This window comes from Nonomuraea sp. NPDC050680 (assembly GCF_040654555.1).
Taxonomy (GTDB): Bacteria; Actinomycetota; Actinomycetes; order Streptosporangiales; family Streptosporangiaceae; genus Nonomuraea.
In genome coordinates this window covers 169,301-226,971 of the sequence record NZ_JBFAIF010000007.1, presented here as the reverse complement: position 1 = coordinate 226,971, position 57,671 = coordinate 169,301, and the positions used below count along the sequence as shown (strand labels likewise).

The 57,671-nt window shown below is 69.3% G+C and carries 47 protein-coding genes, 1 pseudogene and 1 riboswitch (1 of these 49 cut by a window edge); of the genes and pseudogenes, 28 read left to right on the top strand and 20 right to left on the bottom strand.

The features are described 5' to 3' along the window. Nucleotides 1-477 carry the 3' portion of an EamA family transporter gene (locus tag AB0H88_RS25415; protein ID WP_357648432.1) on the top strand. Its footprint begins 468 nt before the window's first position, so the window shows 477 of its 945 coding nt (coding positions 469-945); its start codon lies beyond the left edge, outside the window; its stop codon occupies nt 475-477. Nucleotides 478-526: 49 nt separating this feature from the next. Further along, entirely contained in the window at nt 527-1,168 is a 642-nt protein-coding gene (locus AB0H88_RS25410; protein WP_357648430.1) for an NAD(P)H-binding protein, read from the top strand. 108 nt (nt 1,169-1,276) lie between these two features. Here the strand turns inward: AB0H88_RS25410 and AB0H88_RS25405 are convergent, their stop codons facing one another. Beyond that, the gene (locus AB0H88_RS25405) at nt 1,277-2,044 is read right to left on the bottom strand and encodes a helix-turn-helix transcriptional regulator (protein WP_357648428.1); all 768 of its coding nucleotides are present in this window, start codon (nt 2,042-2,044) and stop codon (nt 1,277-1,279) included. 122 nt (nt 2,045-2,166) lie between these two features. Then, nucleotides 2,167-2,303, top strand: a riboswitch (cyclic di-AMP (ydaO/yuaA leader). Nucleotides 2,304-2,306: 3 nt separating this feature from the next. Between AB0H88_RS25405 and AB0H88_RS25400 the strand changes: the two genes are divergently transcribed. Together AB0H88_RS25400 and AB0H88_RS25395 are read left to right on the top strand one after the other, a co-directional pair. After that, the gene (locus tag AB0H88_RS25400) at nt 2,307-2,978 is read left to right on the top strand and encodes a C40 family peptidase (RefSeq protein WP_357648426.1); all 672 of its coding nucleotides are present in this window, start codon (nt 2,307-2,309) and stop codon (nt 2,976-2,978) included. Between the two features lie 95 nt (nt 2,979-3,073). Next, entirely contained in the window at nt 3,074-3,436 is a 363-nt protein-coding gene (locus AB0H88_RS25395) for a nuclear transport factor 2 family protein (RefSeq protein WP_357648424.1), read from the top strand. Between the two features lie 87 nt (nt 3,437-3,523). On the opposite strand, the gene AB0H88_RS25390 is transcribed toward AB0H88_RS25395, so the two are convergent. Together AB0H88_RS25390 and AB0H88_RS25385 are read right to left on the bottom strand one after the other, a co-directional pair. Continuing rightward, nucleotides 3,524-3,775, bottom strand: a complete 252-nt coding sequence (locus AB0H88_RS25390; protein WP_357648422.1) for a LuxR C-terminal-related transcriptional regulator — start codon at nt 3,773-3,775, stop codon at nt 3,524-3,526. Between the two features lie 111 nt (nt 3,776-3,886). Next, entirely contained in the window at nt 3,887-5,734 is a 1,848-nt protein-coding gene (locus AB0H88_RS25385; RefSeq protein ID WP_357648420.1) for a BTAD domain-containing putative transcriptional regulator, read from the bottom strand. A 188-nt stretch (nt 5,735-5,922) separates the two neighbouring features. Between AB0H88_RS25385 and AB0H88_RS25380 the strand changes: the two genes are divergently transcribed. The 7 genes from AB0H88_RS25380 (at nt 5,923) to AB0H88_RS25350 (ending at nt 13,356) form a co-directional block, all read left to right on the top strand. Beyond that, nucleotides 5,923-6,864: an ABC transporter ATP-binding protein gene (locus AB0H88_RS25380; RefSeq protein ID WP_357648418.1), complete on the top strand. Its 942-nt coding sequence runs from the start codon at nt 5,923-5,925 to the stop codon at nt 6,862-6,864. A 29-nt stretch (nt 6,865-6,893) separates the two neighbouring features. After that, nucleotides 6,894-7,706 (top strand): ABC transporter permease, encoded by an 813-nt coding sequence (locus AB0H88_RS25375; protein WP_357648416.1) that lies wholly within the window; start codon nt 6,894-6,896, stop codon nt 7,704-7,706. A 21-nt stretch (nt 7,707-7,727) separates the two neighbouring features. Beyond that, nucleotides 7,728-8,885 carry a YcaO-like family protein gene (locus AB0H88_RS25370; protein WP_357648414.1) on the top strand — a complete coding sequence of 386 codons (1,158 nt, stop codon included), beginning with the start codon at nt 7,728-7,730 and terminating at the stop codon, nt 8,883-8,885. Continuing rightward, complete coding sequence (locus tag AB0H88_RS25365) at nt 8,885-10,213, top strand: TfuA-like protein (protein ID WP_357648411.1); 1,329 nt, start codon at nt 8,885-8,887, stop codon at nt 10,211-10,213. The genes AB0H88_RS25370 and AB0H88_RS25365 overlap by 1 nt, the downstream gene beginning before the upstream one ends. Continuing rightward, nucleotides 10,210-11,424, top strand: a complete 1,215-nt coding sequence (locus AB0H88_RS25360; RefSeq protein WP_357648409.1) for a cytochrome P450 — start codon at nt 10,210-10,212, stop codon at nt 11,422-11,424. Before AB0H88_RS25365 ends, AB0H88_RS25360 begins: the two co-directional genes overlap by 4 nt. Further along, nucleotides 11,421-12,437 (top strand): methyltransferase, encoded by a 1,017-nt coding sequence (locus tag AB0H88_RS25355; protein WP_357648407.1) that lies wholly within the window; start codon nt 11,421-11,423, stop codon nt 12,435-12,437. Before AB0H88_RS25360 ends, AB0H88_RS25355 begins: the two co-directional genes overlap by 4 nt. Nucleotides 12,438-12,636: 199 nt before the next feature. Continuing rightward, nucleotides 12,637-13,356: a response regulator transcription factor gene (locus AB0H88_RS25350; RefSeq protein ID WP_357648405.1), complete on the top strand. Its 720-nt coding sequence runs from the start codon at nt 12,637-12,639 to the stop codon at nt 13,354-13,356. Here the strand turns inward: AB0H88_RS25350 and AB0H88_RS25345 are convergent. The 4 genes from AB0H88_RS25345 to AB0H88_RS25330 all read right to left on the bottom strand — a co-directional run bounded on the left by AB0H88_RS25345 (nt 13,316) and on the right by AB0H88_RS25330 (nt 16,809). Continuing rightward, nucleotides 13,316-14,710, bottom strand: a complete 1,395-nt coding sequence (locus tag AB0H88_RS25345; RefSeq protein WP_357648403.1) for an FAD-dependent monooxygenase — start codon at nt 14,708-14,710, stop codon at nt 13,316-13,318. The two genes, AB0H88_RS25350 and AB0H88_RS25345, sit on opposite strands and share 41 nt — an antisense overlap. Beyond that, nucleotides 14,707-14,985: a PqqD family protein gene (locus AB0H88_RS25340; protein ID WP_357648401.1), complete on the bottom strand. Its 279-nt coding sequence runs from the start codon at nt 14,983-14,985 to the stop codon at nt 14,707-14,709. The genes AB0H88_RS25345 and AB0H88_RS25340 overlap by 4 nt, the downstream gene beginning before the upstream one ends. 12 nt (nt 14,986-14,997) lie before the next feature. Further along, complete coding sequence (gene stsB, locus AB0H88_RS25335; protein WP_357648399.1) at nt 14,998-16,440, bottom strand: StsB family radical SAM/SPASM domain sactipeptide maturase; 1,443 nt, start codon at nt 16,438-16,440, stop codon at nt 14,998-15,000. 87 nt (nt 16,441-16,527) lie between these two features. Further along, complete coding sequence (locus tag AB0H88_RS25330) at nt 16,528-16,809, bottom strand: StsA-related sactipeptide RiPP (RefSeq protein WP_357648396.1); 282 nt, start codon at nt 16,807-16,809, stop codon at nt 16,528-16,530. A gap of 180 nt (nt 16,810-16,989) precedes the next feature. Between AB0H88_RS25330 and AB0H88_RS25325 the strand changes: the two genes are divergently transcribed. The 6 genes from AB0H88_RS25325 (at nt 16,990) to AB0H88_RS25300 (ending at nt 25,357) form a co-directional block, all read left to right on the top strand. Next, nucleotides 16,990-17,190, top strand: coding sequence for an aroma-sacti cluster domain-containing protein (locus AB0H88_RS25325; RefSeq protein WP_357648394.1), 201 nt, complete (start codon nt 16,990-16,992; stop codon nt 17,188-17,190). After that, nucleotides 17,187-20,207, top strand: coding sequence for an AAA family ATPase (locus tag AB0H88_RS25320; protein ID WP_357648393.1), 3,021 nt, complete (start codon nt 17,187-17,189; stop codon nt 20,205-20,207). Before AB0H88_RS25325 ends, AB0H88_RS25320 begins: the two co-directional genes overlap by 4 nt. Next, nucleotides 20,204-21,076, top strand: a complete 873-nt coding sequence (locus tag AB0H88_RS25315) for a S8 family serine peptidase (RefSeq protein ID WP_357648391.1) — start codon at nt 20,204-20,206, stop codon at nt 21,074-21,076. Before AB0H88_RS25320 ends, AB0H88_RS25315 begins: the two co-directional genes overlap by 4 nt. After that, a complete protein-coding gene (locus tag AB0H88_RS25310; protein ID WP_357648389.1) occupies nt 21,066-21,695 on the top strand; it encodes a GAF domain-containing protein in 630 nt (209 codons plus the stop codon). Before AB0H88_RS25315 ends, AB0H88_RS25310 begins: the two co-directional genes overlap by 11 nt. 299 nt (nt 21,696-21,994) lie before the next feature. Next, entirely contained in the window at nt 21,995-24,670 is a 2,676-nt protein-coding gene (locus AB0H88_RS25305; protein WP_357648387.1) for a LuxR C-terminal-related transcriptional regulator, read from the top strand. Between the two features lie 219 nt (nt 24,671-24,889). Next, entirely contained in the window at nt 24,890-25,357 is a 468-nt protein-coding gene (locus tag AB0H88_RS25300) for a GNAT family N-acetyltransferase (RefSeq protein WP_357648385.1), read from the top strand. A gap of 453 nt (nt 25,358-25,810) precedes the next feature. On the opposite strand, the gene AB0H88_RS25295 is transcribed toward AB0H88_RS25300, so the two are convergent. The 5 genes from AB0H88_RS25295 to AB0H88_RS25275 all read right to left on the bottom strand — a co-directional run bounded on the left by AB0H88_RS25295 (nt 25,811) and on the right by AB0H88_RS25275 (nt 30,313). Further along, nucleotides 25,811-26,236 carry a cytotoxic translational repressor of toxin-antitoxin stability system gene (locus tag AB0H88_RS25295; RefSeq protein WP_357648383.1) on the bottom strand — a complete coding sequence of 142 codons (426 nt, stop codon included), beginning with the start codon at nt 26,234-26,236 and terminating at the stop codon, nt 25,811-25,813. Beyond that, entirely contained in the window at nt 26,233-26,649 is a 417-nt protein-coding gene (locus tag AB0H88_RS25290; protein ID WP_357648382.1) for a prevent-host-death protein, read from the bottom strand. Before AB0H88_RS25290 ends, AB0H88_RS25295 begins: the two co-directional genes overlap by 4 nt. A 435-nt stretch (nt 26,650-27,084) precedes the next feature. Further along, nucleotides 27,085-27,855, bottom strand: a complete 771-nt coding sequence (locus tag AB0H88_RS25285) for an ABC transporter permease (RefSeq protein WP_357648380.1) — start codon at nt 27,853-27,855, stop codon at nt 27,085-27,087. Continuing rightward, nucleotides 27,852-29,381 (bottom strand): ABC transporter permease subunit, encoded by a 1,530-nt coding sequence (locus AB0H88_RS25280; RefSeq protein ID WP_357648378.1) that lies wholly within the window; start codon nt 29,379-29,381, stop codon nt 27,852-27,854. Before AB0H88_RS25280 ends, AB0H88_RS25285 begins: the two co-directional genes overlap by 4 nt. After that, nucleotides 29,378-30,313, bottom strand: coding sequence for an ATP-binding cassette domain-containing protein (locus tag AB0H88_RS25275; RefSeq protein WP_357648376.1), 936 nt, complete (start codon nt 30,311-30,313; stop codon nt 29,378-29,380). Before AB0H88_RS25275 ends, AB0H88_RS25280 begins: the two co-directional genes overlap by 4 nt. Before the next feature lie 183 nt (nt 30,314-30,496). Here AB0H88_RS25275 and AB0H88_RS25270 point away from each other — a divergent pair, with 183 nt between their 5' ends. The 5 genes from AB0H88_RS25270 to AB0H88_RS25250 all read left to right on the top strand — a co-directional run bounded on the left by AB0H88_RS25270 (nt 30,497) and on the right by AB0H88_RS25250 (nt 34,858). Continuing rightward, entirely contained in the window at nt 30,497-31,159 is a 663-nt protein-coding gene (locus AB0H88_RS25270) for a response regulator transcription factor (protein ID WP_357648374.1), read from the top strand. Next, nucleotides 31,156-32,271 (top strand): HAMP domain-containing sensor histidine kinase, encoded by a 1,116-nt coding sequence (locus AB0H88_RS25265; RefSeq protein WP_357648372.1) that lies wholly within the window; start codon nt 31,156-31,158, stop codon nt 32,269-32,271. The genes AB0H88_RS25270 and AB0H88_RS25265 overlap by 4 nt, the downstream gene beginning before the upstream one ends. Nucleotides 32,272-32,539: 268 nt before the next feature. After that, the gene (locus tag AB0H88_RS25260; protein ID WP_357648370.1) at nt 32,540-34,051 is read left to right on the top strand and encodes a hypothetical protein; all 1,512 of its coding nucleotides are present in this window, start codon (nt 32,540-32,542) and stop codon (nt 34,049-34,051) included. Between the two features lie 11 nt (nt 34,052-34,062). Beyond that, nucleotides 34,063-34,284: a response regulator transcription factor gene (locus AB0H88_RS25255; protein WP_357648368.1), complete on the top strand. Its 222-nt coding sequence runs from the start codon at nt 34,063-34,065 to the stop codon at nt 34,282-34,284. Next, nucleotides 34,226-34,858: a response regulator transcription factor gene (locus tag AB0H88_RS25250; protein ID WP_357648367.1), complete on the top strand. Its 633-nt coding sequence runs from the start codon at nt 34,226-34,228 to the stop codon at nt 34,856-34,858. Before AB0H88_RS25255 ends, AB0H88_RS25250 begins: the two co-directional genes overlap by 59 nt. A gap of 85 nt (nt 34,859-34,943) precedes the next feature. Here the strand turns inward: AB0H88_RS25250 and AB0H88_RS25245 are convergent, their stop codons facing one another. The 5 genes and pseudogenes from AB0H88_RS25245 to AB0H88_RS25225 all read right to left on the bottom strand — a co-directional run bounded on the left by AB0H88_RS25245 (nt 34,944) and on the right by AB0H88_RS25225 (nt 42,307). Beyond that, complete coding sequence (locus AB0H88_RS25245; protein ID WP_357648365.1) at nt 34,944-36,941, bottom strand: alpha/beta fold hydrolase; 1,998 nt, start codon at nt 36,939-36,941, stop codon at nt 34,944-34,946. 11 nt (nt 36,942-36,952) lie between these two features. Then, nucleotides 36,953-37,633: pseudogene (locus AB0H88_RS25240) on the bottom strand (TniB family NTP-binding protein); the annotation flags it as partial. A 510-nt stretch (nt 37,634-38,143) separates the two neighbouring features. Beyond that, nucleotides 38,144-40,990, bottom strand: coding sequence for a vitamin B12-dependent ribonucleotide reductase (locus tag AB0H88_RS25235; RefSeq protein WP_357648363.1), 2,847 nt, complete (start codon nt 40,988-40,990; stop codon nt 38,144-38,146). After that, nucleotides 40,987-41,442 carry a transcriptional regulator NrdR gene (gene nrdR / locus AB0H88_RS25230; protein ID WP_214636146.1) on the bottom strand — a complete coding sequence of 152 codons (456 nt, stop codon included), beginning with the start codon at nt 41,440-41,442 and terminating at the stop codon, nt 40,987-40,989. Before nrdR ends, AB0H88_RS25235 begins: the two co-directional genes overlap by 4 nt. Before the next feature lie 595 nt (nt 41,443-42,037). Next, nucleotides 42,038-42,307, bottom strand: coding sequence for a LysM peptidoglycan-binding domain-containing protein (locus AB0H88_RS25225; RefSeq protein ID WP_357648361.1), 270 nt, complete (start codon nt 42,305-42,307; stop codon nt 42,038-42,040). A 1,273-nt stretch (nt 42,308-43,580) separates the two neighbouring features. Here AB0H88_RS25225 and lexA point away from each other — a divergent pair. The 4 genes from lexA to AB0H88_RS25205 all read left to right on the top strand — a co-directional run bounded on the left by lexA (nt 43,581) and on the right by AB0H88_RS25205 (nt 48,558). Next, complete coding sequence (gene lexA, locus AB0H88_RS25220) at nt 43,581-44,291, top strand: transcriptional repressor LexA (RefSeq protein WP_357648359.1); 711 nt, start codon at nt 43,581-43,583, stop codon at nt 44,289-44,291. Between the two features lie 628 nt (nt 44,292-44,919). Further along, nucleotides 44,920-45,123: a cold-shock protein gene (locus tag AB0H88_RS25215; RefSeq protein WP_049562746.1), complete on the top strand. Its 204-nt coding sequence runs from the start codon at nt 44,920-44,922 to the stop codon at nt 45,121-45,123. A 354-nt stretch (nt 45,124-45,477) separates the two neighbouring features. Continuing rightward, nucleotides 45,478-46,908, top strand: coding sequence for a DEAD/DEAH box helicase (locus AB0H88_RS25210; RefSeq protein WP_357648356.1), 1,431 nt, complete (start codon nt 45,478-45,480; stop codon nt 46,906-46,908). Between the two features lie 522 nt (nt 46,909-47,430). Further along, the gene (locus tag AB0H88_RS25205) at nt 47,431-48,558 is read left to right on the top strand and encodes an aminotransferase class I/II-fold pyridoxal phosphate-dependent enzyme (protein WP_357648354.1); all 1,128 of its coding nucleotides are present in this window, start codon (nt 47,431-47,433) and stop codon (nt 48,556-48,558) included. A gap of 51 nt (nt 48,559-48,609) precedes the next feature. Here the strand turns inward: AB0H88_RS25205 and AB0H88_RS25200 are convergent, their stop codons facing one another. After that, nucleotides 48,610-49,581: a hypothetical protein gene (locus tag AB0H88_RS25200; protein ID WP_357648352.1), complete on the bottom strand. Its 972-nt coding sequence runs from the start codon at nt 49,579-49,581 to the stop codon at nt 48,610-48,612. Between the two features lie 401 nt (nt 49,582-49,982). Next, complete coding sequence (locus AB0H88_RS25195; protein ID WP_357648350.1) at nt 49,983-53,165, bottom strand: PDZ domain-containing protein; 3,183 nt, start codon at nt 53,163-53,165, stop codon at nt 49,983-49,985. 128 nt (nt 53,166-53,293) lie between these two features. On the opposite strand from AB0H88_RS25195, the gene AB0H88_RS25190 reads away from it, so the two are divergent. Both AB0H88_RS25190 and AB0H88_RS25185 read left to right on the top strand, forming a co-directional pair. Further along, a complete protein-coding gene (locus AB0H88_RS25190; RefSeq protein WP_357648348.1) occupies nt 53,294-53,713 on the top strand; it encodes a hypothetical protein in 420 nt (139 codons plus the stop codon). A gap of 50 nt (nt 53,714-53,763) precedes the next feature. Further along, on the top strand, nt 53,764-54,729 hold the full coding sequence (locus AB0H88_RS25185; RefSeq protein ID WP_357648346.1) for a TIGR03557 family F420-dependent LLM class oxidoreductase: 966 nt from the start codon (nt 53,764-53,766) through the stop codon (nt 54,727-54,729). 79 nt (nt 54,730-54,808) lie between these two features. Here the strand turns inward: AB0H88_RS25185 and leuS are convergent, their stop codons facing one another. Beyond that, nucleotides 54,809-57,289, bottom strand: coding sequence for a leucine--tRNA ligase (leuS, locus tag AB0H88_RS25180; RefSeq protein ID WP_357648344.1), 2,481 nt, complete (start codon nt 57,287-57,289; stop codon nt 54,809-54,811). Between the last annotated feature and the right edge of the window lie 382 nt (nt 57,290-57,671).

Genomic DNA, 57,671 nt, shown 5'->3' with positions numbered 1-57,671 from the left:
ATGGCCACCGGAGTCGTCCTCAGCAAGCGGTGGACCTCACCGGCGCCCCTGCTCGCGACCACCGGCTGGCAGCTGGTGGCCGGCGGTCTGCTGCTGCTCCCGGTGGCCCTGCTCGTCGAGGGACCGCCGCCCGCCGCACTGACCCCGGCGAACCTGACCGGGTACGCCTACCTCGCCATCATCGGCTCGGCCGTCGCCTACTCCCTGTGGTTCCGCGGGATCCGCGCCCTGTCCCCCACCCACGTCACCTTCCTCGGCCTGCTCAGCCCGCTGGTCGCCACCGCGCTGGGCTGGCTCGCCCTCGGCCAGTCGCTCACCGTGGCCCAGATCGCAGGCGGGCTCGTCGTCGTGGCGGCCCTCATCGCGGCCCAGACCAGCGGCCCTCGTCGCGGCCCAGACCCTCGTAACGGCCCAGAGCAGAAGCCGCCCGGCCAGGCGGACGCGCCCACTCGTGATCGTCTGATCCCTACGCGCTGACCGTCCGATCCCCACCCCCTCATCTCTCACTGCTCATCAAGGAGAAATCATGCGCATCACCGTGTTCGGAGCGGCGGGCAGCGTCGGCGCTCGTGTGGTCGCCGAGGCGCTGTCCCGCGGCCACGAGGTCACCGCCGTCGTACGCGACCCGGCCCGCTTCCCCTCACTGCACCCCGGCGCCCATCCCCAGGTCGGCGACGCCGCGCATGTGGAGGACGTGACCAGGCTCGGCACTGGTCAGGACCTCGTGATCAGCGCGACCCGCCCGCCCACCGGCCGCGAGCACGACCTCGTCACGACCGCCAAGGCGCTGCTGGCGGGGCTCGCGGGGACCGGCGTCCGGCTGCTGCTCGTCGGCGGGGCGGCCGGGCTGACCGTTCCCGGCACCGGTGGGCGTACCGTGCTCGACGACCCGCGTTTCATGTCCGACGCTTACCGTGACATCGCGCGGGCCTGCAACGATCAGCTCGAAGTCTGCCGCGCGGAGACCGGCGTGGACTGGGCGTACCTGAGTCCGGCCGCGCTGCTGACGCCGGGCGAGCGTACCGGCGTCTACCGGCTTGGAGCCGACGAGCTGCTCATGGACGCCGAGGGGAACTCGGCGATCTCCATGGAGGACCTCGCGGTCGTGCTGCTGGACGAGGCGGAACAACCCAGGCACCACCGGGTCAGGTTCACCGCCGCGTACTGACGTCAGCCGACCTCGCGGACGCGGTCGCAGAACAGGCACAGGGCGCCGCTCGCCGTGGTCTCGACCTCGCTCGCGAGACGCCGGCTGAAGGTCGGCAAATCAGTGGCCTCAACGATCCCCGACCAGCCGCGTGGTCTCGTCGTCGGCGGGGAAGTACGCCTCGACGGCGACCCCTTCGAGCGTGATGTCGAACGCCGCGCCGAACGTCGTGATCGTACTGAAGAAGCAGAGCTCGTCCCCCCGATGCGTGATCCGTACAGGCAACGCGATGTCGGCGGGGTCGGGCAGCGGCGCCTGGCCATCGTCTCCATAGGTCAGCAGCTCCTCGTAGAGCGCGCTCAGCTCCGGATCCCCCGCACGGGCGACCTGCCTGGCGAGCCGGGGCAGCAGGAACCCGCGGACCTGCGCCAGGTTCCGCACCCGCGGCGCGAACCCGTCCGGATGCAGGCCAAGCCGCATCATGTTCACCGGCGGCTCCAGGAGGGCCGGGTCCACGTCGTCGAGGAAGACGTTCATGGCGTCGTTGGCCAGCAACAGGTTCCACCGGTGATCCAGGGCCATCGCCGGATACGGCTCGTGCCCGCGCAGGATCCGCCGGAGCGCCTCGTACGCCTTGCCCAGGTCAGGGTCGTCAAGCGGGCGCTCGGGATAGATGGGCGCGTAGCCGGCCGCGAGCAGCAGCCGGTTGCGCCCGCGGAGCGGCACATCGAGCTGCTCGGCCAGGCGCAGCACCATGGACCGGCTGGGGATCGTCCGCCCGGTCTCGACGAAGCTGACGTGCCTCGCGGACACGTCGGTCTGGAGGGCCAGGTCGAGCTGCGTGAGTCCGCGCCGGTGCCGCCAGTCCCGCAGCAGCTCCCCTATCGGCTGATCCATGTGCATACTGGCCGGTTCTATCTGGTCTAACGGGGCGGTGTCGATTACCTGCCATGTCATTCCCGTCCCCCTCGGCGGATGACCGATTTTAGGTAGTTTACAAGTCTTTGACCGTTTTGTTAGTGTTCGTCCCGCCTAATCCACTCACCCGCGTGGAGCCGGGGACCCAACTTCCCTCTGGGGCGAATCGGCATCGCCGTAGGGCCGCTTCCAGGCCCGAGCCCGTCAGCTAACCCGGTAGGCCGTATGGAAGGACACAGCAGTGGCTCCCCTCGCCATCTGCCTGGCGGCTGCCGTCGCCGGGCTCACTCTGGCCGCTCCAGCTCACGACCCCACCACCCCTACCGGACCCACCACCCCAGCCGGGCCCATCACCCCAGCCGGACCCACCACCCCGACCGGGCCCATCACCCCTACCGGCACCGAGAGCAAGCCCGTCCAGCAGAAGCGCCAGACCACTCCTGCCTGGAAGATCGCCCTGAAGTTCGCCATGAAGAAGCGCGGCATCCCGTACGTCTGGGGCGGAACCAGCGACAGCGGCTACGACTGCTCCGGGCTCATGCTCAAGGCGTACAAGCACGCCGGGATCGAGTTGCCGCGCACCACGACGGAGCAGTACAGCGCGTTCTCCAGGAAGATCTCCTGGGACAACCTCAAGCCAGGTGACCTGGTCTTCTTCCACGGACTCGGGCACGTGGGGATGATCTCGAAGCCCGGATACATGGTGCACGCGCCGCACACCGGAGATGTGGTCAAGGAGGAAAAGCTCTCCGACTGGCGCAGGGACTCGTTCGCGGGCGCCGTACGGCCGGACCCCAAGGGCGTGCGGCTCTCCATCGAGCAACGCAAGAACCCCGCACCCTCGACGCTCACCCCCGCCCTGTGGCCGACGGCGTGGGGTCCGCGCCTTCCTCTGAAGGTTCCCGCCCCGTAGCGCCCCGGCGAGTCGCCGCACCAGGCCTTACCTGCGATTCGCCTTTACATCCCAGGTAATCGACACCACCGCGCGGCCGCTGTCAGCGTTCTCCCATGACGAGCGGCAAAGAACTGATCATGTCCGGCTTCGCGGAGTTCGCCGCGGGCAACATCGAGGTGCTCCAGACGCTCCTGCGCGAGGACTTCATCGAGCACAGCCCGGGCAACCCGTCGGGCAGGCGCGCCTTCATCGACTTCATCACAGACTCCCCGCTGGCCACCTCCCGGCTGGAGCTCAAGCGGGTCGTCGCGGAAGGCGATCTCGTGGTGATGCACTACCACCTGATCCCTCGGGAAGGCGGGCGCGGGCTGGCGGTCGTGGACTTCTGGCGCGTCGAAGACGGCCTGATCGCCGAGCACTGGGACGTGGTCCAGCCGGTCCCCGAACCGGCGGAGGTGCCACACGGCATGTTCTGACGCGGCTCCCCCACCCCGGCGGGCCATCGCATGTGCCATCACGCGTGAACGACGACGATCCGTCGCTCCTTGGGGAAGCGGGGTTCCTCAAGGAAGCGGCTCGGAGACGCCCGGTGGCCAGATGCCGACGTCCAGGAGTTTGTGGGCATAGGAGTACGCCACGAGCTGGCTCCGGTTGCTGCAGGCGAATCGGTCGAGGAGCTTGCTGATCCGCTCTGCCACCGTATATCGGCTGAGTTTCAGCTCGCGGGCGATTCTTGTCGTCGTATATCCCCTGGCCAGCAGGACGATCAGTCGCGTGTCGCGATCAGTTACCAGATCGTCGAAAACAAGATCCATAGCAAGTCCCGGTTCGGATCGCCTTGGCCAGAGGCGCCCCTGGTGAAGCACCTCTGTGTGCAAGCTAGAAGCGTCTGCTTAATCAGCGGTATGGCCGGACCATGCGACCGGTTAAGGATCGGCCCTGGCGAGTTGCCCTTGGAAGATCTCCGCGTAGAGATTCCTGAGTACGGGGCTGGGGTCGATGCCGAGTTCGGCCACGAGATGCCGGCGTACGGTCTCGAACTGCGAGAGCGCCTCCGGCGCGCGGCCGCAACCGGCGAGGGCGGTCATCCTCGCCGCCACGAGCCGCTCGCGTGCGGGAAAGAAGGGCACCAGGTCGTCGAGCCTGTTCAGCACCTCGACGTGGCCGCCCCGCTCGATCTCGAGTTCCGCCCAGTCCTCATTGACCGTGAGGTACAGGTCGGTGAATCTGCCGACCGCCTCATCGACCAAGGCGACACCCGAGAACTCCGCGAGCGGTTCACCGCCCCACAGGCGCAGGGCGTCATCGAGCGCGGTCAACGCGGCATCGGCGTCGCCCCTGCGCCGCATGTCCCGGCCGGCGCCGGCCAGCCGCCGGAACCTGAGGAGGTCGAGTTCGTCCGGCCCGGCGTCGAGACGATATCCCCAGCCTTGGTAGGAGATCCGATCCCCGAAACTCCGCCGCAACACCGAGACGTGGACCTGCAGGTTCTTGCGTGCCGTGGGGGGCGGGCGCTCGCCCCACAAGGAATCGATCAGCTGGTCCGTCGGAACCACCTGGTTCGGGCGGGAGAGCAGGATGGCCGCCAGCAGCCGCGCCTTCCTGGCGCTGACGTGCACGATCGTGCCGTCCACCCGCACCTCGAGCGCGCCGAGCACGCGGGCGTCCAATCGCGAGGTCACGGCTTTCGCCCGCTTGATCCGGTCGGTGCCCAGCGCCAGGAATCCGGCCAGATCGATCGGCGCCGAACCTGCCCTGGCCACCTGGCGGTGGAGCGTACGCACCGTGGAAAGCGTGGCGATGGAGACGTCGTCGACACCGGCCTTCGCTTCGAACCACCGCCAATCGCCGTCGCGATTGACTTCGAGGAAGACCGGCCCTTGCCTGGTCAGCAGGAAGTCGAAGGCCCCGTAGCGCAGGCCCCAGATCCCGGCGAGCCGGTGCACCGCCGCCACCACGGGCTCCGGCGCCGCCGCCGGAGAGACCGTGACCGACGCCGCGTCGCACCAGATCGCCTCTGGCGACGCTTTGCCGACGCGAAAGGCCCGGATCTCGCCATCCACGAAGTAGACGCGCAGCTCCGCCCAGTGGTCGACGTACTCCTGGACGATCATGGGCGCGTCGCGCGCGGGCAGCTTTCTGGCCGCGACGCCGGCCACGATCTCCGGGAAGACCCCGTGCAGGGTGCCCGGTTCGGTCTCGACGAAATGCTGGTCGAGGGCCTTGACGATGATCCGGTCGCTGGCCAGCGCCGCGCTCGCCGCCCCCAGGTCGGTCGTGGCGATCGTGCGCGGGGTACGGACCCCTGCCTCTGCCGCGCCGTCCAGCTGAACCAGCCGCCCCAGATCGCTGCCGCCGGGCAGCCGGGCGGCTGACAGCGACGACAACTGGTCGATGAGGGCGGCCCACGAGTCGACCCGGAACAGGGACGACGCCGAGCCGTTCTCCCCCTGCACGGCCCGCGGCGAGAAGTGCCGTACCCAGGTGACGGTGGGGATGATGCGGCGCCCGTTCACCGTCAGCGAGCCGTCGTCGAGCCGGGTCAGGATCCGCAGAGCGCCGATCGACCCGGCGTCGATCCGCACGCTCGGCACGCCGAGCGTGCGCAGCCCGCGCTGGAGCACGGCGAACTCGGAGAACCCCGCGCGATCCACGAGGACCACGCACGGCAGGGTGGCCGCCGGGTCGCTCTCCTCCGGAAGCTGCCAGGTCACGCCGGGACTGCCGGCCGGCATGCGCAGGGTGTACGGAACGCGCGAGTGAACCGGGTCCATGTGCCGATGATGATCACACGCGGCGTGATCGCACAATGTGCCCTCTGTCGTTCGGCATACCGTCCCGGATAGCCCACGTTTGTGGGGTTGTGTCACCCGCTGATCGCCGGTCCATACTCGACCTGCAACACATCTCCAGCAGCCGACAACCTGCACGTTTGGCAGAGCGGGAAGTGAAGGGTGGTGCCGTGTCGAGCGATGTGGTGACGGCCGTGGGGCTGACCAAACGCTATCGGCGCAGCGAGAGAGCGGCGGTGGACGATGTCTCGTTCGAGATCGCGCAGGGAGAGACCATCGGGCTCCTGGGGCCCAACGGCGCCGGGAAGACGACCCTGATCAAAATGATCTGCGGGGTCACCACCCCTACCTCCGGCCACGTCCGCGTCTTCGACGCCGATCCGGTGCGCCAGCCGGTGGCCGCCAAGAGCGGCATCGGGGCGATGCACCAGTCGGGCCCCTTCGACATGATGCTGCCGGCGCTCGACAACCTGCGGATCGCCGCCCGCTTCCGCGGTCTGAAGTGGCGCGCCGTGCGGCCGTGGGCGCTCGAACTGGCGGAGTTCCTCAGCTTGACGGAGGCCCTGCCGCGCTTCTGCTTCCAGCTGTCGGGCGGTCAGCGGCAGCGGTTGCAGCTGGTACGGGCCCTGCTCACCATTCCGCGGCTGCTGATCCTCGACGAGCCGTCCGCTGGACTGGACGTGGTGGGGCGGCGGCACATCGAGCGCTTCGTGACCTGGCTGCGCGAGGAGCACGGTGTGACCGTGCTGTGGACCAGCCATCACATCGACGAGCTGGAACGCAACAGCCAGCGCGTGATGGTCATCAACCATGGACGGGTGCTGCGCTTCGCCAAACCGCGCGAACTCGTCGAGGAGTTCGGCACCACCCACTTGCTGGTCGCCCTCGAAGATCCCGCGGCCGGCCTGGTGGTGGCGGCCTGGGCGGAGCTGGCCGGGCTCAGGGCCACGGCCGAGGAGTCCGACGTACGCATCCACGGCGCGCGAGCGCAGGAGGTGCTGCCGGAGCTGTCACGGCACTGCCTGGATCACGGAGTCGCGATCTCCGGCGTCTCGACCGTCACGGACTCGCTGGAGCAGGTCTTCCTCCGGATGACGGATGCCGAGGACTGATCACTACAAAGGCCACAAAAGGGGATAAATTGGCCGCCAAGTTGGCATTCGACAACACTCCTCCGACCGGGACCCCGAAGGCGGCCGACCTGTCCGCGGTGCTCTACCGCGAGTACGCGCTGCTCGCCCGCAACCGGGTGTATCTCATCCTCGGCCTGGCCCCGATGCTGATCTACCTGCTGCTCGTGAACACCTCGCTGGGCAACCTCCTCAGAGTCGTCCACTACAAGGGCGTCGACGTGCCGTTCACGATCTTCCTGCTGCCCATGACGCTGGCGATGTCGGTCGTCAGCGCGGCGGGAACGTCCGGCATGGCGGTGTTCCAGGAGGAGATGAGCGGCGCGGCGACGCAGCTGTGGTCCTACCCGTTGCGCAGGTCGCGGTTCCTGCTCGGCAAGGTGATCGCGGGCGTGTCGCTGGTGCTGGGACAGGCGCTGCTGGCGCTGGGCGTGGCGGTGCTCATCTTCGCGTTGCCGTTCGACCTGCAAGCCTGGGTCGGCCTGCTGTCGACGCTCACGCTGGCCGCCCTGGCCTTCAACGGGCTGTATCTGGCGACGGCGATCTTGATCACCGACTACCAGGTCTTCATGCTGCTGTCGAACGTGTCGATCCCCGTTCTCGTGTTCAGCGCCCCGTCGCTCTACCCGATCGACAGCATGCCCACCGTGCTGCAGTGGGTGGCGATGATCAACCCGCTGACGTACGCGATCGACGGTATGCGCAACGCCGCCTTCTTCGGCTTCGCCGACGCGTGGCAGGACCTCCTGGTGCTGGCCGTCCTGGCGGCCATCAGCTACACCGTGGGCGGCCGGGCCCTGATCAAGCGCGCTCGCAACATCTGATCTCGTCAAGGGCAGGGGACGATGCGGACAGACAACTCCTCTCTGTCGTGGCTTCTCTCGCGGTCCGACCGGTCCAAGGTCCGGCTGCCGGGCACGGACAGAGCTCACGACCCGACGGCCACGCTGGAGATGGCCGGCCGGGCGGCCCGGATGGTCGGGATCACCAGGGTCGCGGACATCACCAGGCTGGACACCATCGGAATCCCGACCTTTCAGGCGATCAGGCCGACTTCCCGGACGCTCGCCGTGTCTCAGGGGAAGGGAATCACGCCCGAGCTGGCGCGGCTGTCCGCGATGATGGAAGCCGTCGAGCTCTGGCATGCCGAGCAACCCATGACGCCGGTGACGACGGCACCTCCTCGCGACGTCAGCGGGCAGCTGGGCTATGACGTCCGCGACCTGCCGCTCTCCCCGCCGACCGTGCTGCATGACGGGCTGCCGCTGGACTGGGTCGCCGGCCGGTCGCTGGTCGACGGCTCGGAGCGGCTGGTGCCCAAGGAATCGGTGGGATTCTCCCTCCTGCGCAGGACCGGCTGGAACCCGCCGGTGTTCTTCGAGTCGACGAACGGCCTGGCGAGCGGGAACACGCTGGTGGAGGCCGTCCTGCACGCGCTGTACGAGGTGATCGAGCGGGACGCCGTGACCACGGCGATGGCCGGCGGCGACAAGGGCGTCCTCGTCGACCCGGGGACGCTGGGGTCGCCGGTCGTCGACGAGCTGTGCGGGATGATCACGCGGGCCCGGGTCCGTCTCGAAGTCAGGTCCCTGCCGTCGCCCACCGGATTGCCGTGCTTCCTGGCCCGGATCTCCTGCGAGGACTATCCACCGGCGTTCATGGGATTCGGCTGCCACCTCGGCTCGGAGATAGCGCTCACCCGTGCCGTCACCGAGGCCGCGCAGGCCAGGCTCGGCTACATCTCGGGCGCGAGAGACGACCTCCATCCGGGCGTCCACGACGGCGCGCGGCACCGGCCCATGCCCGCGACGGACGCCGGCGAGGCGATCCCGAAGCTGACGGCTCACCAGAGCCTGGTCGACGATCTGGCGGACGTGGTCGGGCGGGCCGAGGCCGCGTTCTCCGCCGCCCCGCTCGTCATCGATCTGACGAGGGACGAGATCGGCGTCCCGGTGGTCAGAGTGGTGGCGCCGGGCAGCCACGTCACCCCGGAGGTGTTCTAGTGAGCCGCCAGAAGACATGCCGCCAGAAGACGGTCGTCTACGCCGGGCCGACGATCTCCCACGACGAGGTCCGCGCCGTGCTTCCCGAGGCACAGGCGCGGCCGCCCGTGGCCCGGGGCGATCTTCTCAGGCAGGAGTGGAGCCGAGACGACACCGCCGTCATCATCGACGGGTACTACCGCGAGCGGCTGTCCGTGGGCCACAAGGAGATTCTCTGGCTGCTCAACGAGGGCGTGAACGTCATCGGGGCGGCGAGCATGGGGGCGTTGCGGGCGGCGGAGCTGAGCCCGTGCGGCATGCGGGGCGTCGGGTCCGTCTTCCGCATGTACGCCACCGGCGAGGTCGATGGGGATGACGAGGTGGCGGTCCTGCACGGGCCGGCGGAACGGGGATACCCCACCGGCACGGTGGCCATGGTCAACCTCCGCTACGGCTGCCAGGAGGGCGCCAAGAGCGGCCTGGTTCCGGCGGCGGCCGGCGAGCGGATCGTCGAAGCGGCGAAGTCGAGGCCCTTCGTACACCGGACCTGGCGCGAGCTGGAAGAGGCCTTGGGCCCGGACGCCGGCGACGCGCTGAGCACGCTGGAGCGCAGGATCGGGACGGGTGAGTGGGACCTGAAGCGGCTGGACGCGATGGCTGCCCTGAAAGCCGTCGGCGGGCACCATGGCGAAGCGCCCAGCACGTGGGCGGCCGAGGTGGCCCTGACGAGCATCACCCACTATGAGGCGCTGGCCTGGCGGTCGATGCGGGAGTACGCGCCGGGCAGGTGGATGTCCGATCTCGACGTCCTGGAGGCGGCGCGGCTGTTCGACCAGGACTACCCGCGGCTGCACGAGGAGGTCCTGACCGGCCTCCTGGCGGACTTCGCCGCCGCGCGGGGCCTGGGGCTGGAGGCGTACACGCGCGCCAGGCTCGGCGTCGACGACCGCGCCGGCCTGCCGCACGTCCTCGCGCCGTGGTTGTCCGAGAAGGAGCGGGCCACCCTGCCCGTCGCCGAGCGACTCCGCCTGGTCATGGTGCGGGTGTGGCCGGTCTGGCAGTCGGCGGATTGGCGGCCGATCGTCCTGGAGCGGATCCGGGAATCGAGCCGCTGGTCCGAGTGGTCCGAGATCGTGGCCCGTGCCGATGAGATCGCGGAACAGACCAGCGGCCGGGTGGTCATCCCGGCGCCGGCGATCTGCGGACGGATCTTCTCCCGCCACTGGAACGGCCCCGGAACGACCGCGGAGGTCGAGCTGGCGCGGCGCGGGTTCCTCAGCATGGCGGATCTGGGACAGACCGCCGCCAGGTTCTTCCCCCTGGACGTGCACAAGGCCAAGGGGCGATGAGCGCGACCGGGCTTGAGCAGGCGTTCGACCCGACCGGCGCGCAGCACCGCCGGGACCCGCACCCGCTCTTCCACCGCATGCGCGAGCGGGCGCCGGTCTACCGCCACGCCCCGGCGAACGGTCGCGTGTCCTGGTACCTGACCCGGTACGCCGACGTGCAACGCGCGCTCCACCACCCGGACGTAGGGCGTCAACTCGACCGGCTGCCCGGCGAGCTGGCCGCCTTTCACCGCCGGTGGGAGAACGACCCGCTGGCGATGGTGCGGCGGAACATGTTCAACCTCGACCCGCCCGACCACACCCGGCTGCGGCGGCTGATGGCGCCCGCGTTCGGCCCCCGGACGGTGGCGGCGCTGGAGCGGCGCATCCATCAGGTCGTCGGCGAGCTGGTCGACGACCTGGCGGCCGCCGGAGACGGAGCCGACCTGATCGAGGTCCTGGCGCTGCCGCTGCCGATCCTGATCGTCGCGGACCTGGTCGGCTTCCCGATCGGCGACCGGGGCCGGCTGCGCGGGTGGAGCGACGACATGCTGCGCAGCCGGGACGCGGCACTGGTGCGCCGCACCGGAGTCGCGTTCGTCGCCTACGTCAACGAGCAGCTCGATGAGCGCCGGGCCCACCCTGGCCCGGACCTGCTGTCCCAGCTCGTCCGGTCAACGGAGATCACGCACGCCGAGCTGGTGTCCAGCGTGTTCCAGTTGCTGCTGGCCGGAGACGAGACGACGGTCAACCTCATCGGCAACGGGGTGCTGGAACTCCTGCGCCACCCCGGCCAGCTCGAACGCCTCCGCGCCCGCCCCCAGCTGATCGACTCCGCGGTGGAGGAGGTGCTGCGGTTCAACGGCCCGGTCGGGCACTCCCGGCCGCTGTTCGCGATGGCCGACGTGGAGATCGGGCCATCGGTGATCCCCCGCGGTGACATCGTCGTGCCGGTACTGCTGGCCGCCAACCGCGACCCGGCGGTGTTCCACCGGCCGGATGTCTTCGACATCGGCCGCACCCCGAACCGGCATCTGGGCTTCGGCCACGGAATCCACTTCTGCCTGGGTGCCGCGCTGGCCCGGCTGCAGGCCCGGGCCGCCATCGGCGCGCTGGTGCGCCGTTTCCCCGGACTGGCCCTGGCCGTCGATCCGGCCGAGCTGGAGTGGACGCCGGACCTGTTCCTGCATGGTGTACGCCGCCTGCCGCTGCTGTTGGAGAAGAGCCCATGATCAAGGGGTACGCGGAGCTGTCCCGGATGGCGTTCGGCTACGCCACCTCGCAGATCCTGTACGCGGCCGTCCACCTGGGCATTCCGGATGCCCTCGCCGCCGGCGCGCTGCCGGTCGAGAAGCTGGCGCACGCCATCGGGGCGGACCCGAGGGCGCTGGAGCGGCTGTCGCGGGCCCTGGTGGTCCTGGGCGTGGTCGATGAGGTGGCGCCGGGACACCTCGCGCTGGCCGAGGTGGGCCAGCCGCTGCGTGCCGACCACCCCTGGTCGATGCGCTCCAGCGTGCTGCTGCTCGGCGATCCCGCGACCTGGCGGGCATGGGGGGCGTTGACCCACAGCGTACGAACGGGTGCGGCCGCCTTCGATCATGTGCACGACCAGCCGCTCTTCGACTACCTCGCCGGCCGTCCGGACCTGTCGGAGATCTTCAACACGGCCATGTGCGAGGGCACCGAGCGCATCGCATCAGAGGTCGCCCAAGCGTACGACTTCACCGGTGTCCGCACCGTGGTCGACATCGGGGGCGGAAACGGCGCGCTGCTCGCCGCTGTATTGGCGGCCACACCCGGCGCCCAGGGCATCCTGTACGACACCGCCGACGGCGGGGCGGCCGCCGCCGAGACGTTCCGGCAGGCGGGGCTGTCGGATCGGTGCACCCGGCAGGTGGGCGATTTCTTCGAGGCCGTGCCCGAAGGCGATCTCATGCTGCTGAAAGGCGTGCTGCACGATTGGGACGACCAGCGATGCACCGCGCTGCTGCGCAACTGCCGCGCTTCCATCGCGGCGGGCGGGCGCCTGCTGGTGCTGGAACCGGTGCTGCCGGCCGGCCTCGGCACACCGGAGGCGGCCGGCGTCGTCATGAGCGACATCGCCATGCTCGTCTACACCGGCGGCTGGGAACGTAGCAGGGCCGAGTTCCACGCGCTGCTCAAGGCCGGCGGGTTCGACCTGGCCGACCTCACGCCACCGCTGCGGGGTTCGGCGATTCGGATCCTTGTCGCGGATCCGTCCTGAGGACCGATTCTCCGGTTATCCATCCCGGCAACAGGGCCGATTCTCCGGTTGTCCGTCCCGACAACGCGGACTACAGGCAGTCATGAGTATCTCTCACATGCGGCCCGCCGACGTGAGTAACTCCGCTGCTCTGGCTGTCCGGGAGACGGACGCGCATAGTGTGCCGGTCGAGCAAACGGGCTCAAACTCGGGTGGTCAGGTGGCTCAACCGATTGACTCGAGCCCTGCCGGCGAGGCCACGTCCACGCTGCGGGTCGTCGTGGGCGAGCCGGACCGGGTGGTGCGCGCCAGGCTCAGGAGCGTGCTCCACATGGGCAACGGCATCTACGTGGTGGGCGAGGCCGGCGCCGCCGACCGGCTGGGCGATCTGGTCGTCAGGCATCGGCCGAGGGTGACGGTGGTGAACGCGGCGTTGCGGCAGGCCGACGGCGTGGAATTCGCCCGAATCGTCGCGGCGCAGGCGAGGAACGGGATGCGGGTGGTGGTGGTCTCCGAAGCGCTGGACGAGGAGCTGCTCGGGCGGGCGTTACGCGGGGGTGCGGGCGGTTTCGTGCACCGGGCGTCGCTGGTCGAGGAGATCGTGCCGGCGATCCGCCTGGTCGCCGCCGGGCACACGTTCATCTCCAGCTCGATGATCACGCGGCTACGTGATCGCATCGCCGCGGTGACCACCGGGGTCGATCACCGGCTCGCGGAGCTCACCCGCCGCGAGGCCGAGGTCCTCCTGCTCGTCGCGGCCGGCCTGTCGAACGCCGGCATCGCCGACAAGCTCGGCATCGGCACCGGAACCGTCCGTTCACACCTGGCGCGCATCCTCACCAAGCTGTCGGCGGCGAACCGGGCGCACGCGGTCGGCATCGCGTACGAATCCGGCTTCATCACCGCAGGCTCGGCTCACGGCCGCCGCGCACGCGGGTAAGCGCGTTCCACCATGCGTGCAGCACGGGGTACTGCATGACGGCTTCCCGCGTGGTGAGCAGGGGATCCGGTTCTCCCGTCAGCGCCCGTACCACGGCTGATGCGTCCTTCGCGGCCCGTGCGGGCAGCAAGGTCTGAGCGCGGAAGAACTCGGCGGCCAGCTCCGGGCTGCTCAGCAGGGCCCGAGTCCTGCGGGTGAGAATCTCGCGTTCGAACGCGGTCGCCTCCCGTCGCCCGGCCGGTCCCGCGTCCTGCGCGAGCGCCATCCGCCATGACGATTCCGCTTCCGCCGTCATGGCCGCCTGCAGCTCGGGGGCGGCGGCCGGATCGAGCCCGCGCCGCGCCAGCTCCCTGTCCAGCCGGAGCATGCTCAGCGCGGCGACCGACATCCCGTGCGAGTGAACGGGGTTCACCGCGACGACCGCGTCGCCGACCGCGACGAAGCCGGCGGGCAGGCGCGCTCGTTCGAAGAACCTTCTCCGGTTCGAGGTGTCACGGTAGGGCCGGATGCCGCCGAGCGGTGTGGCCGCCGCCATGAGGTCCGCCACGATCGGGTCGCGCAGCGAGCGCGCGAAGTCCGCGAAGCCCCGCTCGTCCGCGGGCGGCTCGCCGCCCCGGGTGCCGGTCAGGGTGACGATCCACCGGCCGTCCTCGATCGGGAACAGCGTCGCCCCCTGACCCGGCCGCCCCCTCGCCGGCCGGGGGTGCAGCATGACGGCCGGAATCTCGCCGGCGAGTTCGGCGGGCGCCTGAAAGACGCGGGTGGAGTAGGCCAGCCCGGAGGAGACGGTCAGCTCCTCGATCTCCGCCACGCCGATCTCGGCCAGCCACCGGGGCGCCTTCGATCTGCGCCCGGTCGCGTCGACGACGAGATCCGCCTCGATCGTCTCCGGCGCGGCGCCCTCGCGGCTGACCGAGACCCCGGTGACCCGGCTCGCGTCTCCCACCAGGCCGAGCGCCCGCGTGCCCGGCCAGGTCGAGACGGCGCCCAGCGCCCGCTGCCGTACCACCTGGTCCAGGAGTCCCCTGCTGCACGAGATGAGGTACGCCCCGGTGTCCAGCCGCCGGAACCACCCCGCCGCGGCGAGGATCAGCGCGTCGCCGGGCAGGCGGCGGTGCTGCGCGCCGCGCGCGAAGAGCTCTTCGAGAGTCCCCGGAAGCAACTCCCGCAGCGCCCTCGCGCCACCGGCCACGAGGACATGGCTGTGATGCGATTGGGGCAGCCCCCGCCGGGCACGAGGATCGGCCGGATAGTGATCGTTCTCGATCACGATCACGTCGTCCACGTGCCTGGCGAGCACGGCGCCGGCCAGCGTCCCCGCGAAGCCGCCGCCGAGGACGACCGCTCTGGTCATGCAGGGCGCTCTTCGATCAGACCCCGTTCGATCATGCTGCCGAGGAACTCCTGTACGTCCTTCAGCACGCGGACGCTCATCGCGAGGTTGTCTCCGGCGAACTCATGGGACAGCTTCGCGACGATCGGCTCCCGTTCCCCGTCGCTCGCGACGAGCTCCCATATCCGGGAACCGGTCTCGTTCAGGGTGTGGAAGTCCCCGGTTTCGGCGTGATAGAGCGAGATGCCCCCCGCGGTCTCCTGCCAAATCACCGAGTCACTGATCTGGAGTGACACACTCCACCTCCTCTATACCGGCGTTATGGGAAGCAGCGCGCCGACCTTGACGGCGTCGGCTGAGGGGAGAACGTAGGTCTTCCAGTCGTCGAAGACCGGATGGACGTCGTCGTTGACGAGCAGGCGGGGCGTCTGCATTTCCGGATCTTCGGCAAGCTCCGCGGGGTCGACTCCGGATTCCAGCCAGAGCTGCGTGACGATGCCGTGCCGCAGGATCCTGCACTGATGACGGCTGTTGCGCCGCAGGTCTCCCGACTCCGCCATGTGAGAGGCGCGGCAGCCTCCGCCGCAGGATGACTTGATGTAGCACTTCGCGCAGTCGGCGTGGTAGTCGCCGCCGAACACGGAGCTCGTCCGCATGTCGTACAGGACCGGGCTGCCGAAGATCTCCGCCAGGGATTGCCGTCTCACGTTGCCCGCGAAGTGTGAGCGTCCCGTGACGAGCTTGCACGGGTAGACGTCGCCCAGCGAGTTGATGTAGATCTCGTTGCCGCCCATCCCGCAGTTGGCCTTCACCGAGCACAGCTTCAGCGTCTTCGGCCCGTCCGGGAGCAGCTTGCCGGCGACGGGTGAGGTCCAGGTGAGCTGCTGGATCCGCAGATGGTCGTCCCAGCCGAAGTCGTACTCGTCGCTCTCTCCCCGGCCCAGGTTGTTGTGGTACATCAGCCGGATGCTGTTCACCTCGATCCCCTCCATGAACGAGGCGAAGCCTTCGAGCTCCTCGACGTTCTCCGAGGTGACGATATGGTTGATCAACGGCACCACGCCTGCGTCGTTGAGCAGCCGCAGGGCCTTGTGGGTCTTGGCGAAGGAGCCGGCGCCCCGCGTGCGGTCGTGCGTCTCGGCCGTGCCGCCGTCGACGCTCACCGTGACGCTGCCGAACAGCTCGGCGAACCGCTCCGCCATCGCGGGCGTCCTGATCATGGTGGCGTTGGTGATGATGTTCGACGTCAGGCCACTCCGGTTGGCATGCTCCACGATCTGGAACAGGTCTTTCCTGAGCATGGGCTCGCCACCGGTGAAGACCACTGTGGAGGCGCCGAAGTCGGCGATCTGGGAGACCAGGCTGAGCGACTCCTCGGTGTTGAGCTCACCCGGCAGGCACTTCTCCGAGGACGCGTAGCAGTAGGGGCAGCGAAGGTTGCAACCGTCGGTGATGGCGTAGTACGCCATGCGGAGCGGCGGCTCCTTCAGCTTGATCCGCGGATGGTTCCCGTTGTAGTAGACGATCCAGCTCAGAATGAGTTTGGCGAGGACCCGATCGGTCTCGTCGGTCTCTTCGAGTCGCGCGTAGGGCCGGGCCAAGGCTCGCAGGACGCCGAACTCACGCGAATCGAGGACACACCGACCGCCGGAGTGCGGGTTGACGACCAGATAGTCCCCGGCGTGCATGAAGTAGGTAAGGCCTTCTGGTACGTCGAACAACGCGTGGTTCCGGGCCAGCTTCCCAGACATCCATTTCCCTTCACGCTCTCAGCGGCAGGCGCGACCCCGGCCCTGTCCGGCGACAGGCGACCGGGGCCGCACCCGTGAGCCGTCGGACTAGGGGTTCGGCTTGGTCGGGGTGGACCCGGACCCGGACCCGGACCAGGCTCCGCACAGGCACGACGCTTCGGGGGACTCGTTGTGCACCTCGACCTCGGGCCTGGCCCACTGGCCACCCGCCATGACCACGGGCAGCGCGGCGGGAAGCTTGTCCTTCAGCGAGATGAGCAGGTCGGTTTCCTCTTTGGTCAAGGTGGCGAACGCCGCCTCGACTTCCGCGGCGATCGGGTCGTTCAGGACGCCGGCTGCACGCAGGGCTTCCTTCGGATCGAAGGCCATGCCTTCACCTCTCCGTCTTAAGGGGACGCGTTGCAGGTCGAGTATCGGCTCGCGATGCGGAGGGGACACAACCCCACAAACGTGGGCTAACCGCCTTTCACCAGGCAGCGCGAAGACCACACGAATGTGGGTGTCCTGGTCTCTTGCGAACCCTGATGAGCCGTCTCAGGCTTGTGGTTCATGAACGCAACCGGATCGGGCGGGTTCGACGCGCTGGCCACGCTGCGGGCCGGCGGGCACCCCATCGACCTGCTCGATGAGCGGCAGCGAACCGTGTTCGCCGCGCTCACGGAGACCGAGGTCGCCGTACTGAACTCGATCAAGAAGCGTCTGGACGACCACACCGGCGAGGTGGAAGGACAGGAGCTCAAGCTCGTATGAGCGACAGGGACCCGCGACCCACCCGCCGTAACGTCGTGGTCCTGTTCATCGACATCGCGGGGTCGACGGAGCTCGCCGAGCGCCTCGACCCCGAACTGCTCCTGCGCATCCTCGACCGCTACTACGCGGCGTGCCGGACGGAGATCGTCGAACACGGCGGCGCCGTGGAGAAGTACATCGGCGACGCGGTCATGGCGGTGTTCGGCGTCCCGCTCAGCCGCGAGGACGACGCGCTGCGGGCCGTCCTCGCGGCGGACGCGGCGATGACGGCCGTGCACCGGCTCAGCGCCGAGATAGCCCCCACCCACGGAGTCCGGCTGAACGCCCATTGCGGCATCGCCTTCGGCCAGGTGATGGTCGCCGACGGGTCCGGCTCGAACGTGCGGGTGATCGGTGACACGGTCAACACCGCGAGCCGGCTGCAGTCCGCGGCGGGCGCCGGCGAGATCCTCCTGAGCGACGACGTGGCCCGCCTGGTCAGGCAGCACGCGCTGCTGGACGGCGTCCCCCCGCTCACGCTCAAGGGCAAGAGAGATCCGGTACGGGCATGGCGGCTCGTCACCGTGGAGCCCGATCGCGGCGCGCCGGAGACCGACACGGTCCCGTTGATCGGCCGGACCGAGGAGCTGCGGCAACTGACGCGCTTCCATGACCGTGTCGTACACGGCCGGCAGTGCTGCATGGCGACCCTGCTCGGTGTTCCGGGCATCGGCAAGTCCCGGCTCGTCAGGGAGTTTCTGGCGAACCTGCCCGAGGACGTGACCGTGCTCACCGGCCGGTGCCCCTCTTACGGCATCGGCGCCACCTACCGGCCCATCACGGAGATGCTGGAGGCCCTCAACGGCGACTGGCCCGCCATCGCCGAGGCCGTGGGCACGGATGGCGCGCGGGCGTTACGCGGGCTGGCGTGCCGCGGTGACGCGGATTACCAGGACGACACTCCCGGGATCGCGGAGATCGCGCAGGCCGTACGGTCGCTGTTCGAGGTGCTCGCCCAGCGCCGGCCGCTGGTGGTGGTGCTGGACAACCTGCAGTGGGCCGAGCCCACCCTCCTCGACCTGATCGAGGACTGCTCGGCGTGGCTCGCCGACGTGCCCGTGCTCCTCGTCTGCGTCGCCCGGCCCGAGCTCTACGAGGTCCGTCCCTCCTGGGGAGGGGGCATGACCTGCGCCATGTCGCTGGAGCTCGGCCCGATGAGCCCGCCGCACATGGCCCGGCTCGTCGCTGAGCTCCGGGCCGGGCGGGCGGACGTCGTCGCCCACGACGACGACGGCACGTACCAGCGGGTGATCCACGGTTCGGACGGCAACCCGCTCTTCGCCGAGCTGATGCTGGAGACCCTCGCCGAGGGCGCCGCCTCCCTCCCGCCCACCATCCAGGCGCTGCTCGGAGCCCGGCTGGATCGGCTCGGCGCGGCCGAGCGCCAGGTGCTCGAACGAGCCGCGACCATCGGGCACTCCTTCTCGGTGGAGCAGCTGGAGGCCCTCTTCGACGGCGAACCTCCCATGACGGCCGCTCCGCTGCGCCGGTTGCGGCGCGACCGCCTCATCCGGCGTGGCGCGCTCCCGGGGGCGTACGAGTTCGCGCAGACCCTCACCCGGGAGACCGTGTACGCGCTGACGAGCAAGGAGGTGCGGGCCGACTGGCACAGAAGGCTGGCCGACTGGTTCGGCGACCGGGCCGGCGACGCCTCGGAACAGGCTCCCTTCCTCGGACCGGCGTCCGGAGACGTCAGCCGGCACCTGCTGGCGGCCTGCCGCCTCACCCGGCAGGTACGCCCCGGCGATCCGCTCCTGCCCGAGCTGACCGGCCGGGCCGCGGACCGGCTCATCAGGGACGGCGGTCAGGCGTTGCACCGCAGAGACCTGCCCGCGGCGATCGCGCTGCTGGAGCAGGGACGGGAGATGCTGCCCCCGGGCAGGGACGAGCACCGGTCGCTGGCCGTCCGCATCAGCGACGCGGAGCTGGCGCGGGGGCAGGCCGCCGCGGCGGCCGCGGCCCTGGACCGTGCGGAGGAACTGCTGCCCGAAGACCCGCGAACTCAGCTCACCTGCCTGATCCAGCGAGAGGTCCTCGCCCTGCGCTCGGGCGCCCGCGCGCCGGAGCTCGAGCCCCTTCGCGGGCGGCTGGCCCTCGACCCCCGGGACGACCTGAGCTGGTGCCGCTTCCACCAGCTCCAAGCCCTGATCCACATCCAGGAAGGCCGTTTCGGCCTCGCCGACCGCGCGCTTCGTGACGGGCTCGCGCTGGCCCGGCCGATGGCCGACCGCTACGAAGCGGACCGGCTGCTCGGCGGACTGTGCGAGCTGGCGCAATGGTCTCCCACCCCGGTGCGCGAAGGGCTCGCGCTCTGCGCCGACCTGCTGGCCCGCTTCGCCGGCGACCGCGCCCTGCTGGTGCCGGTGCTCGTCACCAAGGCCCGCCTGCTCGCGCTCTCCGGCGACCTCGGCGGCGCCCGCGAGTCGCTCGACACCGCCGGCGACTACGCGGAGGAGTTGCACCTCGGCCTCTCGGCGATCGCCGTCGTCCAGGTGCGGGGGCTGGTGGAATCCCTGGACGGACACCACGAGGACGCGAGGGAGCTGTTCAGGCGGGCCGCCGCCGCGCTCCGTACGGCGGGGCATGGAGGGCCCGCCGCCACCTTGGAGCTCTACGCGGCCCGTGAGACCCTCCGGCAGGGAGACGTCCGGCAGGCGGCCGGGGAACTGGCCCGCAGCCAAGCGGGGCCGCCGCAGCTGCGCGGCGAGCTCACGGCCATCACGATGCGAGGCGCGATCGCCTCGTTCGACGGGGAGCACGCGGACGCGATGAGCGCCGCCGAACGCGCGAGCGCGCTGCTCGACTCGACCGATGATCCCTGTCTTCGAGGGGACGTCCTGGTCGAGATCGCGCGGATCCGCCGAGCCGCCGGACACGACCCGGCCGAAGCCGCCCGGCGCGCGCTCGACGCGTACCTGAGCAAGGGAGCGAACCTGCCGGCGCGACACGTCCGCGACTGGATGAAGGGACTGCCATGAGCACGCCGCCCTGGCGCCGGGACCAGCGCGCGCACTTCCCCGGCGTGCCCGCGTGGGGGCTGGCCACCACGCGGCAGGCCCCGGAACCCTTCCAGATCAGCCCGCTGGCGGAGGTGACCAGGGAGTGGGCATGGGGTGGGTCCGACGGCACGGGAGTACGCGTGTGCGTCGTGGACACGGGCGTGGCGGGCGACCATCCCAAGATCGGCGGCCTGGATCGGTCGGTCGAGGTCGTCAGCGGGGATGAGGGCAGGCTGACCGTCGCCGACTGCGCCCCCGTCGACCCGGCGGGGCACGGCACGGCCTGCGCCGGAGTGATCAGGTCGGTCGCCCCCGGAGCGGCGATCACCTCCGTACGCGCGCTCACCGACGGAAAGTCCGGCACCGGCGACGCCCTCGTGACCGGGCTGCGCTGGGCCATCGACCAGGGTTACGACCTGGTCAACCTCAGCCTCTCCAGCACGAGGTCGGGTCTGCGCGCATCCCTCCACGAGCTCGCCGACCGCGCGTACTTCCGGCGTTGCCTCCTGGTCGCCGCGGCGCACAACATGCCGGTGCTCAGCTACCCGTGGACGTTCTCCTCGGTCGTCTCGGTGGCCAGCCACGACGAGGCGGACCCGATGACGTACTACTACAACCCCGCGCCGCCGGCGGAGTTCCTCGCGCGAGGGGTCCGGGTCCCGGTCGCCTGGCCCGGCGGCCGGGAGATCCGCAGCACCGGCAACAGCTTCGCGGCGCCGCACATCACCGGCATCTGCGCGCTCATCCTGGGCAAGCATCCGTGGCTGACGCCGTTCCAGCTCAAAACGGTCCTCTACCTGGCCGCGGACAACACCATGACGCAGAACGGAGAGCCCCATGTCCGCTGATTTCCCTTACTCCCCCGGCTCTCCCGGCTCCCTCGACGGCACCGAACGCAGGCTGCTGCAGTCCATCGTCGAGGTGGCCCGCCACATGTTCGGCGCCGCCGCCGCCTCCATCTTCCTCGTGGACCCGGACACCGGTGACCTGGTCTTCGAAGCCGTCTCGGGCGAAGGCGAGAAAGAGCTGGTCGGGAGCCACTTTCCGGCGGGAACAGGGATCGCCGGGTGGGTCGCGGCGAGCGGGCAGCCGATGGTCGCGGACGACGTGTCGGCTGTGACGCAGTTCGCCCAGGACGCTGCGGAATCCACCGGTTACGTCCCACGGACCATCATGGCCGCGCCGCTCATCCGGTTCGAGGAATGCGTGGGCGTCCTGGAGGTGCTGGACCGCACGGCCTCCCGCAGCGATCTGGACGACATGGAGCTCCTGGGCATGTTCGCCACGCAGGCCGCCTGCGCCCTGGAACTCCTGCTCCGCGTCCGGCGGAGCGACGGCCGAGAGCCTCTCGCCGACCCGCACGCGCTGCTGCGGCGGATCGGCGAGAGACTGCGGGGCAGGGACCGGTCGTCGGACGCGGCAGCCGTACGCCTGCTCGCCATCGCCGACGACCTCCTCGCCCCCTGACGGACCGCTCCGCCGTCGCGGGGCGCCGATCTCCTCCGCTCGCCGCGCCTTCCGGACCACCTCTTTGGGCCTGAACGGCCTCAAGCGTGGGTGGCCGTCGGCGTGGCCGGACACCGTCACGTGCGGTCACCGTCCGGCTACCTCTGTTTGAAGGGCGGCAAAGGGGAGCACGCTTCACGTGGAGAAGATCAAGGACCCGCTTGAGTTTCAGGCGGGGGGACGCGGCATGAGAGTCGCCGCGCGGGGCATCTCCGGTCAGGGCACGACGTCGCAGTGTGACGACCTCCGAAAGGGACGCCATGGCAGACAGCCGTCCGCACGACGGACGCCCCGGGAACCTTTGGCCACTCGTCGGGCGCGCCACGGCGCTGCGCACGGTCCTGTCAGCGGCGACGCAGACGGACGTCGGCGGCGTGGTGATCGTGGGCGCGCCGGGTGTGGGCAGGACGCGTCTGGCCAAGGAGGCGGTCGCGCGGCTCGCGGCGGCGGGCCACCCGACGGCCTGGGCGACCGGGACCCGCGCCGCCGGGGCGATCCCCTTGGGCTCATTGCTGCATCTCGCGCTTCCCCACGATGCCGCGGGCCCCGTCACGGCGCACATCTTCGGCCAGATCGTGGAACGTTTCAGCGTATCCACCGGGAAGCGGCCGGTATTCGTCGTGGACGACACCCATCTGCTCGACGACGTCTCGGCCGCGCTCGTGTACCAGCTCGCCGTGCACACACGGACCTTCGTGCTGCTCACCGTACGGCAGGGACAGACGGCGCCCGACGTGATGACGGCGTTATGGAAGGAAGGGGTGGCCCGCCGCGTCGAGCTGCGGCCGCTGAGCGACGACGAGATGGACACCCTGCTCGAACGCGGCCTGGGCGGTCCGCTGGACGCCGTCACGCGGCACACGTTCCGCCGCCTGTCCGCCGGCAATCCGCTCGTGCTGCGCGAGCTTGCGCAGTCCGCGTTGGAGGGATCCGCGCTGCTGCGCCGCGACGGCCTCTGGCATCTGGGCGGTCACCTGGAGATCACCGGCCGGCTCGGTGATCTGATCGAGGCCCAGATGCAGGTCGACGATCCGGCCGTGCTGGCCGTACTCGAGGTGCTCGCCTGTAAGGAGCCGCTCGGCCAGCCCGTGCTCGAGGACCTCACCGGGCACTCCGCCGTGGTGCGGGCCGAACGGCAGGGGCTGGTGGTGGTCGAACCCTCCGGAGCGCGGCACCAGGCGCGACTCGCGATACCCGCGTACGGGGAGGTCATCCGCGCGCGCATGCCACGCGCCCGAGCGCACGCGATCTGGGCGCGGCTGGCCGAGTCCCTTGCCGCATCGCCACGCCGTCGCGCGGACGACGCGCTCGACCTGGTCATGTGGCGGCTCACGGCGGGCCTCGACTCCTCCGGACGAGAACTGCTGGCCGCCGCGGAACGCGCCGCCGAACGGTTGGACCTCGAGGTCGCCGAGCGGCTGGCGACCGCGGCCGGTGCCGCCGACGGCGGGGCGGACGCGAACCTGACCCTGGCCGAGGTGATGGTGTTGCGGGGCCGCTTCGCCGACGCGGCCGGCGTACTCCCGGCTCCAGAGGAATGCGACAACGAAGAACGCGCCGACCGGCGGGCGATAGTCAGGGAGAAGATCGAATACTGGCAGCACGAAGCCGCACCGGCTCAGGGGAATCCGACCGGCGAGCGGGCGGCGGAGGCGGTGCGGGCCTGGACGATGCTGATCGAGGGACACGTCGCGGGAGCTCTCTCCATCGGTACGGCGCTGCTCACCCGGCCAGGACCGCCGCTGCCGGCGGAGGCGACGGCACGGGCGGCCACGGCGGTCGTGCTCGCCGCGGGTCTCATGGGAGACATCCGCCTCGTCGAACGAGCCAGCGCCACCGGTCTGGAGGTCGCCTCGCCGTGGACAGAGGCTCAGGTCGGCGCCGCCAGGTGCGTCGCCCTCGTGCTGGCCGGCGCTCTCACCACTGCGGCCAAGGCCGTGGACATCGCGTATCGAGACGCCATCGAGACGCGAATGGCGGCACCCATGGTCGGCATGTGGGCGATCGTGCGCGGCTTCGTGGCGAAGGCTCAGGGACGGGTGAAGCCGGCCCAGCAGGCGCTGCGCGAAGCGGTCGTGTTACTCGGCGAGCACGACCCGCTGCGATTACCGGCTGTCTATCTGGCCGAGTTGGCCGGCGCGTACGCGATGGCGGGAGACACCGTCCAGGCGGACGCGTGGCTGTGCCGAATGGACGGCTGCCCCCCACCACGCGGTGCGCTCTTCGACGCCTGGATCGAGCGCGACCGCGCCTGGGTCGCCGCCGCCGCGCTCGATCTCCCCAGCGCCGCCGGCCACGCCCTCGGCGCCGCGAAGACCGCGGGCAAGGCCGGAGTGCCGATGATCGAGGCACTGGCGTTGTTCGACGCCGCGCGATTCGGCGCCGCGAAAGAGGTGTGCGACAGGCTGCACCAGCTCGCCAGGGGCACCGCCGCACCCGCGACGGCGGCCTTCGCCACGATGGCCACCGCGCTCGCCACGGACGACGCTCACCTGCTCGCGGAGACGGCCGAGCGACTCCATCGCCTCGGCCATCTGCTGCCCGCCGCGGAGGCGGCCGCGACAGCCCACCGGCTGCATGCCGGGGCGCGTCGGCGTACGGCGGCCAAGGCCGCGCTCGTGTTCGCTCGCGAGCTGCTCATCGAGTGCGACGGCGCCCGCACGCCGCTGACGGACCTGACGGGGAGTGAGGTGTCGTTGACTCCTCGGGAGCTGCAGGTGGCGAAGCTGACCGCGGCGGGATTGCCCAGCCGCGCCGTCGCCGACCGCCTCGGCCTCTCGCTCCGAACCGTCAACAACCATTTGGGCCGGGTGTACACCAAGCTCGGTGTGTCCGGGCGCGACGCGCTCGCGCAGGTGCTGGGCCAGCCTGATGCGCCCGGCCGGCCGGGGGGCGAGGAACCCCACACTCAAGAGCTCCTCCAAGGTGATGCCTGATTTCGCTGTTGACCAGCCGGCAGCGTTTGTCGGTCAGTTCGGATAGCACGCGGGGGCTGATCGTGCCCGGAATGTCGGTGAGAAGTAGCAGCGCACCGGAGGCTCGCGTGTTCATGTGATTGCTGATAGGGGCGTATGTAGGCGTCATGGAAGCGGTCGGCGACGCCATCCGGCAGCACGGCTTCTCTCTTAAGAGCGGTCAGGATCTAGGGTGCCCGCATGAAGATCCGCGCAGCCGCAGCAGAGGACGCCAGAATCCTGGCCCTGCTGAATCCGCACGTTCATGCGGCCCACGCCGCCCGCCGCCCCGATGTCTACCGCGTCGACCCACCCGAAGAGGAACTGACCAACTACTTCGCGACTCTCCTGGTCAAAGACGTCACGCGTGCGTTCATCGCCGAGATTGATCGTCCAGTCGGATATGCCGTGGCTGCCATCGTGCGTCGCGAGGAAAACCCGTTCCTCCGCGCCGAATCCTTCATCCTCCTCAATCAGCTGGCGGTGGATCCACAAGCCGCCAGACGCGGGGTCGCGAGTCAGCTGATCGAGGCCGTGCGGGATGCGGGCAGGCTGGAGGGCTGCCGGCGGCTGCTAACCGACGTACTGGACTTCAACGAGGGCGCCAAGGCATTCTATGCGGCGGCCGGATTCGCTGAGTTGAAACACGTGCTGGAGCAGCCGCTTTGATGCTGTCATCAGGCCCGGATCATGCAGCCCGGTGAGGAAGGAACTCGATGGTCAGGTCCGCGTCCAGCGCAGCGGCCAGCCGTCTCAGTTCCCGAGCCCGCACACATTGCCGCGGCAGCGGTGCTCGGCACGGCGATCTACAGACCACCGGCCCTCGCCGAACCCATGCTGCTGTGGCTACACGTGCTGATCTTGCCCTGGGCTCGCCGGGCTCGCGCCGTGGAAGCAGGCGCAGCTACGCCGCGCCGTGGCCGGCCGGTGAGCAAGCCGTCGGCGTCGAGCCCGATGCCCATGGGTTCACCGCCAAGATCCACCTGATGGTGAACCCGTCGACGGGCGAGGGCCTTCACGTCCGCGCCTCGCCCAGATCGACGATGGCCAGTTCGATCGCCTTGATGGCGCTCGGCACGTTGGGGCAGTGCACCTATTCGGAGGGTGCAGTATTTTCTCGGATCAGGTGCCGTCGATCCAGTATTTCTGCAATCTGGCGATGGCCTCATCCTTGCTCATCGCCGCGACCGTCATCTCGTCGAGACCGACCCTTGAAATCAACATGAAGACGAGATCGGCGGGCAACGCCTCCGACGGCAGTTCAGGCACTCCGCGATCGGGTTTCACGTCATTCTGAACGCATGCCCAGAACGTCGCCTCATCCACCTGAAGCTGATCACGGAGAATGTGGCTCCAGATACCTGGACCATAGACGCTGCGATCGACCGGATGAGAGATCCGGGTCCTCAGTATCCTTCCGTCAGGAAGATCCAGCTCATACGTGACGTGGTGGCTGCCCGTTCCCCCCCGAGCGTTCCGTACCTGACGCCAGCCCTCGATCTGACAGAAGGAATCATGGTGGTCACGAGTGGGCTGTGGCCAGCTCATTGGACTGCCCCCACCAGCCATTCACGCAACTGATCGTCATCACTGAGGCTGATCAACTGCACGATCCCCCAGTTCTCACGGTGATTGGGAACGTCGAGCAGGTGATCCTGCCAGTCCTCGGCGTATTCACGCAGCCCTTCGACCATCTCCACAACAGCCTGATCGAAGGTCGCACCGTCCGCGGCGACCGGTAGCCCCGGGATGAAAATCGACCAACCGCCTGCCTCAGGAACCACCTGCGCATGAGAAGGAACGACCATCGCGAGGTAGTGACGCAGTCTTTCAACATCCACAAGGGCCGTCACAGCCGACTCGCGGCGCACTGTGGCCACGCGACCCTGTTCCGCCGCGTCCAGCAGCGCCTTGAGATGCGTACGAGCTTCGGTATAGCTGTCGAAGTGAACGGCGGCCATGGCGGTACCTCCAGCGAGAGTCGCTTCAGAATGCCAGCTCTACATAAGTACGTCAAGTACTTGACGTACTTAGACATGCTCGCCACGTTGTACGCAATGCGACAACCGTCGGCCGGGCACGGTCTCACTTTTCGAAGTCGTGTGCACGGATGCGCGAAGTGGCCTGCACGCTGACGGGCGTGCAGGCCCATGTGGACCCCCGCTCGGGTCCGTGCCACCAGCCGCAAAGTAACGCTGTGTAACTGCCCATATGCGTCTTGGCCATGGACTCCGCCGTGAGCCCTGGCCGCAAGGTTGTAAGTTCCGGTGATTAGTGGCCGAGAAGGTCCGGCGCTGTCTGGCCGCGCCGACGGTTGCTCAGCAGTGGACGCGAGACCGCCGTCGGCGCAGCCGTGGCGGTTGAGATCGAGGCACGGACCGTCATCGGCCGGCGGCTCAGGTCGGGCCTTGGACGTCGCGGCTGTGCAGAAGCAGGCCGCCGCCCAGGAGCGCCGCGGCGGCCCATCCGGCGGTCACCCCGAGACCGGCCCAGGGACTGATCGGCAGGCTGGGCAGATCGGTGGTGGCCTGGATGGTGAGCCCGGCGCTCATCGGCGCGATCTGCTGGAGCAGGCGCTGCCAGTTCGGATCGCCGATCGTCTGGGCGAGGATGGGGAACAGGTAGAGCAGACCGAGGACGACCCCGATACTGGTCGCCGAATCCCGCACGATGGCGGCGACGCCGAGGCTGAGCAAGGCGATCAGCGCCAGGTAGAGGATCGATCCGACGACCGCGCGCAGCGTGGGCCCGTCGGCAAGGGACAGGCCGGGGTAGCCGTGGCCGGGCAGGATGAGCCATGCGGCCAGCAGCGACCCGAGCACCGCGACGGTCCCGGCCGCGGCCGCGAGGCCGGTCAGGGTGACGGCCTTGGCCGCGAGCGCGGTGGCCCGATGCGGTATCGCCGCCAGCGTGGTGCGGATCATGCCGGAGCTGTACTCGCCGCTGATGACCAGCACAGCCAATATCGCGAGCGGCGCCTGGCCGAGCTGGACGCCGACAAGGCTGAGCTTGGTCGTGTCACCGCCGCAGCCACTGGCCGTGCAATTCACCACCGAAGCCGCCCCGACGCTCAGGGCCACCGTCGCCGCGACAGTAGCGAGCAGCAGCCACAAAGGACTGGCGACGGTCCGTATCTTCGTCCATTCCGCGTGCAATGCCAGTCTCATGCGTCCCTCCTGTGGAGAAGGACGGCGGCTACGGCCAGGCTTACCATCGCGTAGCTGGCCAGGACGGCGAACCCGGCCCACGGCGCCAGCGGGTAGTAGCCGTAGTACGGCGTGTAATTGCTTGCGACCTGGTCATATGGCACAAGCGTCTGCTGGACGGCGAAAGCTGCGCCCGGTGTCACCGTGGCCAGTCCCTTCGACACGCTCGCGGGCAAGAACGGGATCGCGATCAGGATGTAGGGCAGCACGATGGCCACGATGACGGTGGTCACCGCGCCCGCACTGTGCCGGAAGATGGCGCCGAGCGAGAGGGCCAGGACCGAGGCGGTCGCGAGCAGCGCCGCGGTCCCGAGCGCCACCCGCAGTTCGGTCGAGGGCGACACCGGGAAGATGTAGACGCCGTTGCCCCGGGCGAGGCGCTCACCGAGCGGAGTCGCGAGGATCGCTCCCACCAACCCGGCGACGAAGGTGACGGCCCACAACACGATTGTCTTGGCAACGAGCACTCGGCTTCGCCTCGGACTCGCGGCCAGGGTGAGGTGGATCATCTTGTTCTGATACTCCGCGGTGATGAACAGCACCCCCACGACGATCACCGCGATCAGCGCGGCGAACGTGCCGGTGAGGATGTCCCGGAGGTGGCCGGCGGTCGGCAGGGTGTCGCGGACAGCGGGCGCTATGTCGCCGGCGCCGGTCACCGTGAACCGGCCGTCGGATTCCGTGAACGAACCCGCGGTGTTCGCCGGGTAGCCGGCGAAGCTGGGGGATTCGGCTCCCACCTGACCGCCTGTCCAGTCGCCACCAGCCCAGCCTCCCTGGGTACGAAGATCCCCGAAGGTGGCCGTGGATACACTGCCGGCCGTGCCTCCGCCGCCCGCGGCAGGTGGAGACGCGACGAACAGCCCGACCTGCGCGGTCGATCCAAGCCCTCTCATCTGCGTGGTGCCCACCTTGGTCCATTTCGTGCCGTCGGTGGAGGCATAGCCGGTGATCGTGTCGCCCGAGCGGTCCAGTCGCAGCCAGCGGGGGGATGCGGCGGCGACCTGACCAGGGGGGCCGGCCGTGTCGTTGACGTAGTTGTCCTGCATCCGTACGCCGTGGCTGCCGGTGGCCATGATCGCCGCGTAGGGTGATCCCTGGCGCGTGCTCTCCTTGATGATGAGCCCGGCCTTCGCCCACGGCACGGTGCCGGGCCGCAAGTTCCCGGGACCCTTTGGGATGCTGCTCTTGAGCGCGGAGACGGAGACGGTGATGCTGCCGTTTCCAGCCAGCGGCTGGTGCACGAAGTAGTAGCTGTCGGTAACCGGCTCACCGCCCGGTCCGATCGGAACGGGCGGTGCACTCTTCTGATCGCTGCTGATCCCGGCGAGCAGGGCGAACAGCACCATCATCAGTGCCGCCACCACCGTGCCGGTCACCCAGCCCCGGACCGTCCGGAACTTGGTCCATTCCGCGTGCAGCAACTGGAGGAAGCCGTCCCGCCTGATCCGTTGGCCAGGACGGTGTGGCGTGACGGTTGAGGTCACCGTGATACCTCCGTAGGCGTCGCGGCGCGGAACTCGACCGCCGCGCGGGTGAGCTCCAGGTAAACGTCCTCGAGGGTGGCGCGGTGTGCCGATACCTCGGAGAACGGCACCGCGCTCTGGTTGAGCAGCGTCACTATCCGGTCCGCGGGCAGGCCGGAGACGGTGATGGTGCCGCGGTCGGTGGCCATCACGTTCGCTCCGGCGTGCGCGAGCACTCTCATCGCGTGCGTCCCGGCCGTGGTCCGCAGGGCCACCCGGTTCCTGGAGGCGGCCGCGATCAGGTCGGCCACGCCGGCGTTGGCGATGGCCTTGCCGCGCCCGACCACGACGAGATGGTCAGCCGTGTCTTGCACCTCGCTCATCAGGTGGCTGGAGACCAGCACGGCGCGGCCCTGAGCGGCCAGCGACCGCAGGAATCGGCGCATCCAGATGATGCCGTCGGGGTCCATGCCGTTGAACGGCTCATCGAGCATGATGATCGGCGGGTCGCCCAGCAGGGCGGCGGCGATTCCGAGCCGCTGGCGCATGCCGAGCGAGTAGCCGCCGGCCTTGCGCCGGGCCGCCGAGGTCAGGCCGACCTGCTCGATCACCTGGTCCACTCGCCGCGCGGCCAGGCCCTGCGCGTGCGCCAGCCACAGCAGGTGGTTGCGCCCGCTGCGGCCGGGGTGCAGCGCCGCCGCGTCCAGCAGTGAACCGACGTGGTTCAGCGGACGCCGCAGGCTGTGGTACGGCATGCCGTCGATGAGTGCGGTGCCCTCCTCGACCGCGTCCAGGCCCAGGATCACCCGCATCGTGGTGGACTTCCCGGCCCCGTTCGGCCCTACGAAGCCGGTCACCAGCCCCGGGCGGACGGAAAAGGACATGCCGTCGAGGGCCAGGGTCGCCCCATACCGCTTGCGCAGCCCGGCGACGACGATCCCCGGGGCGCTCATCGCAGCGAGCTCCCGGTTCGAAATGAATTCATGCCGATGGTTGTACGCGGCACCCGGTTCCAGCCGGGTCGCGGCGGCTGCGACCCGGCTGCGACCGGGAATCTGGCATCGTTGGCGCATGGCACCTCGACCCGGCGGCCGGTTGGGCCGCCCTGCCCGTACGACGACCGGCGGTGATTGGTGGTGAGGGTCCTGGTCGTCGAGGACTTCGAGGTCCTCGCCCGCTCCATCGGAACCGGGCTGCGCCGCGAGGGCATGGCCGTCGACGTCGTCCTGGACGGCACCGCCGCCCTGGACCGCCTGGCCGTCACCCGCTACGACGTGGTGATCCTCGACCGCGACCTGCCCGGCGTCCACGGGGACGAGATCTGCCGGCGGCTCGCCCACGGCCGCTGTGAGACCCGCGTCCTGATGCTCACCGCCTCCGGCACGATCGAGGACCGCGTCGACGGGCTCGGCCTCGGCGCCGACGACTACCTGCCCAAGCCGTTCGCGTTCGCCGAACTGGTCGCCCGCGTCCGTGCCCTGGCCCGCCGCGCCACCCCGCCGCTCCCGCCCGCCCTGGCATGCGGGGACATCACCCTCGATCCGGCCCGCCGTGTCGCGTTCCGGGCCGGGCGGCGCCTTGAGTTGAGCCCCAGGGAGTTCTCCCTGCTTGAATGCCTGCTCGCCACGCCTGGCCTGGTCATCTCCGCTGAGGAGCTGCTCGAGCGCGTCTGGGACGAGGCCGCCGACCCCTTCAGCAGTGCCGTCAAGCACGCCATGCACCGGTTGCGGACCAAGCTCGGCGACCCGCCCGTGATCGAGACCATCCGCGAAGGCGGCTACCGCATCGGATCGTCATGACTTCCCGGCAGCCGGCCAGAAGGTCCCTGCAGGCGCGGCTCGCGCTCGCCTACGCGGCGGGCATCTACGCCGCCGGGGTCTTCGTGCTCGTCATGGTCGCCGTCCCGCTGGCCAGCATCGATGCGGCCACCCCCAAGGGCCGGCCCGCATCGAGCGCGATCACCGAAACCGGGCCCGGGATCAGCCTGCCCCAGCTCCTCATCGGATCCGCCGTCGCCCTCGTCGTCCTGATTCCCGTCGCATTGGGTCTCGGCTGGTACGTCGCCGGCCGGTTCCTGCGCCCGCTGCGCGCCATCACCGCCACCGCCCAAGTCATCTCCGCCGGAGACCTCCACCGGCGTCTCGACCTCGGCGAGCCCACGGACGAGCTGACCGAACTCGGCCACACCATCGACGACCTGTTCGCCCGCCTGCAAGCCTCCTTCGACGCCCAACGCCACTTCGTCGCCAACGCCTCCCACGAACTGCGCACCCCGCTCGCCGGCCTGCGCACCCTCCTCGAAGTCGCCCTCGCCGACCCCGACGCCGACACCGACACCCTGCGCTCGGCCTGCCAGGACGCCCTCGCGCTCGGCGCACACCAGGAGCGGCTCGTCGACGCACTGCTCGCCCTGGCCACCAGCGAACGCGGCGTCACCCGCCGGGACACCCTCGACCTCGCCCACATCGTCGAAGAAGTGCTCGCCACCCGCCGCAAGCAAGCGAGGCAGAAAGGCATCGACCTCGCCGAACACCTGACGCCTGCCGTGACAGCCGGGGATCTGAAACTGATCGAAAGCCTCGTCGCCAACCTCATCGACAACGCCATCCGCCACAACCACGCAGGCGGGCACGTCCAGATCGTCACGCAGACCTGCGGCACTCAGGTGGCCCTCACGGTCACCAACACAGGGCCGGTGATCCCCGGCGACCAGGTCCAGCGCCTCTTCCAGCCCTTCCAGAGGCTGGCCCCGGATCGTTACGGCCGACGCGACGGCTACGGTCTCGGCCTCGCCATCGTCGATGCCGTCGCCCAGGCTCACCACGCCACCCTCACCGCCGGCGCACGCCCCGAAGGCGGCTTGTCCATCACCGTGCGGTTCGCGCACGGATCTCATCCGAACCTTCCCTAACGTCAGGGGACGACTGCGCGGGGGCGGCAGCTGCCACCCGCATCGCAGCGCTGAATGGCGGTACCGCAGCGCGTGTCGGCTCGTTATCGCCACTGGCCGATTTGTTGCTGCTTAAGGGTCCACTCACCGCTGGTGCTCGTGCGGGCGCGGCGGCCGAACCGGCCGCCGGGTCGGGGTGCCATGCGTCAACGATGCCAGACCCTCGGTCGCAGCCGGGTCGCAGCTGCTGCGACCCGGCTGGAACCGGGTGCCGCGTACAACCGTCGGCATGAGTTCATTCACGCCTCACCGATCCAGCCAACGGGCCGGGCGGGACGGCTTTCCCCAGATGCTGCGTGCGGAGTGGACCAGGTCCCGCTCCGCGCGGGGCTGGGCGCTTGCCATGGCGGCCTCCGTGCTGATCACCGTGTCGCTCGGATTGCTGATCGCCGGAGGCGCCCGCAGCACCTGCGTGACGGGGAAAGGCGAGGGCCCCTGCCCCGCGCCTTTGCTGGGACCCGATGGCACAGCGGTCAGCGACAAGTACTACTTCATCCACCAGCCGCTCAAGGGGAACGGCAGCATCACCGCCCGTGTGTCGGACATGACCGGGCAGATCCGGCTGCCGGACGCCGTACCCGGGGTGCGCAACGTCAAGGAGGGGGTGGTGCCGTGGGCGAAGGCCGGGCTCCTGGTCAGGCAGAGCCTCAAACAGGGCACACCGTATGCCGCCGTCATGCTCACCGGAGCACACGGCGTGCGGATGCAGCACAACTTCACCCACGACGTGCCCGGCGGTCCTCACAACGGCCCGCAGTGGCTGCGGCTGACCAGGTCGGGCGACACCATCACCGGCTACGAGTCAGACGACGGCAAGACCTGGACCGCGGTCAGCCCGGTCAAGCTGACCGGGCTGCCGGAGACGGTCGAGATCGGGCTGTTCGCCACCTCACCAGGCGCCTTGTGGGACATGGCGCAAGCCTTCGCCCAGGCCACCGCCACCTTCGACCAGATCAAGCTGCAGGGCGCGAACGGTTCGTGGCGCCGCGACGACGTCGGCGTCGTCCTGGAGTCCGACGGCAAGACCCCGCACCACCCGGGGGGAGTCGTCGAGTCCGGCGACAAGCTCATCGTGACCGGGGGTGGCGACATCGGGCCCGCCACGGTAGAGGGCGGTCTGCGCGCTGACCTCCTGCTGATCGGCGGGGCCCTGGGGCTGATCCCGGTGCTCGTGGCGGCGGTCACGTTCTTCACGACGGAATACCGGCGCAGGCTGATCGGGACCAGCCCGCCGGCCGAGCCGCATCCGGGGCGGCTGCTGGCGGCCAAGGCCGTGGTGGTCGGCGTGGTCGCGTTCGTGGCGGGGCTGGTGACCTCGGGGGTCGTGGTCCCCGTCGGCCTGGCGATGTTGCGTGCCAATCAGAACCCGATCCAGCCGATCAGTCTGGGTACCGAGCTGCGGGTGATCGTCGGCTACGCGGCGCTGACCGCAGCCGCCGCCGTGCTGGCCCTGGGCCTGGCCGCGCTGGTCAAGCGGGGCATCGTCGCCATCGGGCTGGCCGTCGCGCTGGTCGTCGTGCCCTACCTACTGGCGACCGCGGGCCTGGCGCCATGGCTGCTGGCGGTCACTCCTGCCGCCGGGTTCGCGATCACGCAGAGCGTCCCCACGTTCGTGCATGTCGACGTGGCTCAGTCGGTGCTCGGCGGCTATTATCCGCTCTCGCCATGGGCGGGTTTGACCGTGACCTGCGCATATGCCGCCATCGCCCTCGGGGCGGCGATCGTGAAGAGGGCGGCGTGATCATTCGGGTAGTGATCGCCGATGACCAACCCGCCGTCCACGAGGCACTACGCATGACGCTGGACGGCGCGCCTGACCTTGAGGCGGTCGGTCAGGCGGCCGATGGATCCGAGGTCGTGCACCAAGCGCTGTGGCGACTCCCCGACGTGGTAGTGATGGACCTGCGTATGCCGCATGTCGACGTGCTCTGCGCGATCCGGAAAACTCGACGACGTGCAGCCACCACCGGGTGATCCCGCTGACGACGTTCGGCACGGACGAGTATGTGTTCGGCGCACTCCAGTCGAAGGCCTCGGGTTCCTGCTCAAGGACAGCGCTCCAGAGCTGCTGGAGGTGGTACGGGCGCTGCACTGCGGGTACGGGCTGGAGGATCCGCAGGTCACCACCGGGCTGATCCACCGCTTCGCGCGGCTGTCACCCGCGTCCGCTACCGAGGCGCAAGAGCGGCTCACCGCTCGTGAGCTCGAGGTGCTCCGGCAACTGGCCGGAGGGCTCAGCAACGCAGAAATAGCCACCGCATTGACGATCGAGGAAGGCACGGTCAAAGCACACGTCTCCCGCGTCCTGGCCAAGCTCGGAGTGCGTACCCGCGTGCACGCGGTGATCTACGCCTACGAGCACGGCCTGGCCCCGCGCCACCCAAACCCGCCCGCTCCATATCTGGATCAGGCGCCCATAAGACACCGCACAGAGAATGGAGCGCCACGACCGCCGCGTCGAAGTCCAGCAGCATCTGATGATCGTGGCAGGGCGTGGCCAGCGATCAGTCGGCCAGAGCCACCGTGGCCGACAGAACAGTCGCGGTGAGGAGCAGGCGTCGCCAGGCCGGGATCGGCAGGCAGGCCGCCATGCTCAGCGCCGCCACGCCGAGCTCCCTGCGTGGCCTTACCCCTCATGAAGACGAGCAGGTGCTTCCCACCGCAGGCAGCTGTCCGGTGAAGAGATAGTGGTTCACATACCGGCGCACGCAGGACTGTCCTGACACGTACAGGCTGTGGCCTCCGTCCGCAGGCAGATAGCGCGCGCCGGGCAACTGCGCCGCGACCCTTCGGCCCTCGTTGGGGGGCGTGTTGTCGTCGTACTCACCGTTGCTGATCAGAATGGGTGGCAGGCCGGCGGCCTTGATCGGGTGCGGGGCGAAGTTCTTGACCGGAGGCAGGCCACCGCACTGGTTGGCCATCACCCACACGTACCGCCACCCCACCCGCGGTGCGACCCGCCGCAGCTGCGCTTCTGCCACCTTCAACTTCCCGTACGCGGTGGGATACGGGAAGTCGGCGCACAGCGCGATACGGGAGAAATCGGAGGGGGGAGTGGGGATGGGCTGGGCCAGCAGGGAAGCGTCGCCTTGAGATGCCTGGGCCAGGGCGTCGGCCAGGCGGGGCCATTGGGGCTCCAGGCCGAACCAGGCGCGCGAGACGATGAAGGACGCGTTCACCGTGACCTCTTGTCCTGCCCCGGGCGCTGGGATTGGTTGTTTGCTCGCCTTGGCGATCAGTTCGTCCCAGAGGGTGACGACGTCCCGGCCGTGCAGGGCGCAGGTCTTCTCATCTTGGCACCACGATGCGAACCTGTGCAGGTTGCTCTCCAGCGCCCGGGCGCGGGGCAGGAGCCCGTCCAGTACGGACCGGTTGGTGTGGTCCCGGACGCTGTCGAGGTACATCCGGCCTACCCTGTCCGGGAAGAGCTCCGCGTAGGCCTGCCCGAGGACGGTGCCGTAGGAGGTGCCGAAGTAGGTGAGCTTGGGCTCATCCAGCGCCGCCCTGATCGCGTCCATATCGTGGGCCTTTTGCCAGGAGTTCACGTGGCCGGCCAGCGGCCCGGCTGCCGCGGTGCACTCCTGACCGAAACGGCGGTTCTTCACCGTGTAGGCCGTATAGGAGGCCCGGTCTGGATAGACCCACGCTTCGGTGTGCGGCGCGGGAACGGGGCAGGAGATACCACTGCTGCGCCCGAACCCGCGCGGGTCGAAGACGACCACGTCGAACTGCTGAGCCAGATCGGCGAAAGCCGCCCGGCCGGCGCGGAAGGCCCCGATCTGCGGGGCGGGACCGCCGAGGTTGACCAGGAGGGTCCCCTTCTTGCGCGCCTGATCCACGGCGGGCAGCATGGCCAGGCCGAGCGTGATCCGCTCGCCATCGCGGGGGCGGGTCCAGTCGGCAGGCACGCCCAATTGGCCGCAGCGCATACCGTCGCCGCAGTCCTGCCAGGTCAAGGCCGAGTCAGCGCTCGCTGCCGCAGGTACGCAAAGCCTTCGAAGGTGAGCCTGTCCAGCGCGGCGACGGCGTCGGGGACCGGGCGGGGGGTCATCGGCTCCGCCGTAGCGGTGAGCCCGGCGAACCTCGTGGACTCGTTCCAAACGGCATCCGTGTTCAGCGCAGCTGATCATGAGGGGCAGCGCGGCGAGCAGGAGGATGCCGCGGTCGGCTGGGCAGGTGGGGCAGACCCGTCGTGCCGTCCGCCATGGGCGGCTGCGCGCTGGCAGCCAGGGCACCCAGTGGTTGACGACGTGATATCCGGCCCGGCCCGGCGGCAGCAGTACCGAGTCCTGCCGGACATAGGCAGAGAATGCCTTCTGGCCGTCGGCGGGATCCAGGGTGTCGGCCAGCCACGGCACACACCCGGAGATCGTCATCCGGCGCAGCCGGCCTACCGCGATGCCGGTCCGCGCGGTGAGCGCGCGTAAGACGGCAGCGGGCGCCTGGTAGTCCAGGTCTGCGTCGCGTGGGCGTACGACGTCGAACTGCGCTGACGCCGGACCGAGGTTATGGGTCAGCAGCTGTTCGACCGACAGGCGGTACAGCCCGGCCAGACGGCCGAGCCAGGAGGTGAGCGCCTCGCCGGGGGCGGGCTCGGGGTGCACGGGCCAGCGGCGCGCTCCGTCCGGCACGCCCGCGCTCCTCACAGCAGCTCGCGTTCGAACTTGCGGCGCCGCTCGGTTGGCCCGGCGTAGCCGGCCAGCAGCAGGGTGCGCTGGGTGATGGCCTCCTCGCCGGACTCGATCGCCGCGACGGCGGCCTCGGTGAGCAGCGCGGCCAACTCTCCAATGGTGCCCTCGCTGCGGGCCAGCAGATAGTCGGTCATCTCCGTGGTGGCCAGGTAGGAGGGGCGGCGCAGCGGGAAGGCGGCGGCGAAGCTGGCCAGCAGCATGCTCGCCTCCCGGCCGGCCTCCCAGCGCGGCAGCACGAACGGAGCGAAGCGGTTCTCCAGCTGGTCATCAGAGCGGATCACCAGGTAGGCGTCCCGGGTACCGACGCCGACCAGCGGGATCTTCAGCTCGTTGCCCAGGAAGCGCAGCAGATTGAGGAACTCGCGACGCACCCCATCCCGCCCGGCCAGCACGTTGTGCAGTTCGTCGATCACCAGCATCCGCACGCCGGCCTGCCGCAGCAGCCGCACCGCGAGCTGCTCCAGCTCGGCCAGCCGCTGCCGGGGCCGCAGCGGCGCGCCAAGCGCGCTCAACAGCGCGGTGTAGAAGCGGGCCACGTGCGGATCGGAGGGCATCTGCACGACCAGCACCGGGACCTGTTCGCGATCCGGGTGCGAGATCGGCGGGTGCGAGCGCCGGAACTTCTCCACGATCCCTGGCGCTCCTCGAGGTCGGCCCACTCTGATACTGACCGGTCTCGGGGATCGGCCCTGGCCCAGGAGTAGACGTCGGCCCTGTGGCGGAGGGACATCGGACGTGGCCGGCGGCCGGCCTGCCGTGCCTGTCGCAGGCATGCGGCGCTGTAACGGAGATCAACTATCGCCACCGATCGCCATGGGGCTCTCCTGCCGAGAACCGGACGAACGATGTGATGGGCAGTGCGGGACATGAGGCTCCCTGGGTAGCACCGCCAGGTATGTCCTGGCGCACTACTTGAAGCCGGTCGGTCCCGTTGATCGCTGCTGAGTCATGGCCGGACCATAGCATCGCTGGCGGTGAGGTCCTTGGCCCGAATCGTTGATGCAGCGGGTCAGCAGGTTCCTGCCGCTCCACCTGGCCCCAAAGTCGTCGAGGGGGATCTGGAACCAAGTCCAGATCCCCCTCGCGACCAGAGCCTTAGCTGGTCAGGCCGAGTGTTGCAGCAACGGCAACTGCGCCTATGTCTAGCTGCAGCCGCTGGTGGAGCCGCAGCCCTCGCAGACGTAGCAGCTGCCCGCCGGGCGCATCTTGGTGCCGCAGGTCATGCAGAGCGGGGCGTCGGCGGTGATGCGCTGGTGGTTCTCCAGCGTGAACTCCCGCACCGGCTCCGGCTCTGCCTTCTGCTCCGCCTCCTGCTTCGCCTCGATCGGCGCCGACTGGGCGAGCGCCTCGCGGTCGACCGCCTCCTGGAGCGCGGCCGGGTCCTCGCCGCGCTGCTGCGCGGCACGCTCGGCCGCCGAGAAGATGCCCAGCGCCGCCCGCTCGTCGTAGGGCAGGTGGTCGAGGGCCAGGCGGCGGAAGATGTAGTCCATCACCGAGGTGGCCATCCGGATGTCGGGGTCGTCCGTCATCCCGGCGGGCTCGAAGCGCATGTTGACGAACTTGCTCATGTACGTCTCGAGCGGCACGCCGTACTGGAGCCCTATCGAGATCGCCACGGAGAAGGCGTCCATGACGCCCGCCAGCGTCGAACCCTGCTTGGACATCTTCAGGAAGACCTCGCCGAGCCCGTCGTCGGGGTAGGACGAGGCGGTCATGTAGCCCTTGGCGCCGCCGACCGTGAAGCGGGTGGTCATGCTCGGCCGCTGGTTGGGCATCCTGCGCCTGGTGGGCCGGTTGACCTCGATGACCCGGACCTCGGGCTCGGCGATCTCGGCCGCCTTGTCGGCCTTGTCAGCCTTCTCGGCTTCCTTCTTGCTGCCGCCGGCCGACAGCGGCTGGCCGACCTTGCAGTTGTCGCGGTAGACCGCCAGCGCCTTGAGGCCGAGCCGCCAGCCCTCCAGGTAGACCTGCTCGATGTCGTCGATCGTGGCCGACTCCGGCAGGTTGACCGTCTTGGAGATCGCGCCGGACAGGAACGGCTGCGCGGCGGCCATCATGCGGACGTGACCCATCGGGGCGATGGCCCGCTCGCCCATCGCGCAGTCGAACACCTCGTAGTGCTCCCTGCGCAGGCCGGGGGCGTCGACGACGTGGCCGTGCTCGGCGATGTACTCGACGATGGCCTCGATCTGCTCCTGCTGGTAGTTGAGCTGCCTGAGCGCGCGCGGGATCGTCTGGTTGACGATCTGCATGGAGCCGCCGCCGACGAGCTTCTTGAACTTGACCAGCGCCAGGTCGGGCTCGATGCCGGTGGTGTCGCAGTCCATCATCAGGCCGATGGTGCCCGTGGGCGCGAGCAGGCTGGCCTGGGCGTTGCGGTAGCCGTTCTTCTCGCCGGCCTTGAGGCACTCCGACCACTGACGGGACGCCTCGGCGTGGATCTTGGCGTCCATCGAGCCGACCGTGCGCAGGTCGTCGTTGGCGGCGGCGTGCTTGCGCATGATCCGCTTGTGCGGCTCGGCGTTGCGGGCGTAGCCGTCGTACGGGCCGACGACCCCGGCCAGCTCGGCGCTGCGCCGGTAGGACACACCGGTCATCAGCGACGTGATCGCCCCGGCGACCGCGCGGCCGCCGTCGGAGTCGTAGGCGTGGCCGGTGGCCATGAGCAGTGCGCCCAGGTTCGCGTAGCCGATGCCGAGCTGGCGGTAGGCGCGGGTCGTCTCGCCGATCTTCTCGGTCGGGAAGTCGGCGAACGTGATCGACACGTCCATGGCCGTGATGATCAGCTCGGTCAGCTTGACGAAGTTCGCGACGTCGAAGGTGTCGTCGTCCCGCAGGAACTTCAGCAGGTTGATGCTGGCCAGGTTGCAGGAGGAGTTGTCGAGGTGGACGTACTCGCTGCAGGGGTTGCTGGCGGTGATGCGCCCGGTCTCCGGGGTGGTGTGCCAGTCGTTGATCGTGTCGTCGTACTGGACGCCGGGGTCGGCGCACTCCCAGGCGGCCTTGGCCATCTTGCGGAACAGCTCCCGCGCGTCGACCTTCTCGATCACCTCGCCGGTCAGACGGCCGCGCAGGGCGAAGTCGTCACCCTTCTCGACCGCGTGCATGAACTCCTCGGAGACGCGCACCGAGTTGTTGGCGTTCTGGTACTGGACCGAGACGATGTCCTTGCCGCCCAGGTCCATGTCGAACCCGGCGTCGCGCAGCGCGCGGACCTTGTCCTCCTCGCGGGCCTTGGTCTCGACGAACTCCACGATGTCGGGGTGGTCGACGTCGAGCACGACCATCTTGGCCGCCCGGCGGGTGGCGCCGCCGGACTTGATGGTGCCCGCGCTCGCGTCGGCGCCGCGCATGAACGAGACCGGCCCGCTGGCCGTGCCGCCGCTGGACAGGAGCTCCTTCGAGGAGCGGATGCGGGACAGGTTGACCCCCGAGCCCGAGCCGCCCTTGAAGATCACGCCCTCTTCCTTGTACCAGTCGAGGATCGACTCCATCGTGTCGTCCACGGCCAAGATGAAGCAGGCGCTTACTTGCTGAGGGCTCGCGGTGCCCACGTTGAACCACACCGGCGAGTTGAACGCGAACACCTGGTGCGTCAACGCGTGCTTCAACTCGTGGTCGAAGATCTCGGCATCCTCGTCGGTGGCGAAGTAGCCGTGCTCCACCGCGGTCTTGGTGTAGACGCCGACGACCCGGTCGACCAACTGCTTCAGACTCCACTCACGCTGCGGGGTGCCCACAGCGCCGCGGAAGTATTTGGTCGTGACGATGTTGGCCGCGTTGACCGACCAGAACTCGGGAAACTCGACGCCCCGCTGCTCGAAATTGATCGAGCCGTCGCGCCAATTGGTCATGACGACGTCGCGGCGCTCCCACTGGATGTCGTCATATGGGTGCACACCGGGCTTGGTGAAGATGCGCTTCATCTTGAGCCCCTTACGCGGACGCTTGCCTCCGCGCGTGACTGAACCGCTGGCCGTCTCCGTCATGACTCCCCCTTCTCCGCCTTCAACTGTTCGATCTCGGCCTCGAAGTCCGCCAGGCTCTCGAAACCGCGATATACCGATGCGAATCGCAAGTAGGCCACCTCGTCCAACTCCCGCAACGGGCCCAGGATCGCCAGCCCCACCTCGTTGGAGGGGAGCTCGGCGGCACCCTTGGCCCGGATGGCCTCCTCGACGCGCTGGCCCAACTGAGCCAGCGAATCCTCGCTCACCGGCCTGCCCTGGCAGGCCCGTCGCACGCCCGCGACGACCTTGTCACGCGAGAACGGCTCGGTCACTCCGCTGCGCTTGCTCACCATCAGCAGTACGGTCTCCTGCGTGGTGAACCGGCGCCCGCATTCCGGACAGGTACGGCGGCGGCGGATGGCCGCGCCGTCCTCTGTCGAGCGGCTGTCGATGACCCTCGTGTCAGGATGACGACAGAACGGACAGTGCACGTTTGCTCGCCCTCCTCGACCATGCGGTCACCACAGACGTAAAGCACTGTTCTGCGTACGCTCGCGCACGCCCCACGGCTTGCCATGGTGCGGTCAGAGAAACACAATTTGTGGTGAACTACATCGGTGTAACTACTAGATGTTGTGGTCCAACCGTAGAAGCGAGCGACCATGAACGCAAGTTGGACGGAGGCTTGCCGCCTAAGTCGCTGATCAGCGCAGCCACCTTGGTCCGGCTCGGGCGTGTCGTCGTCAACACCGGCCGGTGGGGGTGTGTTCCTCGCCTCGCTGGTCACGTTGGTTGGCCGGTCTCACGTGGGTGAACACGGCTCACAGACATCTCTTGCGGCGCATCCGTACGCGCTCGTCTCCACGCTTTCGGTTGGGGACGGACCGTATCGCTCACCGGTTGAGGACGGGACCGCGTCGGGCGACGGACCGTGTGGATGCCGGTTGAGGATGGACCGTTTCGGGACTGTACGGCACGTCATGGAACAGCACCACACGGCAGCCCACTGCACAGATCACACAGCGCCTATTCGGCCCCCTTCCGGCCCATTGGGGACCATTGGGGACCATTGGGGCCATTCGGGGTTTACGGCAGGGCGTGGGGGGTCGGGACGTACAGGCGGCTGCCCGGGCGGATGAGCGATCCGCGCAGGTCGTTCAGCCGCTTGATCTCGGTCACCACCGCCCCGGGGTCACCCTCATCGGGAGCCGCCGCGTCGGCGATCGTCCAGAGCGTGTCCCCCTCGTGGACGGTCACCCAGGGCAGGCCCGCGTGACTCGGTACGGCGGGCGCCGCGGACGCCTGGCTGACAGCGCGGGTGCCGAGCCAGAAGCCGCCCAGGGACAGCAGAGCCATGGCCATCACCAGTACGGCCCGCCCTCGTCGCGTGAGCCGTACGGGAGGATTACGCCGCCCCCGCCGGGTGACGCCGGCCTGCCTCCTGGACAGACGGGTCCGATCCGCAGGCAGACCGCCCTTACGCCGGGGGCGCGGGTACGAACCCGGCACCTCACGGGCCCGGCCCCCGGATCGGCTCTCTGCCTCGCGGGACCGAACGTCCGGATCGCGAATAAACCCCTCCGCACGGCCGTCGCTCGCCCGAAGTGACGAGTTCCCGTGCTCCAGCGATCGCCCGACTTCCGCTGAGCCTCCGGACTCCACCGGGTGTTGCCCGGTCGTGCCCGTAGGTCGTACTCCTCCACCAGGCGGTGGTGTGTGGTCGGCGTCAGGGCGGGGCGGGGGCACCAGCCACAGGCGCGGTCTTCCCTGCGCCGCGGTCCGACGGCTGAGAGGCCCTCTGCCAGACGACCCGCCCCCGGCACGTACGCTGCCTCCCCCCGGACGGCCGCCGCTGCCGTATTCGGGACGACCCCCGCCCGCGCGTCCAGGCCGTGCCCCGCCTTCCCTGCCCAAACGGCCTCCGTCTCCACCCTCGCGAAGGCTCCCGCCCCCAGTCCGTAGACGGCCCACATCCCCGGTTCCGGAACGGGTCCCGCTCGCTATCCCGAAACGACCTTCTGGTCCCGGGGCAGCGGACCCCCGACCGCCAGGCCCCGGACCGGCCGATCCCGGGCCGACAGACGCCGGGCCAACAGACGCCGGGCCAACAGACGGCGGGCCAACAGACGGCGGGCCAACAGACGGCGGGCCAACAGACGGCGGGCCAGCAGGCCCTGGACCGACGGACCCCGGAGCCCGGTTGTCATAGTTGTCACATTTATTCGGGCGTTCGCGATCTGGTCGGTCGGCGGAATCGCCGCCCCGGCAACCGTCCCCCCGGTCGTCACCTGTGTCGCCGCCCCCTGCCATCGGTCGCCGGGTGGCGTCTGCCAGGAGGGTGAGTCGCTTGACGTCGTCGCTGGTGGCATCTGTGATGGTGGTCGCTCGCATGTTTGACCTCCCAGCCGTCCCGGCCCGAAAAAAGGCCCAATAAAGATCGGCAAATCGAACACGGTGTCGATCGAACTCCCGTACGATGTTGTACACCAAGCTGCCAACAATTTCGAGGAAGACTCGAACAATTGTTTGAAGATGATCTTCAACAGCGATACGGTCGCTGTGTGCGACACGAAGACCACGGACCGGGAGATTCGCCGGTGAGGCGGGCCGCCGGGCGAGGAGGCAGATCATGAGCGATCGGGATGACACCAACGGGGTCAGTGACCTCGCGGTGCGTCGGCGTGACTCCCTGGGACTGACGCCCAGGCAACGCAAGATCCTCGAGGTGATTCGCGACTCGGTCCAACAGCGGGGCTACCCGCCGTCCATGCGCGAGATCGGCGAGGCCGTGCAACTGACGAGCACGTCCAGCGTGTCGCACCAGTTGACGGCGTTGCAGCGCAAGGGCTACCTGAGACGCGACCCCCACCGGCCCCGCGCGCTCGAGGTTCGTCTGCCCGGGGAGCCCGCGCTCTGGGTCGATCCCGACACCGCCAATGAGTCCGACGCCCCGGTGAACAGGCCCACGGCCGCCTATGTGCCGCTGGTCGGCCGGATCGCCGCTGGCGGCCCGATCCTCGCCGAGGAGAGCGTCGAAGACGTCTTCGCCCTGCCCAAGCAGTTGGTCGGTGAAGGCACCCTCTTCCTCTTGCAGGTCGCCGGTGATTCGATGATCGACGCCGCCATCGCCGACGGCGACTGGGTCGTCGTCCGCCAGCAGCCGGTCGCGGAGAGCGGCGACATCGTGGCGGCCATGATCGAGGGCGAGGCCACAGTGAAGACGTTCAAGCGCAAGGACGGCCACGTCTGGCTGGTGCCGCACAACGCCAACTACGACCCGATCCCCGGCGACGAGGCCAGCGTCCTCGGCAAGGTCGTAGCGGTCCTCCGCCGCCTCTGACGCCGCACACGCTTCCGGGCGCATGAAGATCATGCGCCCGGAGCGCTGTAGGTGTGTCTTATGGGTGGTCATGGACCATACACATGTATGACGGGTATCGACCGTACGGGTGGCTGATGGGCATGGCAGGAAGACGCCACTCCTGTGATCCACGAGCGGTTGGTGCTGTTTCACCACCAGCCACCTCCTGGGCCTGCCATCGACGAGCGTCCGAGCATTTCGGCGAAGCTGTTGCTCTTGGTCGACAACGCATCTACCAGGGGCTTCTCTGCTTGTAGATCTAGCTCAGGAGCTCGCAATAAGCCTGTGACCTGCCGCTTCAGGGCGAAAAGGGCTCGCCGAAGTGAATATCTATTGCCGCAGATGCAGAAATTGGTGCGGCGCGCGGTTAGGTTTATGGCGTAACCGATGAACGTGGACCCTCGCTTTCCTCGGAAACGAGCACTGTGATACTGTCGTTCTCAGTTGCAGTTGTGGTTCCCAAAGACTTCAAGTGCCCTCGCCGGCGTCCTGTGCCGGTGGTGGCACTTTTGTATTGCCGGTGCTTTTCCGGACGGGGCAATCATCGCGGCGACGCGAGGCTCGCACGGAGCGAGCCTTACGGGCACTGCCCCGAAGGAGATACAAAATGGCTACTGGCACAGTGAAGTGGTTCAACGCGGAAAAGGGTTTCGGCTTCATCGAGCAGGATGGTGGCGGCGCTGACGTCTTCGCCCACTACTCGAACATCGCCGCCCAGGGCTACCGCGAGCTCCAGGAAGGCCAGAAGGTGAGCTTCGACGTCACGCAAGGCCAGAAGGGGCCGCAGGCGGAGAACATCGTTCCCGCCTGACACTGACGTACCACGCAGCTGGGGCCCGCGCCGTAGGGTGCGGGCCCCAGCGCGCTGCTTTTGTGGTACCCGATGTGCCGTGACGGCCTCACAAACCGCGAAGAACAACATGTCCGTTCTTCCGCCGCACACCGATGCACCCCTGATGGCTCCGGTTCGGGCATAAGCCCGCCCCAGTCCTACGGCCCGGCATCGCCGCCATTCTTTCCGGCGAATGCCGACCATTTCGAGGTACGAGGCCAGGCTGTTTTCCGCCGACTCGACTCGTCTTTTCTTCGGCTCGTGCTCGCTGTTCTTGTGCCGCTCATCGCGTCGAGAATCACCTGACACGTGCCGCATCAAGGAAGGTTCTGCATGAACCGTGCAACTCGCACACACGACCGCTACTCCCCGACCCGTACGGGCGGCTCTGCCAACCCCGGCAGGGGCGGCCGATTCGGCTCGCCGGCTCAGGGCCGTTCAGGCGCCCCCAGTCGTTCCGGCTACGGGCGGCGGCCCGCCGCGCTCCAGGGGGAGTTCGCGCTGCCGGTCACCGTCACCCCGGCCCTGCCCGCCGCCGCGACATTCGCTGAACTGAAGATGCCGCCCGCGCTGCTGACGATGCTCACCAGCCTGGGCATGAATGAACCGTTCCCGATCCAGGCGGCCACGCTGCCGAACTCCCTGGCCGGCCGGGACGTCCTGGGGCGGGGGCGCACCGGATCAGGCAAGACACTCGCCTTCGGCCTGGCCCTGCTCGTCCGCACCTCCGGACAGCGCGCCGAATCGCGGCAGCCGCTTGCCCTGATCCTCGTCCCTACTCGGGAACTGGCCCAACAGGTCACCGACGCACTCACCCCGTACGCCCGATCACTGAAGCTGCGGCTGGCCACCATCGTTGGCGGCATGTCAATCGGCCAGCAGGCAAATGCGCTGCGCAGCGGTGCCGAGGTCGTCGTTGCGACCCCGGGACGGCTCAGGGATCTCATCGAGCGCGGCGACTGCCGCCTGGACCAGGTCGGCATCACCGTGCTGGACGAGGCCGACCAGATGGCCGACATGGGCTTCATGCCGCAGATCACCCACCTGCTCGACAAGGTGCGCCCAGGGGGCCAGCGGATGCTGTTCTCCGCCACTCTGGACCGCAACGTCGACCTACTGGTCCGCCGCTATCTGACAGACCCGGTGGTCCATTCGGTTGACCCCTCGGCGGGCGCGGTCACCACGATGGAGCACCACGTGCTGCACATCCAAGGCACCGACAAGCAGGCCACCACCGTGGAGATCGCTGCTCGCGACGGCCGGGTGATCATGTTCCTGGACACCAAGCACGCTGTGGACCGGCTCACCGAACACCTACTGAACAGCGGAGTACGCGCCGCCGCGCTACACGGGGGCAAGTCCCAGCCCCAGCGCACCCGTACCCTCGCCCAGTTCAAGACCGGCCACGTCACGGTGCTGGTGGCGACCAACGTCGCGGCCCGCGGCATCCACGTCGACAACCTCGACCTCGTCGTCAACGTCGACCCGCCAAGCGACCACAAGGACTACCTGCACCGCGGCGGCCGCACCGCCCGCGCCGGCGAGTCCGGCAGCGTCGTCACCCTGGTCCTGCCCAACCAGCGCCGTGACATGACCCGCCTGATGGCCGACGCCGGTATCGTCCCGCAGACCAGCCAGGTCCGCTCGGGCGAGGCTGAACTAAGGCGTATCACAGGCGCCCAGGCGCCCTCTGGGATCCCCGTGACCATCACCGCACCGGTGGTGAATCGTCGGGCAGGACGGAACGGCCGACGATCCAGGTAGCAGTGGGTGACCGCCTCGCACAAGACCAGGTGCAGACCTGTACCGCGTCATAATGCAGCCACGACGGCTCTGAGCTGAGGTTCGACTGGGCCGATCGGGCTGCTCGCGCGGCACTGGCCCGGTGATTGCCGGCGATACTGCGCGCTCTGCGGCCGGTCACCCCGGCAACTTTGCCGGCATGGCATCGTCGTCCGCTGCGACGGGCCTGGACCTACCCGCATCGGCCCTGACGTCCAGGAACGACTGCGGAGCTTCGGGACCTGTTCATTCGCCTCGCGCGGGAGAACCCAGCGTGGGGCCATCGACGGGTGCACGGGGAAGCGGCGCGGCTTTACTTCCAGGTCAGCGAGGCGACCGTGCGGCGCATCATGCGCTCCCACCGAGACCGGGCTGGGCGGCGAGACGGGGTGGCCGTGGGACGGGGTGGCCGTGGGACGGGGTGGCCGTGGGACGGGGTGGCCGTGGGACGGGGTGGCCGTGGGACGGGGTGGCCAGAAACCCGGTGGTTTCTAGAATGGCCGCGTGACCGACATAAAGCGGGCAGAAGACCTCAAGGCAACACACGACGGATTCAAGTGGGCCAAAGCCGCCCCCGGCGTCATCCCCGCCTGGATCGCCGACATGGATCTCCCCACCGCCCCAGAAGTCGTCAACGCCCTCCAACGGCGGGCCCACGGTGACCTCGGCTACCCCACCTGGCTGGACGATCCCCGCTGTGGCCCCCTGGCCGAGGCGTTCGTTGAGCGGATGGCCGGTCGGTACGGCTGGGAGCCGGAGGTCGAGTATGTGCGGAGTTATTCCGACATCAACCAAGCGCTCCAGGTGCTCCTCCACGTATGGACCCGCCCCGGCGATGGCGTGGCCGTGCATACCCCCGCCTATCCCCCGTTCCTCGGCACGCTGGAGACCATGAACCGGCCGCTGTATCCCCTGCAGCTGAGCGCTGACGGGGACTCGTGGCGGTTCGAGGTGCCCGATCTGTCCGGGTGCAAGGTGCTGCTGCTGGTCAACCCGCACAACCCCACGGGCCGGGTCTTCACCCCCGAGGAGCTGACCGAGCTGGCGGAGCACGCCGAGCGTCATGACCTGCTCGTCATCTCCGACGAGATCCACGCCGACCTCGCCTACGCCCCCAACCAGCACATCCCGTTCGCCACCATCCTGCCCGAGCGGACCGTCACGCTCACCTCTGCCACCAAGGCGTTCAATCTCGGCGGCATCCGGTGCTCGGTCGCCCACGTCGGCTCGCCGGAGCTGCGTAAGGTTCTCGACGCGCAGCCGCCCTTCGTGTTCGGCTCGGCCAATCTGTTCGGCGTGGAGGCGACGGTGGCGGCCTGGCGGCACGGCGATGCCTGGCTTGAGGAGACTCGGGCGCTGTTGGACAGGAATCGCCGGACGATCGCCGACCGCCTGCCCGAGGGGGTCGGTTACCGCATCCCGGAGGCCACCTACCTGGCCTGGCTCGACTACGGCCGCCCAGGCGTACAGGAAACGCTCGAACGTGACGCGAAGGTCATGCTGAGCGATGGCGCCACGTTCGGGCCCGGCGGCGAGCACTCCGTACGGCTGAACTTCGCCACCACCGAGCCCGTCCTGACCGAGATCCTGGACCGGATCACACAGACCGGAACACCATCAGTCGGCCTATGACCTCACCCCGCCGAGCGAGTTCAGGGCGAGCCGCATGGTCTCAGGGGAAGGTCAGAAGCGAGGGAAGTCCGTCTCCCCGACCCCCGGCGGCCCGGCGCCCACCGAGTCCTTCTTCAAGGCCTCTTCCACCAGGTACTCCAGCCGCGCGGTGATAGCCCCCTGAATCAGTACAAGGGCGAGGGACAACCGCCACCCCACCTTGATGGAGGCCAGCCGGGCAGCCGGGTTGACGGACGCGACCAGGCGCAGCGCCGCGATCACCCCCAGCTCGCCCATGGTCGTCCAGAACGCGTACGAGTGCAGCCGGTTCAGCTGCCGCACCGCGTCCTGCAACCCGACGGCCCGGCCCGCGGCGTAGTCGGCGAGCTGGACACCCGCGGTGACGAAGTCCCGTAGCTTCTGGTCGGCCACGTCCTTGGCGCCGCCGTGCCATGCTGCCGCCAGCGCCTCCAGCTTCATCGGGTCCCCGGCCCCGAAGGTCTCGCTCAGAGAGTTGGCGGCGTGGCGCCAGGCCGCGATGGCCTCGTCGACCTTCTCGTCGTGCCAGGTCACGGTGGCCAGCCAGAGCATGAGCCCGGTTCCGGCCGTGATCGACATCGTGGCGGCGACCTTGAGCATGGACAGCGTGCGCTGGCTCAGGTTCGCCATCTTCGCCGCCTCGGCCGACAGGTTCGCGATCCCGGCGGCCGAGCCGCGCTGGAGGTAGGAGGACGCCTCCGCCAGCCGGAGGAGGGTCACAGCCGTGGTGCCAAGCGACGTGAGGCCATATCCCACGCCGTTCCGGACTTCCGACTCCGGCGACGGCGCGTCGCCGCGTACGAGAGGCTGCCGGTGGCCGCCAACGGCAAGGACCGCGCGCATGACGTCGTTGGAGGCCCGCACATACCCGTCGGCGGTGAGTTTCAGGTTGCGCGAGATGCCCTCGGCCGACTCCACGCCGCGCCGCACCCGGCTGTTGAACTCGTCGCCGGCCTGGTTGTGGCGGTCTCTCGCCGCACCACCGGCGATGCCGAACGTCCCCAAGGGGAGCTCTGGGACGGCGAGCTTTTCCAGGGCCTTCCGGATGTCCCGGGCATTCAGTCCGGTTTCCCGGATACCGCTCTGACGATAGGCGAGAGGTTCCACCGTCTTACGCCCGAAGAAGGGAGTCAGCGGCCACGCCCTTGAGCGACAGCCCAGCGGCGTCACTCCGGCCATACGCGAAGGACTTCATGAGATCAACTCTGCCTACAGGATCCGCTCCGATCGTCATAGGAGCGGATCCCGTGATGACTCCGTTATGTCGCGAGAGACGGCAGATCGGGAGGTATGACCGCCGGGTGCTCGATCTCCGTTATGTCGCGAAGTTATGTCGCGAGGTCATGCCGCGAGGTCATGCCGCGAGGTCATGCCGCGAGGTCATGCCGCGAGGTTATGCCGCGAGGTTATGTCGCGAGCGGCGGCAGGTCCGGAGGTGTGGCCGCCGGGTGCTCGGTCAGGGCGGCGAGCGCGAGTTCGACCGCTTTCTCCAGCTGCGGATCACGGCCCGCCACCCGGTCCTGCGGCGCGATGACCACCTCGATGTCGGGGTCGACGCCGTAGTTCTCCACGCCCCAGCCCTGCCCGGCCAGCCAGAACGAGTAGCGGGGCTGGGTCACCACCGTCCCGTCCACCAGCGAGTAGCGCGAGTCGATGCCGATCACCCCGCCCCACGTCCGGGTGCCCACCAGCGGACCGATCTTCCGGTTCTTGATGCCCGCGCTGACGATGTCGCCGTCCGAGCCCGCGAACTCGTCGGTGACGGCCACGATCGGGCCGCGCGGCGAGTCCTCGGGATAGCGCATCGGCTCGTAGCCGCGGGCGTGCGCCCAGCCGGAGACCTGGCGCGACAGCTTTTCCAGCACGAGCTCGGAGGTGTGCCCGCCGCCGTTCTCACGTACGTCCACGACCAGCCCCTCGCGGGCCATCTCCGTACGCAGGTCTCGATGGAACTGCGCCCACCCCGAGGCCACCATGTCGGGCACGTGCAGATAGCCGAGCCGCCCGCCCGACGCCTGCCGGACGTAGGCGCGGCGGCCCTCCACCCAGTCGTGGTAGCGCAGCTGCGTCTCGTCGGAGATCGGGGTGACCACCACCCGGCGCGTCTCGCCGCCCGACGCCGGTCGTACGGTCAGCTCGATGGGCTGCCCGGCCGTGCCGGCCAGGCAGGCGAGCGGGCCGCGTACGGGATCGATGGGCCGTCCGCCCACCGCCACGATCGCGTCGCCCTCGCGCACGGCCACGCCCGGCGCGAGCAGCGGCGAGCGCGCGTCGTGGTCGGACGACTCGCCGGGCAGGATCCGTTCGACGCGCCAGACGCCGTCCGCGTCGCGGGCGATGTCGGCGCCGAGCAGGCCCTGGCGCCGGCGCGGGTCGTAGCCCCCGCCGACGGGCCGGGCATAGGCGTGCGAGGTGCCCAGCTCGCCCTGTACCTCCCAGAGCAGGTCGATGAGCTCGGAGTAGGCGCCGATCCGGTCGACCAGCGGCGCGTAGCGGTCGAGCGCGCCCTGCCAGTCGACGCCGTTCATGTCCGCGCGCCAGAAGTGGTCGCGCATCAACCGGCCGGCCTCGGCATAGCCCTGCCGCCACTCGGCGACCGGGTCGATCTGGACCGTGATCCGGTCCAGGTCGATGGTGACGACCTCGTCGCCCTCGCCGCTGGTACGGGTCTGCAGGCCGTTCTTGCCGTTGAGGACGAGCCTGCTGCCGTCGCCGCTCACCTCGAAGGCGCGCGTCTCCCTGCCGAGCTCGGCCTTGGCGCGCTTCTTGAGGTCGTAGCGTTCGAGGACGGTCTCGCCGGTCGGCTCGGTGCCGTCGCCGAGCAGCCCGGCCGCCGGGTGGCGCAGCCAGAGCAGGGCGTCCTTGGCGGTACGCAGGTTGCGGTAGTGCGCGGCGGGCACGGGCACCGGCACCACGCGCGAGGCCAACCCCTCGAGGTCCACCTCGGTACGCGGCGGCTCGGCGTCCTTCTTGTCCGAGGTCTTCTTGTCCTCCGACGAGGAGGACGAGGCGGAGGCGGGCTTGTCGTCCTCGCCGTTGAACCCGCGCCCTTGCAGGCTCGGGTCGAACGGCGAGGGCGTCGTCGCCTGCAACGGCACCAGGTACGGCCGGCAGCCCGCCGGGAACGACAGGTCGAACACGTGCGCGTCGTAGATCGGGTCGAACGTCCGTACCGACAGGAACGCCAGATGCTTGCCGTCCCTGGTGAAGACCGGGTCGAAGTCGGCGAACCGCAGCGGCGTCACGTCGATGACGGAGGTCCCGTCGAGGCGGCCCATCCTGATCTGCGACAGGCGCGCGTCGTGCGGGTGCACCCACGCCAGCCAGGACGAGTCGGGCGAGAACGTCAGCCCGCTGATGTCCCCCTGCGTCGTGCGATCCAGCTCCCGGATATTTCCGGATTCGAGGTCGATGACCAGCAGCCGCCCGTCGTGCGTGGCAGCGGCCGCGTGCTTGCCGTTGGGCGAGGCGGCCAGCTGGAGCACCCGGCCGAGCTCGCCGGCGGCCAGCGTACGTATCTCGCCGCCGGGCGTGCCGATCTCCAGGCCGTCCTCACCGGTGGCGTCCGAGACCCAGATCGCCCGGCCGTCGGCGTCGAGCGCCCGCGGCAGCCGTACCCGGACGCCCGGTTCCACCCGCAACGCGCCCGCGGGGCCGTCACGGTGGGTCACCCAGTGGGCGGTGCCGCGGATCTCGACCGCGCTGGCCCGCCCGGTCTCGTCCGGCGAGAACCCGCCGACGCGGGCCGGCGCCGGTCGCCGCGCGCGAGCCGGGCGCGGGCCGCCGAGCTTGACCTCCAGCTTGTACGGCTCGGCGTCGAGGCTCTCCAGCAGCCAGAGGTCGCCGGCATGGCTGTAGACCACCCGCTCCCCGTCGGTGGAGGCGTGGCGGGCGTAGAACTCGTCGTGTCCGGTGTGCTTGCGCAGGTCGGAGCCGTCGGGCAGGGCCGAGTACACGTTGCCCGTGCCGTCGATGTCGGACAGGAACGCGACGCGGTCACCTACCCACATGACCGACCAGTACTGGGCGTCGCTGTCGGCGAACAGCCGGGCGAACTCGCCGCTCCCCTCGGCGTCGACCCAGAGCTTGCCCGCCGTACCTCCCCGATAGCGCTTCCACTGTGACGGCTCGCGGAAGATCGAGGACACGGTCGCGACCTTCGCACCGCTGACTGCGGCCTCGCTCACCCACCCGTACGGCAGGCGCACCGCCGGGCCGCCGTCCAGCGGCACCGCGTACGCCCAGGTTCTGGCCCGCGAGCCCTCTCCCGCCCCGCTGACCGCGAGCACATCCCCGCCGGGGGTCCACCCGCGCGCGCCGGTCGTCGCGCTGCCCCAGTGGGTCAGCCGCTCGCCTTCGGCTCCGTCGAGCTCGGCCGCGAACACTTCGGGCGGTCCCTCCCGATGGCTGGTCCACGCGATGCGGGCGCCGTCGGGCGAGAACCTGGGGAACGACACGGGTGTACGGTCGGCGGTGAACCGCCAGGCCCGTCCGCCCGCCACGGGAGCCAGCCAGACATCGTCGTCGGCGACGAAGGTGACCAGGTCACCGTGCAGGTGTGGAAATCTCAGGTATGCGCCAGTTGTCACAGCTGCACACTAGTGCGCGGTCGGCCGCGAAGTCCGCCCTTGAAGTCTTGGTCAAGGCCGCCGCCGGGCGGAGTGTGACGGACGGTGATGGGAAAGAAGCCGTACGTTACGTCATTTCTGGAGGAAACGTGAGGATCTTCGCCCGCCCCCACCAGTGGCCACCTCGCATCGCGGCGGGCGCGTACATCCTGGACTCCGGGCTGACCCTTGCCCAGGCCGACCGCGAGGCCGCCACCGGCGTGTACGGCATGGCGGCCACGGCCTTCCCGTTCCTCCGCCGCTACGATCCCGAGACGTTCATCCGGCTGCTGTCGAAGTCCCAGATCGCGGTCGGATCGGCGCTGCTGCTCCCGGTGGTGCCGTCGCTGTTCGCGGGGGCGGCGCTCACCGCGTTCGCCGGCGGGCTGCTCACCTTCTACGTCAAGACCCCCGGGCTGCGCGAAGACGGCACCCTGCGCCCCTCTCAAGAGGGGGTCTCCGTAGCCAAGGACGTCTGGCTGCTGGGCATCGGGCTGGGCCTGGTGCTGGAGGAACTGACCCAACGTTAATCTCCGACGCCTGGTAACTAACGTGTGCAAGCCCGGGTAGGCGGCACACCATGGCAGAAATCGGCTACACCTTGATGTGCGAGCAGACTCCGGCCCGGCAACTGGTGGACGACGCGGCCACAGCCGAACGGACCGGATTCGACTACGCGGTCATCTCCGACCACTACTTCCCATGGCTTGAGGAGCAGGGTCACGCGCCCTACGCCTGGTCGGTCCTGGGCGCGGCGGCGAACGCCACCGAACGGCTGCCCCTCATGACGTACGTGACGTGCCCGCTGATGCGCTACCACCCGGCCGTCGTCGCGCAGAAGGCCGCCACGATGGGCGTGCTCAGCCAGGGCCGGTTCTCGCTGGGGCTGGGCTCCGGCGAGAACCTGAACGAGCACGTGATCGGCGAGGGCTGGCCACCGGTCAACACCCGGCACCGGATGCTGCGCGAGGCCGTCCAGATCATCAAGAAGCTGTTCTCCGGCGAGTACGTCACCTACCAGGGCGAGTTCTACGACGTGGACTCGGCCAAGCTCTATGACCTGCCCGAGCGCCGGATCCCGATCGGGGTCGCCGCCTCCGGTGGGCAGTCGGCGGATCTGGCGGCTGAGTTCGGCGACCTGCTGATCGTCAACGAGCCGATGCCGGAGGTGGTGGACCAGTTCAACTCGCTCGGGGGCTCGGGCAAGCCGGTGTACGGCCAGCTGGCCATCTCGTACGACACCGACGCCGAGGCGGCCAAGGAGCGGGCCCACGAGCTGTGGCGCTGGTCGTCGGCCGGGTGGAAGGTCATGGCCGAGCTGCCGGGGCCGGTCAACTTCGGCGCCTACGCCGACTACGTACGGCCCGAGGACGTCGCCGACAGCGTGCCGTGCGGCAACGACGTGGACGCGGTGGTCGAGGCGGTCCGCAAGTACACCGACGCCGGGTTCACGCACGTCGCGCTCGTGCAGATCGGCCACGACCAGCAGCAGCCCTTCTTCGGCTGGGCCGAGAAGGAGCTGCTGCCCGCGCTGCGCCGCCTCTGAGGCACGGCGCCGCCCCTGAGCCGCGGCGCCGTCCCTCAGTCCGACTTGCGCCGCCTCTGAGTCCGGCGGGTCACCCTCGTCAGGGGACGATGTTGACCAGCTTCGGCGCCCGCACGATCACCTTGCGCGGCTCGCCCGTCAGGTAGGAGCGGACCTTGTCCGAGCCCAGGGCCAGCGCCCTCAGGTCGGCCTCCGAGATGTCGGGCGACACCTCCAGGCGCTCGCGCACCTTGCCGGCCACCTGGACGACGCAGGTCACCGACTCCTGCACCAGCAGCGCCGGGTCGGCGGTGGGCCAGCCGGCCCGGCTGACGCCGCCCTCGTGGCCCAGGCGCTCCCAGCCCTCCTCGGCGGTGTAGGGCGCCACCAGGGACAGCATGACGGCCAGCGTCTCGGCCGCCTCGCGGACCGCGGGGTCGGCGGCGCCGGGACCGGAGTCGATGGCCTTGCGGGCCGCCGAGGTCAGCTCCATCATGCGCGCGATCGCGACGTTGAAGCGCTGGGACTCCACCAGCCTGGTGACTTCGTCGATCGCGTGGTGCGTGGCCTTGCGCAGCTCGACGTCGCCGCCCTCGAACGGCACGCCGGGCTCGGCGGCCACCTCATCCATCACGCGGAAGGCGCGAGCCAGGAACTTCTGCGACGCGGCCGGCGACATGTCGGCCCAGTCGATGTCCTCCTCGGGCGGCCCGGCGAACAGCATGGTCAGGCGGACCGCGTCGACTCCGAAGTCGTCGATCTGCTGGCCCAGGTCCACGCCGTTGCCCAGGGTCTTGGACATGGCCTTACCGCCGTTGATCACCTGGCCCTGGTTGAGCATGCTCAGGAACGGCTCGGTGAAGTCGAGCATGCCCATGTCGTGCAGGACCTTGGTGAAGAACCGTGAGTAGAGCAGGTGCAGCACGGCATGCTCGATACCGCCGACGTACTGGTCGATCGGGCCCCACTTGCGGACCGCCTCGACGTCGAACGGGCCGTCGGTGTAGCCGGGCGAGGTGTAGCGCAGGAAGTACCAGGAGGAGTCGACGAAGGTGTCCATGGTGTCGGTGTCACGCTTGGCGGGACCGCCGCACTTGGGGCACTCGACGTTGACCCAGTCGGTGGCGCTGGCCAGCGGGGACACGCCCTTCGGCGCCAGGGCCTCGCCGCGCAGGTCGGGCAGCGTGATCGGCAGCTGGTCGTCGGGGACGGGCACCTCGCCGCAGTCGGCGCAGTGGATGATCGGGATCGGCGTGCCCCAGTAACGCTGGCGGGACAGCAGCCAGTCGCGCAGCCGGAAGTTGATCGCGCCGGTGCCCCGGCCTTCGGTCTCCAGCACCTCGATGATCTTGGAGATGGCCTCGGTCTTGGACAGCCCGTCCAGCGGGCCGGAGTTGACCAGCTTGCCCTCGCCAGGCGTGGCCTCACCGGTCTCGCCGGGGTCGGCCAGGCCGGTGTGCACGACGACCTTCACCGGCAGCCCGAACTTCAGCGCGAAGTCCAGGTCGCGCTGGTCGTGGGCGGGCACGGCCATGATGGCGCCGTGGCCGTAGTCGGACAGCACGTAGTCGGCCGCCCAGACCTGGATGCGCTCGCCGTTGACCGGGTTGATCGCGTAGCGGCCCAGGAAGACGCCGGTCTTGTCCTTGTCGGTGGACAACCGCTCGATGTCGCTCAGCTTGGCCGACTCGGTCCGGTACGCCTCGAAGGCCGCGCGCTGCTCGTCCGTGACGATCTCATCGGCCAGTGGCGCGTCCACGGCCACCACGAAGAACGTCGCGCCGAACAGCGTGTCGGGCCGCGTGGTGTAGACGTGGACCGGTTCCTCGCGGCCCTCGATCTCGAACAGCACGTCGGCGCCCTCGGACCGGCCGATCCAGTTGCGCTGCATGGTCAGCAGGCGCTCGGGCCAGCCGTCCAGCTGCTGCATGTCGTCCAGCAGCCGCTGCGCATAATCAGTGATCTTGAAGTACCACTGCGTCAGCTCGCGGCGGATCACGTCGGCGCCGCAGCGCTCGCACTTGCCCGCCACGACCTGCTCATTGGCCAGCACGGTCTGGTCCTTCGGGCACCAGTTGACCAGGCCGCCCTTGCGGTAGGCCAGGCCGCGCTCGAAGAAGCGGATGAACAGCCACTGGTTCCAGCGGTAGTAGTCGGGGTCGCTGGTGTGCAGGCGGCGCGACCAGTCGAAGGAGATGCCGTAGCGCTTGAACGAGCCGGCCTGCGTCTCGATGTTGGCGTAGGTCCACTCGGCGGGGTGTGCGTTCCGCTTGATGGCGGCGTTCTCGGCCGGCAGGCCGAAGGAGTCCCACCCGATCGGGTGGAGGACGTTGTAGCCCTTCTGGAACCAGAAGCGCGCGACCACATCGCCGATCGCGAACACCTCGGCATGGCCCATGTGGAGGTCACCGGAAGGATAGGGGAACATGTCCAGCATGTAGCGCCGCTCACGCGTGTCGGCGGCGTCATCGCTGGCCCGGAACGGGTCCTGCTCCTCCCACCGCTGCTGCCACTTGGCCTGCAGCGCCTGCGGGTTGTACTCACTCACGGCGGTTGTCCTTTTGGATTGACTCGGACCCATAAGAAAACCCCTCGTGCGCATGACGAGGGGCAGCCGCGACGGCGAGCTGTCAGAGCCGTCGCGGCCCGCTAAGAAGCAGGGTCGCGGAACGCATAGGTCAAGCCTAGCGCACGTCTTCGGCTGAATGCGGGTCGTCGAGCCGGGTCAGTGGGCACAATGGACTCTTCAGGTCTGGTGAGATCTGATGGTGATGTATCCGTTGTGACCTCTAATGTCCCATTAGAATACTCTCGTCGCCGTGGTGTACCCAGTAGAGCCAGAACGTCCAGATGGTGGCCTGCCCATGCAGGACCCACCGACGGATCCGCACGGCTTCGCGCGTTTTACTGCGGAACCCCTGGTCTCGCGTGAGATCATGCCGGATGCGTTAAATCCGGACATA

What these genes read in the sequence shown, in the direction of transcription:
- AB0H88_RS25410 (WP_357648430.1), top strand. Translation starts at nt 527, where the DNA reads ATGCGCATCACCGTGTTCGGAGCGGCGGGCAGCGTCGGCGCTCGTGTG.
- AB0H88_RS25405 (WP_357648428.1), bottom strand. Translation starts at nt 2,044, where the DNA reads ATGGATCAGCCGATAGGGGAGCTGCTGCGGGACTGGCGGCACCGGCGC.
- AB0H88_RS25395 (WP_357648424.1), top strand. Translation starts at nt 3,074, where the DNA reads ATGACGAGCGGCAAAGAACTGATCATGTCCGGCTTCGCGGAGTTCGCC.
- AB0H88_RS25390 (WP_357648422.1), bottom strand. Translation starts at nt 3,775, where the DNA reads ATGGATCTTGTTTTCGACGATCTGGTAACTGATCGCGACACGCGACTG.
- AB0H88_RS25385 (WP_357648420.1), bottom strand. Translation starts at nt 5,734, where the DNA reads ATGGACCCGGTTCACTCGCGCGTTCCGTACACCCTGCGCATGCCGGCC.
- AB0H88_RS25370 (WP_357648414.1), top strand. Translation starts at nt 7,728, where the DNA reads ATGCGGACAGACAACTCCTCTCTGTCGTGGCTTCTCTCGCGGTCCGAC.
- AB0H88_RS25360 (WP_357648409.1), top strand. Translation starts at nt 10,210, where the DNA reads ATGAGCGCGACCGGGCTTGAGCAGGCGTTCGACCCGACCGGCGCGCAG.
- AB0H88_RS25355 (WP_357648407.1), top strand. Translation starts at nt 11,421, where the DNA reads ATGATCAAGGGGTACGCGGAGCTGTCCCGGATGGCGTTCGGCTACGCC.
- AB0H88_RS25345 (WP_357648403.1), bottom strand. Translation starts at nt 14,710, where the DNA reads ATGACCAGAGCGGTCGTCCTCGGCGGCGGCTTCGCGGGGACGCTGGCC.
- stsB (WP_357648399.1), bottom strand. Translation starts at nt 16,440, where the DNA reads ATGTCTGGGAAGCTGGCCCGGAACCACGCGTTGTTCGACGTACCAGAA.
- AB0H88_RS25330 (WP_357648396.1), bottom strand. Translation starts at nt 16,809, where the DNA reads ATGGCCTTCGATCCGAAGGAAGCCCTGCGTGCAGCCGGCGTCCTGAAC.
- AB0H88_RS25325 (WP_357648394.1), top strand. Translation starts at nt 16,990, where the DNA reads ATGAACGCAACCGGATCGGGCGGGTTCGACGCGCTGGCCACGCTGCGG.
- AB0H88_RS25320 (WP_357648393.1), top strand. Translation starts at nt 17,187, where the DNA reads ATGAGCGACAGGGACCCGCGACCCACCCGCCGTAACGTCGTGGTCCTG.
- AB0H88_RS25315 (WP_357648391.1), top strand. Translation starts at nt 20,204, where the DNA reads ATGAGCACGCCGCCCTGGCGCCGGGACCAGCGCGCGCACTTCCCCGGC.
- AB0H88_RS25310 (WP_357648389.1), top strand. Translation starts at nt 21,066, where the DNA reads ATGTCCGCTGATTTCCCTTACTCCCCCGGCTCTCCCGGCTCCCTCGAC.
- AB0H88_RS25305 (WP_357648387.1), top strand. Translation starts at nt 21,995, where the DNA reads ATGGCAGACAGCCGTCCGCACGACGGACGCCCCGGGAACCTTTGGCCA.
- AB0H88_RS25300 (WP_357648385.1), top strand. Translation starts at nt 24,890, where the DNA reads ATGAAGATCCGCGCAGCCGCAGCAGAGGACGCCAGAATCCTGGCCCTG.
- AB0H88_RS25295 (WP_357648383.1), bottom strand. Translation starts at nt 26,236, where the DNA reads ATGAGCTGGCCACAGCCCACTCGTGACCACCATGATTCCTTCTGTCAG.
- AB0H88_RS25290 (WP_357648382.1), bottom strand. Translation starts at nt 26,649, where the DNA reads ATGGCCGCCGTTCACTTCGACAGCTATACCGAAGCTCGTACGCATCTC.
- AB0H88_RS25285 (WP_357648380.1), bottom strand. Translation starts at nt 27,855, where the DNA reads ATGAGACTGGCATTGCACGCGGAATGGACGAAGATACGGACCGTCGCC.
- AB0H88_RS25275 (WP_357648376.1), bottom strand. Translation starts at nt 30,313, where the DNA reads ATGAGCGCCCCGGGGATCGTCGTCGCCGGGCTGCGCAAGCGGTATGGG.
- AB0H88_RS25265 (WP_357648372.1), top strand. Translation starts at nt 31,156, where the DNA reads ATGACTTCCCGGCAGCCGGCCAGAAGGTCCCTGCAGGCGCGGCTCGCG.
- AB0H88_RS25260 (WP_357648370.1), top strand. Translation starts at nt 32,540, where the DNA reads ATGAGTTCATTCACGCCTCACCGATCCAGCCAACGGGCCGGGCGGGAC.
- AB0H88_RS25250 (WP_357648367.1), top strand. Translation starts at nt 34,226, where the DNA reads ATGTCGACGTGCTCTGCGCGATCCGGAAAACTCGACGACGTGCAGCCA.
- AB0H88_RS25235 (WP_357648363.1), bottom strand. Translation starts at nt 40,990, where the DNA reads ATGACGGAGACGGCCAGCGGTTCAGTCACGCGCGGAGGCAAGCGTCCG.
- AB0H88_RS25225 (WP_357648361.1), bottom strand. Translation starts at nt 42,307, where the DNA reads ATGGCTCTGCTGTCCCTGGGCGGCTTCTGGCTCGGCACCCGCGCTGTC.
- lexA (WP_357648359.1), top strand. Translation starts at nt 43,581, where the DNA reads ATGAGCGATCGGGATGACACCAACGGGGTCAGTGACCTCGCGGTGCGT.
- AB0H88_RS25215 (WP_049562746.1), top strand. Translation starts at nt 44,920, where the DNA reads ATGGCTACTGGCACAGTGAAGTGGTTCAACGCGGAAAAGGGTTTCGGC.
- AB0H88_RS25210 (WP_357648356.1), top strand. Translation starts at nt 45,478, where the DNA reads ATGAACCGTGCAACTCGCACACACGACCGCTACTCCCCGACCCGTACG.
- AB0H88_RS25185 (WP_357648346.1), top strand. Translation starts at nt 53,764, where the DNA reads ATGGCAGAAATCGGCTACACCTTGATGTGCGAGCAGACTCCGGCCCGG.
- leuS (WP_357648344.1), bottom strand. Translation starts at nt 57,289, where the DNA reads ATGGGTCCGAGTCAATCCAAAAGGACAACCGCCGTGAGTGAGTACAAC.